The following is a 55,647-nucleotide window of genomic DNA, read 5'->3' as shown; positions in this document are numbered from 1 at the left end:
TGGCAGGCGGTTTCGAGGCCCAGGAGTGGGGCAGGCTGGCCAACGAGTACCCGCCGGTGCTGCGCACCCACGACCGTTGGGGCAATCGTGTCGACGAGGTGGAGTTCCACCCGCACTGGCACGACCTGATGAATGTCGCGGTGGCGCACGGTCTGCACGGTTCGCCGTGGCTGGACGAGCGGCCCGGCGCGCACACCGCTCGCGCCGCCAAGTTCTTCACCTGGGGCGTCGCCGATGCCGGACACATGTGCCCGATCTCGATGACGTACGCGGTGGTGCCCGCGTTGCGCCACAATCCCGAGCTGGCCGCGCGCTTCGAGCCGCTACTCGGTTCGCGCACCTACGATTTCGGCTTGCGCGAGCCCTCGACCAAGGCCGGGCTCATCGCGGGCATGTCGATGACGGAGAAGCAGGGCGGCTCCGACGTGCGGGCCAACACCACCACCGCCACCCCGCAACCCGATGGCGCGTACCGCATCGTCGGGCACAAGTGGTTCACCTCGGCGCCCATGTCGGACATGTTCCTCACCCTCGCCAAGGCCCCCGGTGGCCTGTCGTGTTTCCTGCTGCCGCGCGTGCTGCCCGACGGCACCCGCAACCCCATCCGCATCCAGCGGCTGAAAGACAAACTGGGCAACAAGTCCAACGCCTCCTCGGAGATCGAGTACGAGAACGCCACCGGCTGGCTCGTCGGTGCCGAGGGTGCGGGTGTGAAGACGATCATCGAGATGGTCAACATGACCCGCCTCGACTGTGTGATCGGCTCGGCCACCGGCATGCGACTCGGCGCGGTCAGCGCGATCCATCACGCCAGGCACCGAGAAGCCTTCGGCGCCAAGCTGATCGACCAGCCCGCCATGCGCAATGTGCTCGCCGACCTCGTCATCGAATCGGATGCGGCGACCACGGTGATGATGCGGCTGGCCGGTGCCACCGACCGCGCGGGCAGCGACCCGGCGGAGGCCGCACTACGCCGGATCGCCCTGGCCATCACCAAGTACTGGGTCTGCAAGCGTGCTCCCGCGCACGCCGCCGAAGCGCTGGAATGCCTGGGCGGCAACGGATACGCCGAGGAATCGGGCATGCCGCGGCTGTACCGCGAGGCACCGCTCATGTCGATCTGGGAGGGTTCGGGCAATGTGGCGGCGCTGGATGCGTTGCGCGCCATGGGACGTCAGCCCGAGACGGTCGAGGCGTACTTCGCCGAGGTCGGTCTGGCCCGCGGTGCCGATTCGCGCCTCGACGACGCGATCGACCGCGTCGGCAAGGAACTCACCGATCTGTCCGACATCGAATACCGCGCCCGTCGCGTCGTCGAACTGATGGCTGTGGTCCTGCAAGGCGCCCAGCTGGTGCGCCACGGTCACGCCGCCGTCGCGGACGCCTTCTGCGCGACGCGCCTCGGCGGCGACTGGGGCATCGCCTTCGGCACCCTGCCCGTCGGCGTCGACACCGGCGCGATCCTCGAGCGCGGGTTCGTCGACGTGCAGTGACGTCGGGCGGGCTCATCGGAGCTCGTCGGTAAGGTAGGGCGGTGACCTGGGCGAGCGGGGTGCTGTCGGTGGGCGAACTGGCGCAGCGAGTTCCGGTGCGTAGTGAGCGGTTCCTGCTCGGGATCGCCGGTCCGCCGGGCGCTGGGAAATCGACACTGGCGCAGCGTCTTCGCGCCGAGCTGAGCACGTCCGGGCGCCCTGCCGTCGTCGCACCGATGGACGGCTACCACCTACGCAATGCTGTGCTCAGGGCGCGGAACGCGTTGGCACGCAAGGGCGAGCCGGATACCTTCGACGCGGCCGGTTTCGTCGCGGACCTGCGGTTGCTGCGGGAAACGCCGGTCGGAGCGCCGGTGCCGTGGCCGCTGTTCGATCGGGCGATCGACGAGCCGACCGACGGTGGTGTGGTCGTGTGTGACGAACGCGTTGTCATCGTCGAAGGGAATTACCTGCTGTACCGACGCCGATGCGCCCGGCTGGGCTGAGGTGCGCGGGCTACCCGCTGTGCGCCAGTGCGCCGCCTTGAGGGGGTGGTGAATGCCCACGCGGGAGGCCCGCCAAGGCCGGGTGTGCCCTGAACGCGATGGTCCTGCATAGCTTTCGCGACCAGGTGATTCCCGGTGGCCGGTTTGTTGTCCTACCCCGGTGCCACACTGTCGGTTATGCAGCTGCGATATAACTTCCGCCTCTACCCCACGGTGGGGCAGCAGCAGTCGTTGGCGCAAGCATTCGGTTGTGCCCGGGTCGTGTTCAACGACGCCCTGGCCATCCGGCAGCAGGCGTTCCGGGAGAGTCGCCGGGTTAGTGATGCGGAGCTGTCGAAGTTGTTGACGGAGTCGAAGAAGACCCCGCAACGATTGTGGCTGGCAGAAGTGTCGGCGGTGGTGCTGCAGCAGGCCCTAGCCGACCTGAATACCGCGTACCGCAACTTCTTCGGCTCGGTCACCGGCACGCGGAAGGGCGGCAAGGTCGCGCCACCGCGTTTCCGGTCTCGCAAGGACAATCGGCAGGCTATCCGGTTCACGAAGAACGCCCGATTCGCGGTCACGGCCGGCCGAAAGTTGCGGTTGCCGAAGATCGGTGATGTTTCGGTTCGCTGGTCGCGGGATCTGCCATCGGATCCGTCGAGTGTGACCGTGGTGAAGGACGCGGCAGGCCGGTATTTCGCGTCGTTCGTGGTGGAGGTGGACGAGCAGCCGTTGCCGGTGTCGGATTCCGAGGTCGGTATCGATCTGGGTTTGACGACGTTCGCGGTGTTGTCGAACGGCAAGACGATCGACAACCCGAGGTTCTTGCGCCGCGCGGAACGCAAGCTCGGCAAGGCACAACGAATGTTGTCCCGCAAGGAGAAGGGTGGCAAGAACCGGGCAAAGGCGCGTGTCGAGGTCGCTCGGGCGCATGCGAGAGTGGCTGATACGCGCAGGGATTGGGCGCATAAGCAGTCCACGATGATCATCCGCGACAACCAAGCGGTGTTCGTCGAGGATTTGTGTGTGAAAGGTCTCGCGCGTACCCGGTTGGCGAAGTCGGTCCATGATGCTGGGTGGGGCATGTTCACTCGCATGCTCGAGGAGAAAGCGGCCCGGTACGGTCGGGTTTTCTCGAAGGTGGACCGGTTCTTCCCGTCGTCTCAGTTGTGTTCGGTGTGCGGGGTGGTCAGTGGCAAGAAGCCGTTGCATGTGCGCGAGTGGATGTGCGTGTGTGGCACTGTCCACGACCGGGATCTCAATGCCGCGATGAATATTCACGCCGCAGGACGTGCGGAGTGGTTAAACGCTTGCGGAGGGACGGTAAGTCCTGCCGCGTAGCGGTAGGCGAGTCCCTGTGAAACAGGAACCCACCGAGAGCGCCCCGTCCGGGCGCTGGTAGGAATCCCCGGGTTTCAGGCCGGGGAGGACGTCAATCGACGCGTGCTGGTACCTGGACGCGCCGCGATCGATCCTCACCGAGCGACTGCTCGACCGGCACGTCGCCTGCACGCGGACACCGGCTCAGGCGAGCGAGAAGGTGACGGGCAGCGATCTGCGCAACGCCGACCTCGTCGCCGCGAGCTGGGACAGAGCCGACCTGGTGCTCGCGGCGGTGGGGCAGGGATACCGGTTCAGCTGAGGTGACTCGGCAGTGGCGGTCGCGCAGTCGGCGCGTGCGCCACGAAATTCGGCGTCACCAGGCAATCATGGAGCGATGACGCGACGTCGACGGGTATCGGTGCCAGGGCACGCGTTGCGCAACGGCGCGGCGGCGGTGTGCGCGCTGTTGCTCTACTACAGCGTGCCGATGAGCTGGGCGTTCCAGCTCGATGCCTGGCCGGGGCGGGTGTTCGGGGTGGTCAGCTTCATCGCGGGCGTCGTCGGACTGGTGTGGCTGGTGTGGCGGCGGATCGAGCATTTCCTGAAAGCGCCGGCGACGGCGGGCGGACGGGTCGATGGTGTCCTGCTTGTCGTATGTGTCGTCTGTGTGGTGTTCTCGCTGTTCTACTACCGGCTGCAGCAACTACATCCGGACGAGTTCGACGGCCTGGTGACGCGCACCGATGCGTTGTACTACACAATGTCCACCCTCGGCACCATCGGATACGGCGACGTCCACGCCGTCGGTCAGGTGGCCCGCGTCGCGACGATGGTCCAGATCGTGTTCGACCTGGTGGTAATCGGCACCCTGGCCACTATTGTCACAACCAGCGTTACCCGCAGGCTCAGCGCGGCGAACACTGCTGCGCAGTAGGTTGCGCTTGATCGGCTACTGGTAGCGGTCCCCGGTCGCACGCGGTCGCCGCCTAGGGTCGTCACCACGTGACACTGGAGGACAGGGGAGGGTTATGTATCGCGTGCACGTCCGAATCCAGGGTAGAAGGAACTACCTTGTCCGCATCCCGCGCGAGCTTGCCGGAGAATCCAGACGGTTCGCGAAGACGGTGCCCGTAGAGGAGGGATACCAGCGCGCCGCCATCGACCTCATCGCAGAATCGACCGGGCACACCGTGTCGGTGAATGAGATCGAGTGGAACATCGCTGCGGAACCGAGGTACTCCGATGATGTCGTGACGTTGTTCGACACTCTCGAGAGCCGGTTGACCGAAGAGTATTCGGATGCTCCCTCGGGCGACGACATGGACTGGAGCGGCGAAATCGAGGATTCGATGGACCAGGTCGACGACCTGTTGCGGGGCTGCCCCGATCACGTCGACGGGTACGCGGATGTGCGCGAACTCCTCCTGAGGTCGATGTTGTCCATGATGGACGACTTCGAGATATCTCAATTCGACGAGGAAGTTCTGTGGAGCCACGGCCGCGTGCTGAACAGTCTGCCGACGGACCTCTCGACGATGCCCGACGACTGGCGTTACCGGTACCTGGAGGACTTCGCCTTCATGGCCTACCCGTACGACTACCTCGAGATCGGCGAACTCATCGACGAATGCGAGGGCTGGGACGAGATCACAAGGATCGCCGAGTTCTACGAGTACATCTACCGCCACTTCGATGCGCGTATCGACAGCCTGGACGACTCGGTGAAGGACTATGTGCGAGCCTCGAGCGTCGGCCCCACCAACTACACGTCCTCGCAGGGCGAATACGGATTCAGCGTCTATATCCCCTACGTTGTCATCTGCTACCTGCACGAACGAGAGGAACTGCGGCAGTTCATCACCCGCCAGACCGAGTTCGACGAGCTGTGGACGGCGCTCGGCGCCACCGGAAAGCAACTCCCGCTGGAAGTACACGACTTCCTGTCCCGGTGGAGCACCAGCTGGACAGGCGAACCGCTTGATCAGGTGGCGGTTCCGGAGAGCTACTTCGACGAGTACAGCGATCTGCCCGACATCGTGCACACCTTCTGGCGGGAGGTCGGGTTCGCCGGCTTCGACAAGGGATTGTTGTGGGTGTGCGACCCGCACGAATGGCAACCGATCGTCGACGAATGGCTGGCGGGACTCGACCTTCCGGAATCCCACCGCGGAGGCCAGCTCCCGCTGTTTCGGACCGCGTTCGGACAAATCATCTGCTTCAAGGCAGAAATGGGCAACCTGATCCGCATTGACCCACTCACACCCGAAGTCGTCCATATCGCGCGGGGGGTCGACTTCGGCGCGCTCGTCTTGGGATTGAGTTCGCAAGTCAGCGGCGATACCTACTGGCGCAGGGCCTTCGGGAAGATCGTGGCAGCGCTCGGCCCACTCGACCACGCCACGATCTACGGCTTCGATCCGCTGCCCTTCGTCGGCGAGAATCCCCGCGGACCCAGTGTTGTCTACGTCACCGAGAGAGCGGCCCGGGTGGACGCACGTTCAGCGATGTCCAGGATCCGCGCCGCGGCAACGGCACACCTGAAGCTCACTTCTCAGCCCTTCTTCAGCGGTTTCGGCGGCAGAGAAGACTGATCGACACCGGCCCGGTAGCCATTGCTCGCGACCGTCAGGACGAATTGACCCGGAGTATCGCGGTCGTTGATATCCGCCCGCAAGCCGTTGAAGACGGTGAAGGTAACCAGTGGCAAGCGTCGATGACTCCCGGGTCGCGGTTCGCGGGATACTCCGTTGAGTGGGGCCGACACAGCGGTGTGGGGGAGTGCGCGTTGCCCGATTTCGGCTTCGGTGAGGGTGAGCGTGACAGGCGCCGAGATCACGTATGTCTCATAACCTTTGACGGTGGGCTCATCCCGGAAGTCCAACTGCCAGCCGGCGGTTGCATCGCCCAGTTGGCAGCCGAGGAACTCGCTCCAGCGAGTCACTTCGGCCAGGGTGTATTCGGCGATTGCGGGAATGTGACGCCGTGCGGGCATGGTGGTTCGTGGTTTGTCCGGGTATACGAGCGGTTCGCGCTCATCGGCGGGGTCCAGGGGCCAGTTCCCGATGTAGCGGCCAGGGTAGGCGCCGCTTCCGCGGTAGCGGTAGTAGTAGCCAGCGGAACCGATGCAGAGGAGATCGTACCGTTTGCCATGCAGCGGGAATCCCACTCCCGTGCGAAATCCATAGGGGCCGGGTATCGAACTGTCGATGTGTCCGGTACAGGTCTCAGAGATTGGGTACCGGGTGTAGATCGGCGGCACGATTATGCTGTCCAGTTTGTAGGAGCTGAGACTGTATTTCGGGAACTTCACCGAAGTCACGACGGTGAAGCCGTTGTAGTCGCCGTGCGGGTCGCACATTCGCCTGCGTCCACCCCAGCTGATTGCCCTGGCTTCTTGGTGCAGCCAGGTTTCGGTGGGCGTAATACCTTCCTGCCCTAAGGCCGTCACGATTTCACGAGTCAACCCTACCGCGAACGCACTGACGGCGTTCGCCTGTCTCCAGTTGAGCCAACGCCGCGATGACACTTCGCCCGCAGCGCACCCGGGCAGATCGACCACCGGGACTGGCGTTACGAGGCTCGGTCGCGGGTTGCGGATCTGTGTCCACAGCCATTCATCGACGCCGAAATCGCCCCACGGTTTTCTCACACTTCGATTGTATTGCGACGGTAGTGGGGTAGCAGGGTCTGTCCGCCCCATTGTCTATTAACCGACGAGATCAGCGGCGGTGCGCCCGATACCAGTCGATGAGCTCGTCGGTCGACGAATCACCCACTGACACCGGCTTTTCCGGCCCGCTGAGCAACGGCATCAGGGCCAGCGCCTGCTGTTTGCCCAGCTCGACACCCCACTGGTCGAAACTGTCGACACCCCAGATGATGCCCTCGACGAACACCTGGTGCTCGTAAAGCGCGATCAGCTGACCCAGCGCCGACGGCGTGAGTTCGGCCGCCAGGATCGTGGTGCTCGGCCGGTTGCCCGGCATCACCTTGTGCGGCACCAGTTCCGGGTCGGTGCCCTCGGCGCGGATCTCCTCGGCGGTCTTGCCGAATGCCAGCACCTTCGACTGCGCGAACAGGTTGCTCATCAAGATGTCGTGCATGCTGCCGGTGCCGTCGCGGGTCGGCAGGTCGTCGGTGGACCTGGCGAAGCCGAGGAAGTCGGCGGGGACCAGGCGCGTGCCCTGATGCAGGAGCTGGTAGAAGGCGTGCTGACCGTTGGTACCCGGCTCGCCCCAAAAGATCTCGCCGGTCGATGAGGTCACCGGGGTGCCGTCGGCGCGCACCGACTTACCGTTGGACTCCATCGTCAATTGCTGGAGATAGGCGGGGAATCGGGCCATATCGTTCGAATAGGGCAGTACTGCACGGGATTCCGCGCCGAAGAAATTCGAGTACCAGATGCCGAGCATCGCCAGCAGCGCCGGTGCGTTCTCTTCCAGCGGCGCGGTCGCGAAATGCTTGTCCATGGCGTGCATTCCGCTGAGGAACTCGGCGAACCGCTCTTTGCCGATGGTCACCATCACCGAAAGGCCGATCGCGGAATCCACCGAGTAGCGGCCGCCGACCCAATCCCAGAAACCGAACATATTGTCGGTGTCGATCCCGAAGTCGGCCACCCGTTCCGCGTTCGTCGACACCGCGACGAAATGCTTGGCGACCGCTTCCTCGCCCAGCGCGTCGACCAGCCAGCGGCGCGCGGCGGTCGCGTTGGTGAGGGTTTCCAGCGTCGAGAACGTCTTGGACGCGACGATGAACAGGGTGGTCGCCGGGTCGAGTCCGGTGAGCTTGGCGACCAGATCGGCGGGATCGGCATTCGAGACGAAACGCGCGTCGATGCCCGCGTCGACATAGTGGCGCAACGCGCGATACACCATGTCGGGGCCCAGATCCGAGCCGCCGATACCGATATTGACGATGGTCTCGATGCGTTCGCCGGTAGCGCCACGCCACTTACCCGAGCGCACGGAATCGGCGAATTCGCCCATCCGGCGCAGGACGTCGTGCACCTCGGCGTCGGCGTCGGTGCCGTCGATCCAGAGCTGGTCGCCGACCGGCAGGCGCAGGGCGATATGCCCGACCGCCCGGTCCTCGGAGGTGTTGATGTGCTGACCGGAATACATCGCGTCACGGCGTTGCGGCACACCCGCCGTGCGCGCGAGATCGACGAGCAGGCGCAGGGTTTCGCGGGTCACCCGATGTTTGCTGTAATCGATGTGCAGGTCGGCTACCTGCAGCGTCAGCTCGCGGCCGCGTGCCGGGTCATCGGCGAACAGCTGTCGTAGATGCATCGGTGCAACAGTGCGGTGATTGCTGCGCAGTGCCTGCCAGGCCGAAGACTCGGTGATGTCGCTGCTCACGACCCGAGGGTACCGCGTTGGCCATCGAGGGGCGCCGCGTGTGTTCGCAGGTTCGAGGTGTTGGCCGGGGCAGCGGGCTTAGGCTGGGCTCATGGTGTCTGAACGCGACGTACTCGAATTCGTACCCAGGGGTTTGTGGATCGGCTCCGGACCTGTTGAGGCCACCGGGGGTGGGACTTTCGACGTGCGCAATCCGGCCGACGGGACGGTGCTCGCGCAGGTGGCCGACGCGACTCCCGAGGACGCGATGCGGGCACTCGACACGGCCGTCGCGGCGGGGGAGGCGTGGGCGGCGACGCCGTCGCGGGAGCGGGGCGAAATCCTGCGAACGGTGTTCGAGCAATTGACCGCGCGGGCGGAGGAATTCGCGCTGTTGATGACACTCGAAATGGGCAAGGCGCTGTCCGAGAGCCGCAATGAGGTGCGCTATGGCGCCGAGTTCTTCCGCTGGAACAGCGAGGAGGCGGTGCGCATTCACGGGCGATATCTGAACGCGCCGTCGGGGACGGGCCGGATCATGGTCGCCAAGCAGCCAGTGGGGCCGTGCCTGGCGATCACGCCGTGGAATTTCCCGCTGGCGATGGGCACCCGCAAGATCGGGCCGGCGCTGGCGGCCGGCTGCACGATGATCGTCAAACCCGCCTCGGCGACCCCGCTGACCATGCTGGCGCTGGCCAAGCTCTGTAGCGAAGCCGGCCTGCCCGACGGGGTGCTGTCGGTGGTCACCACCCAGCGTTCCGGGGCTGTCACGAGTCCGCTGATCGACGATCCGCGGCTGCGCAAGCTCACCTTCACCGGCTCCACCGAAGTCGGCAAGAAACTGGTCTCCGCGTCCGCGAACCGGTTGCTGCGCACGTCCATGGAATTGGGCGGTAACGCGCCGTTCGTCGTATTCGACGATGCCGATATCGACGCCGCCGTGGCCGGTGCGATGCAGGCGAAGCTGCGCAACGGCGGCGAAGCGTGCACCGCGGCCAACCGGTTCTATGTGCAGCGTGGCGTGGTCGCCGAGTTCACCGAGAAGTTCGTCGCCGCGATGGCCGACACCGTCGTGATGGGTCCGGGCACCGACTCCGCGACCACCCTCGGCCCGCTGGTGAGCGAGGACCAGCGCGAGATCGTGAGCGACCTGGTCGATGACGCCGTTTCCGTTGGCGCGCGAGTGCTGATCGGCGGCAAGGCCCCCGGCGGCCCTGGCTGGTACTACCCGGCCACGATCCTGGCCGATGTTCCGCCGGCCGCCCGCATCCTGCGCGAGGAGGTGTTCGGCCCGGTGGCCCCGATCGTCGCCTTCGATACCGAGGACGAGGGCGTCGCCGCCGCCAACGACACCGAATACGGGCTGGTCAGCTACGTCTTCACCCGCGACCTCGACCGGGCGCTTCGCATCTCGGAGTCGCTGGAGAGCGGCATGGTCGGCGTCAACCGTGGCGTCATCTCCGACCCTGCGGCCCCGTTCGGCGGCGTCAAGGAATCAGGCTTCGGTCGCGAGGGCGGCACCGAGGGCATCGAGGAATATCTGAACACCAAATACATCGCCCTGACCTGAGTCGGGACAAAAATAACCGCCCCGGGGATGGTGTCGCACCCGGGGCGGCTTTTTGGCAGCGGCGAACTGGCTGGTCCGCCGCGTGGTTTGTGGGGTTGTCTAGCGGCCGAGGCGGCCGCGGCCGAGGCGGAGCAGGAGCATGGCGAGGGTGTGACCCTCCTGGCCGAGCTCGCTGAAGCGCTCGAGCACCTTCATCTCGCGGCTGTGGACCAAGCGCGTACCGCCGGAAGCCATGCGGGTGCGGCCGATGATCCGGGAAATTTCGCTGCGGCGTTTGATCGCGGCAAGGATCGTGGCGTCGAGCTGGTCGATCTCGAGGCGGAGCTTGTCGATCTCGGCTTCGGATTGCGGCAAGGCCGAATCGGAGCCCGTGGTCGTAGCGGGGGTGCTCATCATTCATCTCCTCGTGTCAGAACTTGGATCGGTCAAACCGAACGGCCTGTTACCCGATCTGTTCCGTCACCCTGAAACTTTCCCGATGGGCGGTACCTGATCCCCCCGGGAGCGCGCAATAAATCGTACGCACCGTCACGATATCGGATCGGCAGCCGATCCGGGCATGCGGAGAAGCGCTGAACATGTGGCCCAGTCTGCCACGGGCTGCTAGGTAGGCAAAACAGTTCTGTTTAGGAATTCGCTGAGAACGTTCACAGGGTGCGGTCCGTGCCGACCTGGCCGCGTTCACCGGTGGTTTGCCGGGCCGTCGTCGGCCGGTCATCGCGGCGGCGGCGGTTCGCGGCTTGTCGGTGCCCGCCGGTAGCGTGGACAGACGATGGATATCACGGTCGCTCCCCACGCCTCAGCCACCGATCCCAGCGAACCAGCGCCCGCGCCGAGTGGTGCCGCGCTACCGCCCCGGGACGGTGGTGGCACCGGCGCGTCCGCGCTGGCTCAGGCGGCGGCCAGGAACAGCGCCGAACAGTCGCAGCGGCGCCAGGAGCGCGAACAACAGCGCGCCGAGGAGATCGAGCGACTGCTCGACGGGCTCAACCCGCCCCAGCGTGCCGCGGTGATGCACGCGGGTTCCCCGCTGCTGATCGTGGCGGGCGCGGGCTCGGGCAAGACCGCGGTGCTCACCCGCCGGATCGCCTACCTGCTCGCGGCGCGTGGCGTGCGCACCGGTGAGATCTTGGCCATCACCTTCACCAACAAGGCCGCCGCCGAGATGCGGGAGCGGGTCGCCGGGCTGGTCGGTCCGCGCGCGGCCAGCATGTGGGTGTCGACCTTCCATTCCAGCTGTGTGCGCATTCTGCGGATGCAGGCCGCACTGCTGCCCGGCTTGAATTCGAATTTCTCGATCTACGACGCCGATGATTCGCGGCGGTTGCTCACGATGATCAGCCGCGATTTCGAGATCGACACGAAGAAGTATTCCGCGCGTTTGCTGTCGACCGCCATTTCGAATCTGAAGAACGAACTGATCGGTCCGGAAAAGGCCGCTGCCGACGCCGAAGCCGACGACACCGAACTGCCCGCCCTGGTCGCCAGGGTCTACGGCGAGTACCAGCGGCGGCTGCGCACGGCCAACGCGATGGACTTCGACGATCTGATCGGCGAGACGGTGGCACTGCTGCAGAACCATCCGCAGGTCGCCGAGTACTACCGGCGCCGGTTCCGGCATGTGCTGGTCGACGAGTACCAGGACACCAACCACGCCCAGTACGTGCTGGTGCGTGAGCTGGTCGGCCATCACAGCGAGGCGGACGAGCAGTCGGTCGAGCCGAGCGAGTTGTGTGTGGTCGGCGACGCTGATCAGTCGATCTACGCGTTCCGTGGCGCCACGATCCGCAATATCGAGGAATTCGAACGCGACTTCCCGGATGCGGAAACCATTCTGCTGGAACAGAACTACCGTTCCACCCAGCACATTCTGTCCGCCGCCAACGCGGTGATCGCGCGCAACGAGGGCAGGCGCGAGAAGAAACTGTGGACCGATTCCGGCGAGGGTGAGCTGATCACCGGCTACGTCGCCGACAACGAACACGACGAAGCCTCCTTCGTCGCCAAGGAGATCGACCGGCTCGTCGACACCGGCGATGCCAACTACGGCGATGTGGCGGTGTTCTATCGCACCAACAACAATTCGCGTGCGCTGGAAGAGATCTTCATCCGAATGGGCCTGCCGTACAAGGTCGTCGGTGGTGTGCGGTTCTACGAGCGCAAAGAAGTGCGTGACGTGGTGGCGTACCTGCGGGTGCTGGAAAATCCCGAAGACGCGGTGAGTGTGCGCCGCGTTCTCAACACTCCGCGTCGCGGGATCGGCGATCGCGCGGAGGCCTGCGTGGCGGTGCACGCCGAACAGCGCGGCATCGGTTTCGCCGCGGCACTGCGCGATGCGGCCGATGGCAAAGTCGCGTTGCTGAATACCCGCGCGCAGCGGGCCATCGCGGGATTCCTCGAGCTGCTCGACGAGATCCGGGTGGCCGGTAAGCGGGCCGACAGCGACTATCCCGATGTGGGCAATGTGGTCGAGGCGGTGCTCGACCGCACCGGATATCGCGGCGAACTGGAAGCCTCCGACGATCCGCAGGACGGCGCGCGGCTCGACAACCTCAACGAATTGGTCAGCGTCGCACGCGAATTCAGTTCCGAGGCGTTCAACAATGCCGAGGCGGCGCGTGAGGAAGGGCTGGTGCCGGAGTCGGGCGATGGTGAACCGGAGCCGGGGTCGCTGGCCGCGTTCCTCGAGCGGGTGTCACTGGTCGCCGATACCGATCAGATCCCGGACGAGGGCACGGGTGTGGTCACCATGATGACGCTGCACACGGCCAAGGGGCTGGAATTCCCGGTGGTCTTCGTAACCGGTTGGGAGGACGGGCAGTTCCCGCACATGCGGGCGCTGGGTGATCCCAACGAGCTGGCCGAGGAACGTCGGCTGGCCTATGTGGGGATTACGCGGGCGCGTCAGCGGCTCTATCTTTCGCGCGCGGTGGTGCGGTCAGGCTGGGGGCAGCCGGTGTCCAATCCGGAATCGCGGTTCCTGCAGGAGATTCCGCAGCATCTGCTGGATTGGCGCAGGTTGGAGCCGGTGATCTCGCCGGTGCAGCGGGGGCGGCGCCGGGGTGAGGACAGTGGGTTCGATCGGGATTGGACCAGTGGGAGTGGGTGGGATCAGCGGCCCGGTGTGCGTGGGGGATCCGGTGAGCGCAGGCCGGCGCCGGGTGGGGCAGTAAAGCGGAACAACACGGAATTGGTTCTGGCCGTGGGTGATCGGGTTACCGATGACAAGTATGGGTTGGGGCGGGTTGTCGCTGCTGATGGGGTGGGGCCGTTGGCTACGGTGACCATCGACTTCGGGTCGGCGGGGAAGATTCGGTTGATTCCGCAGTTCAGTCGGACCATTGTGAAGTTGTGATTGTGGGCTGGGGATCCAGGGTCTGGTAGTCCCAGGCAGGTTTGACGCTGTGTTTATTGGCGCGCTGGCGCGCGCGTGTCCGCGGCCCTGAGGGGCCGCCGGTTAGCGCTCGAGACTAGAGCCTTCGGCTCAGCGCTTTCGAGCGCTAACCGGCGACCCGGCCGCGGACCGGCCACTTCGTGGCCGTCCCTCCCTAGGGGTCGGGAGTGCGGTGGTTGGTAGTGCGGTCATGGCGGTCTTGAGGTGCACGGTGTGGTTGGGAGTGCGTTGTCGGGGTCAGTGGGGGAGTAGGTCGGTCAGGGCCTCGTCGAGGGTGGGGTATTTGAAGTCGAAGCCTGCTTTGTGGAGGACTTCGGAGGTGGCGTGGCGGCCGGTGAGGCCGAGGGCGGGGTCGGTGCGGAGGGCTACCGCGCCTATTTTCAGGATCGCCGAGGGGGTGGGGGGTGATGGGGGGCGGTGCAGGATTCGGCGGAGGGTGGACATGAGTTCGGTGTTGCGGACCGGGAATTCGGTGGCGGCTACGAGGATGCCGTCGGGGAGGGTGACGGTGGGGTCGAGGCCTAGTGACGCTCGGACGATGGCCAGCCAGTCTTCGATGTGGATCCAGCTGAACCACTGATCGCCGGGGCCTACGCGGCCGCCGAGGCCGGCCTTGGTGAGCTGGCCGAGGCGTTTGAGGGCGGGGGCGTCGGGGTCGAGGACGATGGAGGTGCGCAGGATCGTCCAGTGGTCGGCGCGGGCGGGGTCGAACGCTTCCTCCCATGGCTGGGCGACGCCGGTCATCTGTGGGAGGCCGACGGGGAGGGGAGTTGTTTCGGTGCACCGGGTTTCGCCCGCGTCCGACCAGATGGCCGTGGTGCTGGCTTGAACCCAATAGTCGACGGGGGTGTCGCGAAGACCCGCCGCGGCGACGAGGGCGGTAGTGGAATCGACTCGGCTGGAGCGCAATTCGGCGATATTGCGTTCGGTCGGCCTGCAGTCCACCAGCTTTCCGGCGAGGTTGATCACCGCGAGCCGACCGGGTTCGCGCAGTTCGGCGGACCAGGCGCCGACCGAGCGGCCGTCCCATTCGGTCTGGCGGAACGGGAGGTCCGGGTTGCGGCGGCGGGTCAGCAGGGTGACGCGCTGGCCGCGGCAGGTCAGGTCGGCCGCGATCTGGAGACCGAGCGCACCGGTGCCGCCCGCGATGACGACATTCAGCGCGTCGTCGGCCGGAGCGAGTCCGGCCAGCCGGGCCAGGCGCGAGAAGTTCACGCGCGCATCGGTTTCGATGAACGGCCGGACAACGGTGCGGGCCGCGGCCGCGGAGGGGCCGGTGAAACGGAGTTCCTGGGTGATTTCGGTGCCACCGTCGCACGGGGTCAGCCGCCAGGTGAGGTACATGGTGCCCGCGGGTTCGGGCTGCTCGATCCCGAGCTCACGATTCGGTTCGAACGCGGTGACAGTGAACGGTTCGGCGAAACGGCCGTGAATCCGCGCTGAGACTTTTCCGTTGGGGAGGTAGTCGCCGGTGGCACCGACGGCAACCGGCCCGTGCATCCGCACCGACCGCACCCCGGGATTCCACTCCGGCCACTGCTCGAGATCCCCGAGCACCCCCCACACCAATTCCGGTGCGAGCCCGATGAACTGCGTGTACTTCGTCGTACCAGCCATACCGCAACGCTAACCCCGCCCATGACAGAGAGGAAGCGTGCTGCTGGTCACGTAAAGACCTAGCAATACGCAACACCTGATCAACGCACGAACATGGGTAACTCACCGACAACAGCGAAGCCAACCCACAACATCCCGCCGGTCGCCAACGCAAAACCACCCCGCACCTAAGTCCGGCCAAAATACCCGGAGAGGCGGATCAGTCGCGCTGGGAGCCGAGGCTGATGCCGCGGGTGGCCAGCCACGGGACCGGGTCGATCTTGTTGGTGCCGTTGAGCCAGACCTCGAAGTGGCAGTGCGGGCCGGTGGAGAAGCCGCGGTTGCCCATGGTGGCGATCTGGTCGCCTGCCATCACACGCTCGCCTTGCGAGACGGTGGCGGTGTCGATGTGGCCGTAGATGGTGACGGTGCCGTCGTCGTGCAGGACCCGGACCCACATGCCGAAACCCGAGGCCGGGCCCGCTTCGATGATGGTGCCGTCGGCGACCGCGTAGATCGGGGTGCCGATCGGGCCAGCGACGTCGATACCGAGGTGCTGGACGCCCCAGCGAGCACCGTAACCGGAGGTGTAGTTGCCCGAGGTGAACTTGGCGAACAGGGGCCGCAGCTTGGCGGATTCCTGGGCGGCGAGGTCTTCGGCGAACTTGGCGCCCTTGGCGAGGATGTCGTCGAAGTGGTTCTTGTCGGCGACGGCGGTGGCGTCGAGTACCTGCGGCGACGCGCCGGTGCCTGGGTCGCCGATGTCGGCGGTGCTCATCGACTGTGCGGCGATCTCGTGGACCTGGCCCGCGGCCTCGTAATCGATGCCGTGTGCGGGCTGACCGGGATCGGCCATAGCCGCCTGACCTGCGGCGACAACGGCGCCGGCGGCGACGGCGATGACCGCGGCGCGGCCCTTCAGCGCGGCGGGCGGTGCGGGGACGCGGTGTGCGCCACCGCGACGATCGGCGCGGCGCGGAGTCGGCGGTTCTTCAGCGGTGGTCTCTTCGGCCGCGGGCGCCCAGTCGGTGGCGTAGGTGCCGGTGTCATAGGACTCGTCCGCGGTCCATTCGTCCTCGGCGGGCGTCCATGCCGCGTCGTCGGACCAGGTGTTCTGGTCGCGCCACGCGTCGTCGGTCTGCGGCCATGCGGCGGCGGGAGCGCGACGAGCCTGCGGGTGCGATGTGTATTCGTCGGCGTACCGGTAACGGTGGCCGGAGGTGGTGCGATCTTCGACTGGAAGGGTGGAGCGGTGGTTCATCGGCTGTGCCGAATCGCCAGCTGTTCCAAGCGAGTACTGAAGTACCTCAAGCTTGTCGTCCTCCTCAGTCCTGACTTGCCAGTCGTGACCTGGTTGTCGTGACCTGGTTGTGACTTCGACCGCATTGACGGTAACGAAGCGATTGCAGAGTGGCAAGCGCTGGTCGAAAACCTACACGCGTGTGTGACATTCGTCACCGTAACGCGGCGGAATATCTCACCTGTTTCCGGCGTCCCGGGTGAGGTCCGTCGACGACATAACGTAGTAGATGCCGGAGTGCCCGGACTTTAGGCGGCCCGACCTGCCAAGGCGCCGCGAAACGACGAAAAACTACTCACCAGTAGGCTTGGCCAGCGGTTTTCCGGGGCTCCCGTTAGGGGTCGTGACCTGCGCCACTTACTATGAACGTGGTCGTTTACCCCTCCCCGTGACTAGCTACAGTCCGATCCGACCCGCTACCGACGTCGGGCCGCCAACAAAGACGTTGTCATAGCAACGCAGACGAGACGGTGAGTACATGGATCTCTTCGAATATCAGGCGAAGGAGCTCTTCGTTAAGCACGGAGTGCCTTCGTCCGAGGGTCGTGTCTGCGACACGGCCGAAGAAGCACGCGCCATTGCCGAGGAAATCGGCAAGCCCGTGATGGTCAAGGCGCAGGTCAAGGTGGGCGGCCGCGGCAAGGCTGGCGGCGTCAAGTACGCGGCCACCCCGGAAGACGCGTTCACGCACGCGCAGAACATCCTCGGCCTCGACATCAAGGGCCACATCGTCAAGAAGCTCCTGGTCGCCGAGGCCAAGGACATCGCGGAGGAGTACTACATCTCCTTCCTGCTCGACCGCTCCAACCGCACCTACCTGGCCATGTGTTCGGTCGAGGGCGGCATGGAGATCGAAGAGGTAGCGGAGAAGACTCCCGAGCGCCTCGCCAAGATCGCCGTCGACGCCGTCAAGGGTGTCGACCTGGCCTTCGCCCGTGAGATCGCGGAGAAGGGCCACCTGCCCGCCGACGTGCTCGACGCCGCGGCCGTGACCATCCAGAAGCTGTGGGAGGTCTTCATCAACGAAGACACCACCCTGGTCGAGGTCAACCCGCTGGTGCGCACCCCCACCGATGAGATCCTCGCTCTCGACGGCAAGGTCACCCTGGACGAGAACGCCGAGTACCGGCATCCCGACCACCTCGAGTTCGCCGACGTCGACGCGACCGACCCGCTCGAGCTCAAGGCCAAGGAAAACGACCTCAACTACGTCAAGCTCGACGGCGAGGTCGGCATCATCGGCAACGGCGCCGGTCTGGTCATGTCGACCCTGGACGTCGTCGCCTACGCCGGTGAGAACCACGGCGGCGTGAAGCCCGCCAACTTCCTCGACATCGGCGGTGGCGCTTCGGCTTCGGTGATGGCCGCGGGTCTGGACGTCATCCTGGGCGACGCGCAGGTCAAGAGCGTGTTCGTCAACGTGTTCGGTGGCATCACCGCCTGTGACGCGGTCGCCAACGGCATCGTCGGCGCGCTCGAGGTGCTCGGTGCCGCGGCCACCAAGCCGCTGGTCGTTCGTCTGGACGGCAACAACGTCGAAGAGGGTCGCCGCATCCTCGCCGAGGCCAACCACCCGCTGGTGACGCTGGCCCAGACCATGGACGAGGGCGCCGACAAGGCCGCCGAACTCGCCTTCAGCGCCAAGTAAGGAACAGCGAACATGTCCATCTTCCTGAACAAGGACAACAAGGTCATCGTCCAGGGCATCACCGGCGGCGAGGGCACCAAGCACACCGCGCTGATGCTGAAGGCGGGCACCAACGTCGTCGGCGGCGTGAACGCGCGCAAGGCCGGGACCACGGTCAAGCACACCGATAAAGACGGCAACGAGATCGAGCTGCCCGTGTTCGCCTCCGTCGCCGAGGCGATCGAGAAGACCGGCGCCGACACCTCCATCGCGTTCGTGCCGCCCGCCTTCTCCAAGGACGCCATCATCGAGGCCATCGACGCGGAGATCCCGCTGCTCGTGGTCATCACCGAGGGCATCCCGGTGCAGGACTCCGCGTTCGCGTGGGCCTACAACGTCGAAAAGGGCGAGAAGACCCGCATCATCGGCCCGAACTGCCCCGGCATCATCACCCCCGGCGAGGCGCTGGTCGGCATCACCCCGAACAACATCACCGGCAAGGGCCCGATCGGCCTGGTGTCGAAGTCGGGCACCCTGACCTACCAGATGATGTACGAGCTGCGTGATTTCGGTTTCTCGACCGCGATCGGCATCGGCGGCGACCCGGTTATCGGCACCACCCACATCGACGCCATCGAGGCGTTCGAGAAGGACCCCGAGACCAAGATCATCGTCATGATCGGCGAGATCGGTGGCGACGCCGAAGAGCGTGCCGCGGCCTACATCAAGGCCAACGTGACCAAGCCGGTCGTCGGCTACGTCGCCGGTTTCACCGCGCCCGAGGGCAAGACCATGGGCCACGCCGGCGCCATCGTCTCCAGTGGTGGCGGTACCGCGCAGGCCAAGCAGGACGCGCTCGAGGCCGCAGGCGTGAAGGTCGGCAAGACGCCGTCCGCGACCGCCGCGCTCGCTCGCGAGATCCTGGAGAAGGCGTCCATCGCTTCTGCTTGATCGCAAATCTCACACTGTCGAAGGCCGCCTTCAGGTTTAACCTGGGCGGCCTTCGTCGATTCATCCACAGGCAGTGGTTTATCCACAGCCTGCATCGGTAGGTGATGACCGGGGCCGTGGCGTGCAGTAGCGTCAGGTATCGGATCAGGCACCAGTCAGTTCGACGCGACCGATGCGCACGACTCGACAAGGAGACGACGAGACATGTCATACCCGACCGGGGGCTCCGGGTACAACACACCCGCGACGCCCGCCGCGCCTCAGGGCCCGAGTACCGGAGCCGCCGCGGCGGCTCCATCGACCGCTACCGGGTCGGAAGGCATAGGGCTGCCGTTCATTCTGACCGCGGCCGGCGCCGGACTCGGTGTGGTGACATTCCTGCTCGGTTTCGCGCCGTTCGTGGGTATCACCCTGCTCAAGACCACCGAGACGGTGAGCTTCTTCGAAACCTCGGGCTCGGTGAACGCCACGCTGGTGCTCGTCGCCGCGCTGCTGGCAGGTCTGTCGTTGCTGCCCAAGCAGAACGTTCTCGGGGTAGCGGCGGCGGTCGCCGTGGCCGCGTTCGCCGGCGTCGTCGTGTCGTTGATCAAGGCGGGCGAAGGCACCGAACTGCAGTGGGGTGCCTTCGTCGTGGTTGCCCTTTCGTTCATCGTCGCGGTGCTGCTGGTGCTGGCGCTGCTGTTCGGCCTCGGCCTCATCAAGGTGCCCGCGCCGAAACCGGCTCAGCCGCAACAGCAGCCGGGACAGTACGGCCAGTACGGTCAGCAGGGTTACGGCCAGCAGCAGGGCTACGGCCAGACCACCGGCCAGCAGTCCTACGGCCAGACCGGTTACGGCCAGGCCCAGACCGGCGGGCAGTACCCGACGCAGTCACCGTCGCCGTACGGCCAGCAGAGCCAGCCGTCGGTGCCGCAGGCGCAGCAGCCGTCCTACGGTCAGCCGGGTCAGCAGTCTTACGGTCAGCCGCAGCAGTCCCCGTACGGCCAGCAGTACGGTGCCCCGCAGCAGCAGCCCTCACCGTACGGTTCGGCGCCGCAGGCACAGCCGCGTCCTGATGAGAGCGCGACGCAGACCTTCGGTGGGCAGCAGCAGGGCCAGCCGTTCGGTGCGCCGACCTATGGTGGCGCGCAGCCGTCGTCGCCGGGCCAGCCGTTCGGTGGCGAGCAGACCGCCGACCCGGCGGCCGACGCGACCACCGCGTTCCGTCCGAACGACGACAACAAGTAAAACCGCAGGCATGGTCGGTCAATGCCCGGACATGCCGAAATTGACACGGCTGCCGCACGGTGGTCCAGGTTCGGTCGCGAGCCCACAGGTACGCCTGTGGGCTCGCGGCGCGCCTGACCCGCGGCTGCCGGGGAAGCTGCCACGCTGAATTGTCATGAGCTCCCGTAACGCCCTCGTGCGCCGGACCTCCGGGTCACGCGGCACCGAGGAGACAGTCACCGCACCGCCGCCCGAGCCCGGATGGTGGTCACTCTCGCCCGAGCGGGCGCGAACCCTGCTGCTGGTCGCGGCGAGGCCGACTATCACCGCCTTGGCGGCGACGGTGCTACTCGTACTCGTGGTGATGCTCACCACCGGGACCGATCTCACCAGCGCGCCCGCCGCGGTCGCCGCGACCTGGCTTGCCGCCCACCAGGTTCCGCTCACGGTCGGCAGGACGACGCTCGGCCTGCTCCCGCTGGTACCCACGGCCGTGCTGGTCTGGCTGGCCGCCCGCGAATGCGCGCGTGCCGTCCCGAATCGTCCGACCCCCGTCGAGCTGGGCTGGTTGACCGGCGCGGTGCTGGCCGGACCGCTGCTGATGACGGCCGTCTGCCTCGCTGTCACCGGCGATGCCGCGGGCGTCACCCCACTCGAATCGGCCGGTCCGATCGCGGCGTTCGGCTGGGTGCTCGTGCTGTATCTGATGGCGGCCGCCGCCGGGATCGGCAGTCGGGCGTGGGGTTCGCTGTGCGCGCTGGTGCCGATCGAGATCCCGGAGTGGGCGGTCCTCGGCGCCCGCGCCGCGCGTCGCACCGTGCTCCGCATGCTCGGCTGCGCCGCACTGGCCACCGCGATCTCCTTCTTCGTCCATCTGTCCCGGCTCGACGGTGCCTTTGAGCAAGCCCACAATTTCACCGATGTGCTCGGCATGACGTTGGTGTCCCTGCTCTACCTGCCGAATGTGGTGATCGGGGCGGCGGGGATCCTCAGCGGTGCCGCGGTGCTGTTCGGTGCCGGGTCGGTCGGTCTGTTCGGGGTGACCGGCGGGCACATGCCGGTGCTGCCCGCGCTGATCCCCGTGCCGGAAGGGCCGGCGTCCGCGTGGTGGGCGGCGCTGCTGGTGGTTCCGCTCGCCGTGGGTGTGCTCGGCGGGATCGAACTGGGCCGGACCAGCGACGATCGGCCCGGCGCGCCATGGGCGACCCTCACCTGCGCCGCGCTGTCCACGCTGACATTTCTGGTGCTCGCGATCCTCGGCAGCGGTCAGCTCGGTGCGGTCGGGTGGGTCGGCGTCGATCTGCTGATGCTGGTCGTGCTGATGGTCACCTGGTTCGGTTTCGGCGGCTTCGTCGGCATGGTGTTCGCCCGCCGCTTCCTGGCACCGACCGCGCCGGTCGAGGACTACGACGAGTACGAAAAGTACGACGACGACTACGAGGACGACGACTACTACTACGACGACGACGAGTATGACGACGAGTACGACGACGACGATCCCGCCGACTACGAGGATGCCGTCGAATACGACGATCCCGCAGTCGAAGTCGACGGCGAACTGGTCGAGGACTTCGATGACGACGTCGAAGTGAGCATCGCCGCACCCGGCTCGACCGACGAGCCAACCGACGACATCGTCGACGTAGAAGTGGTCGAGTCGGACCTGCCGGACGGGGACAAGACCCCCGGTCGCTAAGCTCGACCCGGCGCCTATCGCCATCGCCGCCGCCCGATCACACGCAGGAGTAGAGCGCTGACGTCCTCGTTTGCCCCGTGGAAGCCCGCCAGAACACCGGCCACCGTCGTCGTTCTGGCCTCGGGCACCGGCTCGCTGCTCAACGCACTGCTGGCCGCCGCACGCGAGCCCGGCTACCCGGCCGAGATCGTCGCCGTCGGGGTCGACCGGGACTGCCCGGCCACCGCGCACGCCGACGCCGCCGGAGTACCGCACTTCAAGGTGGGCCTCAAAGATTTCGCCGATCGGGAAGCCTGGAACGTCGCCCTCACCGAGGCCGTCGACGCGCACAAGCCCGATCTGGTGGTCCTGGCAGGCTTCATGAAGATCCTCGGCCCCGCGTTCATGGAACGTTTCGGCGGTCGGCTCATCAACACTCATCCCGCGCTGCTGCCGTCGTTCCCCGGCGCGCACGGGGTGCGTGACGCGCTCGCCTACGGCGTCAAGGTCACCGGCTGCACCGTGCACCTGGTCGACGCGGGCATCGACACCGGCCCGATCCTCGCGCAGGAGACGGTCGCGGTGGCGCCCGGCGACGACGAGGACACGCTGCAGGAGCGCATCAAGGTTGTCGAGCGACGGTTACTGGCGGAGGTCATCGCCGCCGTCGCGACGCGAGGCATTGTCTCCGACGGACGAAAGGCAGAAATACCAGTGAGCGAGCACGCCGGTGAGTGAACGTAAGGCGATCCAGAGGGCGCTGGTGAGCGTCTACGACAAGTCCGGGCTCATCGAGCTCGCCACCGGGCTGCACGCTGCCGGTGTGGAGCTGGTGTCGACCGGGTCGACCGCGGGCAAGATCGCCGAGGCCGGGATTCCGGTCACCAAGGTCGAGGATCTGACCGGATTCCCGGAGACCCTCGACGGCCGCGTCAAGACGCTGCACCCCCGTGTGCACGCGGGCATCCTGGCCGACACCCGTCGCGCCGAGCATGTCGATCAGCTCGTCGAGCTGGGTGTCGAGGCGTTCCAGCTGGTCGTGGTGAACCTGTACCCGTTCACCCAGACCGTAGCCAGTGGCGCGAGCGTCGACGAGTGTGTCGAGCAGATCGATATCGGTGGGCCGTCGATGGTGCGTGCCGCGGCGAAGAACCACCCGTCCGTGGGTGTGGTCGTCGACGTCACCGACTACGACGACGTGCTGGCCGCGGTGAAGTCCGGTGGGTTCACCCTCGCCGAGCGGACCGCGCTGGCCGCCAAGGCCTTCCAGCACACCGCGAGCTACGACGTGGCCGTCGCGAGCTGGATGGGCTCGGTCGCCGTGCCCGCCGTCGCCGAGGAGACCGAGCAGTTCCCCGGCTGGGTGGCCGGTTCGTGGGAGCGCGCCGCGGTGCTGCGCTACGGCGAGAACCCGCACCAGGCCGCCGCGCTGTACACCAGCAACGACGGCACGGTCGGGATCGCGCAGGCCGAGCAGTTGCACGGCAAGGAGATGTCGTACAACAACTACACCGACGGTGACGCTGCCTGGCGTGCCGCGTTCGACTTCGACGAGCCAGCGGTCGCGGTGATCAAGCACGCCAACCCGTGTGGCATCGCCGTCGCAGCCGATATCGCGGAGGCGCATCGCAAGGCACACGCCACCGACCCGGTCAGTGCCTACGGTGGTGTGATCGCGGCCAACCGTGAGGTCAGCGTCGAGATGGCCGAGCAGGTCGCCGAGATCTTCACCGAGGTGATCATCGCTCCCGGGTACGCGCCCGGCGCGGTGGAAGTGTTGCAGCGCAAGAAGAATGTGCGCGTGCTGGTGGCCGAGGCGCCGCAGCGCAAGGGCGTGGAGCTGCGTCCGATCAGTGGCGGTGCGCTGCTGCAGGACCGCGATGTCCTCGATGCGGCAGGCGACGATCCGGTCAATTGGACCCTCGCAGCGGGCGATCCGGCCGACGTGACCACCCTCGCCGACCTCGAATTCGCTTGGCGCGCATGCCGTTCGGTGAAGTCGAACGCGATCCTGCTCGCCGAGGACGGCGCCGCGGTCGGCGTCGGCATGGGCCAGGTCAACCGGGTGGACTCCTGCAAGCTCGCTGTCGAGCGCGCGGGTGAGCGGGCGAAGGGCTCTGTCGCCGCCTCCGACGCCTTCTTCCCGTTCTCGGACGGGCCGGAGATCCTGGTGGCCGCGGGCGTGCGCGCGATCGTGCAGCCGGGTGGTTCGATCCGCGACAAGGACACCATCGAACTCTGCAAGGAAGCCGGCGTCACCCTGTACCTGACGGGTGCCCGCCACTTCGCCCACTGAGTCGAAACCCGAACGGGTGCCGCGCCGAATCCTCGGTGCGGCACCCGTTTTCGTCAGTTCGATGGAGTGCCGGTGAGGGTGGTCAGCATCCATTGGGCGGCATTGGATTCGGTGTCGAAGCACGCCCGCACGTCGAATTGTCCCCGCTCGTAGGCGCCCACCTCCCAGCCGTGGTCGGGGCCCGGCCGCAGGAACCAGAAGTCGGTGGGCGTCGGCCTGGTTTCGTGTACCTCGGCGATTTGGAATGAATCAGGGGGTAGACCCGCGGCAGTGAGGGCGGCAGCGAGTTGTTGGAGATTCATGGTTGATCACTCCGCTCAGGACGGTCGTTCTTCGACGAGGTAGCCGTTCTGCAGCAGCCAGGTGACGCTCAAAGCTGCGCCCGCCTCGGGGAGGTGGCTCGACTCCAGTTTGTACTGGGTGCCGCCGCCGGGCTGTTCGAACCACGCCGCGATCGGGCCCGCGTCGACCTGGAATGGTTTGAGTACGCAATACCGGTGGTAGTTGCTCAGCGGTGTGCCGGTCGGGGTGTTGAGGTTCTGGGGCGGTAGGGCGCGTGCGGCGAACGAATCACCTTGTGGGGCAAGGAATTTGCCGCCCGCATAGCCGAAACGGTCGACGCGTTTGCCCGGTGGCAATGCCTGCGGGTGACGCATGGGTCGTCCGGCCCGCACGACGAATCCATCCTCGGGTGGGTAGATCCACCACCCCTGCTCGGTGCGGTATTTCGCGACGAACTGATCGGCGCTCAGGGTGCCGAACCGCTGATATCCGGGTAGGAGGGGGCCGACCGGCGGCTGTGTCGGCAGTGGGTCCGGGCCGAGGTACTGGCGGTCGGCGTCGTAGAAAGTGGTGGTCTCCGGTGCGATGTCGGGGGCACCCGGCGAGCACGGCCCGGCCGGTGCGGCCGAACCGATGGCTGGGGGCCCCGCGAGCAACGCCACCACGGCGGAAACGATCGCGAAAATTGGTCTCGAGCGCACGTGCTTGCCTCCTCGATGGGGCGAAACAGCTTGGCGCCATTAGAGCATCTCGCCGAGCTGGATCGGGTCCGGCTGGCGGCGTTTCGTCCGAATTCGGCTATTTCGCGTCGCGGACCTCACGGGTGCCCAGTGGCGAGCCCAACGGGATTTCCAGCGTGCCGAAGACGGCGTTCATGGTGCACATCTTGTTCACGGCATCCGCGCGGGTTCCGGAGCGCAGGGCGACGGTGACCGCCTCGGAGGTTTCGGTGACGGTAGCGTCCACGGCGTAGCACTCGGGATTGCCGGTCTGGAAGTTGACGCTGATCTTGGTGTCGCTCAGGCGATTCCAGGATGTGAAGGGGATCGGGTGCGGATCGACGAGGGTGGGATCGGCGATGAAGGGCTGGCCGATGCCGGGTTTCGGGTCCTCGGGGCGGCTGTTGGCGTTCGATGTAACATGTTGGGGCGCAGGATCATCCGAGGATCCGCAGGCGGTGAGGGGTGCGATCAGCACGGCCACGGCCGCCGCGGCGGCGGTGTAGCGCGACATCGTTCTCATGGCGTCAACCCTAGACGGCACGGCCCGCCCGTGAACTTTCCGCGAACCCTGCGCATAACCCCTCCATTTCCCCGCCGCGAGGACTACATTCGGCTGCGATGCGGCTCTGCGGCAATCGGCCGGCATCTTCTGTTGGGCGGAAGCAATTGGCGATCTTCGAAAGGAACAACGTGGCCGACACGCTGCGCGTAGGCGAAGAACTGGGTCTGGGTCAGTCCCTGACCGGCGGTGCGTACACCCTGGCTCTGCAGCCGGACGGCAACCTCGTGCTGAGTGAGCCCGACGGCAACGTCGTCTGGGCCGCTATGACGCATGGGCAGGACGCGCAGCGCGCGGCTCTGCAGCACGACGGCGATTTCGTCGTCTACAGCGGTGGCGGGGCGCGCATCTGGGCGACCGACACCAGCGGCCGCAACGTCGAGCGGCTGGTCGTGCAGCCCGACCGCAACGTCGTGGTCTACGGCACCGACGGTTCGGTCGCGTGGTCCACCGCCACCAACACCGACAACCCGCTGCCTGCTCCCGAGCCGGTCGCCGCCGCCCCGATCGCCGAAGAGGTCGCGCCGCCGCCGGCCGCGCAGACCTACACGGTCGAGTCGGGTGACACCCTGTGGGCCATCTCGGAGCGCTTCTACGGTGACGGCAACCGCTACCAGGAGATCGCCGCGGCCTCCGGTATCGACAACCCGGATCTCATCAATGCCGGTCAGGTACTGACCATCCCGTAAACACAGACGAAAGTGGCCCCGAGGCAACAGCTTCGGGGCCATTCTCGTGTTCACGGTGCTACTTGGTGGTGGTGAACGGCAGCAGCGCCATTTCGCGCGCGTTCTTCACCGCGACGGCGACCTGACGCTGCTGCTGCGGGGTCAGGCCGGTGACGCGGCGGCTGCGGATCTTGCCGCGATCGGAGATGAAGGTGCGCAGCAGGTTGACGTCTTTGTAGTCGACGTACTCGATGCCCGCGGTGATCAGCGGATTCTTCTTCGGCTTACGGCCCTGGTCGGCACGTGCCTTCTTGGACGGTGCTCGCTTCACTGCCATGGGATATTCCTTCTCACGAATCAGTTTGGGGAGTCTCTACCAGCTCGATTTGTGGACCCCGGGCAGCTCGCCCCGGTGGGCCATCTCGCGCACACGAACACGGGAGAGGCCGAACTTGCGGAGATAGCCGCGTGGGCGGCCGTCAGCAGCGTCCCGATTACGCAATCGTACCGGACTGGCATTGCGCGGCTGGTCGCGCAGTTCGGCCTGTGCGGCGGAGCGTTCGATGTCGCCGGTGCTCGGCTTGCGGATGATCTCCTTGAGCTCGGCACGCCGGGCCGCGAACCGTTCGACGATCTCGCGGCGCTGTTCATTGCGGGCGATCTTGGATTTCTTGGCCATCAGCGCTCCTCGCGGAAGTCGACGTGGCGGCGCACGACGGGGTCGTATTTGCGCAGAACCAGCCGGTCTGGGTCATTGCGGCGGTTCTTGCGGGTGACGTAGGTGAAGCCGGTGTCGGCGGTGGACTTCAGCTTGACGATCGGCCGGATATCGGTCGATTTCGAGGCCATGTTCAGCTCCTAGATCTTGTCCCCGCGAGCGCGGATCCGAGCCACTACAGCCTCGATCCCGTCGCGGTCGATGGTCTTGATGCCCTTGGTGGAGACCGTCAGCGTGATGCGGCGGCCCTCGCTGGGCAGGTAGTAGGTCTTGTGCTGGATGTTGGGGTTCCAGCGTCGGTTGGTGCGCCGGTGCGAGTGCGAGACGGCTTTTCCGAAGCCGGGCTTGCGACCGGTGACCTGGCAGTGGGCCGACATGCGACCTCCTTCCATGGTTATGACAACCATTTTCGACAACGATTATTCCGCACTGTACAGTCGCGCTGAAGTAAATGAAAATCATTGTCGAAAGGGGTTTCGGGTGCTTGACCAGTCAGACCGGAGAACGCCCGTGGTGCTGCTGGCCGGCTTCTCGGGACCCGCCATGGGCGGCGTCGAACACATCGCGGAGACGTTGAGCGCGGACGCGGGCACCGTGGTGGTGCATCACGACCTCGCCGAACTGCGTGAAGGCGTGGTGCGCCGCACGGTGCGTACCGCGGGCAAGGTGAGCACCACGGTGCTCGAGCTCGCGCACGGCTGTGTGTCGTGCACGCTGCGCGCCGACCTGCTACCGATGCTGTGCACGCTCGCCACCCGAGCTCATATCGACCGCATCGTGCTGGCGCTGGATCCCGGCATCGAGGCCGAGGCGCTGTGTCGCGCGATCGAGAATGTCGTGGTGACCGGCGTCGCCGATCGCGTCGATGGGCCCGCCGGGCGTTCCGTGCGGATCGAGGCCGTGCTGACCTGCCTCGACGGGCAGCAGTGGCTGGCCGACGCCACCGGCGACGAGGTGCTGGCCGATCGTGGACTGGCCTCGGCCGACGACGAGCGTACGGTCGCGCAGGTGGCGGTCGGCCAGGTCGACTTCGCCGACGCGCTGGTGGTCCTTGCCGCTGGGGCCGACGCGCTCGATCGCGAACGACTCGGGGCGGTCCTCGACCGGCTGGCACCCGCGGCACCGACCGCCTGGCTCGACGAATTGCCTGGCTTCGACGCGATGGAGATCGGCGCCTTGCTGACCCGCGTGCCCGCCGATTCGCGCCGCGGCCGGATCTTCGGCGCGCACGCGCCGTTGTTGCGCGGGCAGCCGCCGCTGAGTACCGACTGCGGTGTCTCGATCGTCGAATTCGCCGCGCGCAGGCCGTTTCATCCCGAGCGGTTGCACGAGGCGCTCGACGTCCTGCTCGACGGCGTGGTCACCGCCCGTGGCCGGATCTGGCTGGCGACCCAGCCCGATCACGTGGTGTGGCTCGAGTCGGCGGGCGGCGGACTGCGGGTCGGTGGTGCCGGTCGCTGGCTGGCCGCGATGAGCGCGCAGGAGCAGGCCGCCGTCGACGCCGATCGGCGGGTGATGGCCGCGCTGGGCTGGGACGAGCGATTCGGCGATCGCGACGTGTCGCTGGTGATCCTGGCCCATGACGCGGACCCCGCCGAGATCCGCCATGCCCTGCACTGGGCGCTGGTGGAGGACGACGAACTGCTGCTCGTCGAGCGGGCACCGGAACGAGTCGCGTTGTGGGAGGACCCCTTCGGCGACTGGCACGAAGATCCCTGCGCCGACCCCACCGAGGCAACGGCCTCGGTGAGCGAGCGCACCAATCCGAGAGGAGAAACGGCATGAAAGCGGGCATCCATCCCGATTACCACCCCGTCGTGTTCGAGGACGCGAGCACCGGAAAGAAGTTCCTGACCAGGTCGACCGCGACCAGCGACCGGACGATCGAATGGGCCGACGGGAACACCTATCCGCTCATGACGGTCGACGTGACCTCCGATTCGCACCCGTTCTGGACGGGCACCGCCCGCAACCTCGACACCCAGGGCCGGGTCGAGAAGTTCGAGCGCAAGTACGGAAAGCGCTCGCGCACAGGCAAGGAAGGCTGAATCATGGCGGTTCCCAAGCGCAGAATGTCGCGCTCCAACACACGAAGCAGACGCGCGCAGTGGAAAGCGGAAGTGCCACAGCTGGTCCCGGTGACGGTGGCAGGCGTCGAATACCGAGTACCACGCCGGATCGTCAACGCCGTACGCAAGGGCATGATCGACCCAGCCCGCCTCTGAAAGCAATGACGATGGCCTGCCAGGAAACCCCTGACGGGCTGTCTCTACCGCCCTGGGTTTGCGGCCCGCCTCGGATCCGAGGGGCGAGACGTAACGGCGAAGCCGCAGTATCGCCCCTCGGATTCGAGGCAACCGGGGGCCGCAAACCCCGCGGCGCCAGCCGCTAAAAGATTCAGCCTTCGCGCTCGGCCAGTGCGACCAGGGCCGCGGCGAGCTGGAAGAACTTGTTGTTGCCCAGGTCGGCGATGGTTTTGATCTTCAGCGCTTCGAGCAGTTGCTTGTCGTGCGCCTCGGTGAGACCGGCGAGCGCTGAGGGGGGAGCGGCGAGAATTTCCGCGAGCGTCTTGTTCTCGAATTCCTTGTCGAGGACTTTGTCGAGCACCACGTTGACGGCCATGCGAACTCCTTCGAACGAACCTTGGATGTGCTGGGCGAGACGAATGCGCCCTGCAGCGACCATAACTCGGTTGGCGCACCGTGTGGTGGGCTTCCACGGCGTCGGCGGTTCGTTCTGCGCGGCCATATGTCCAGGGGCCTTACTCCGACACTGTTGTGCCTGTTCAGGGCCTTAGGGGAGGGTGTGGGGCAACCGCCCCGTTAACGGTGTGATGCATGCCACTTGGCGCGGACGCGTCGAATGGCTTGCGGAATATTTGCTGGCGGTCGAATTACCAACTCTTGGTTTGTTTTTCGCCACAAGAAAATTCCCCAACCACTGATGCGGAGTCCCTCACAGGTATGTACTCTCGTGCGGGAGGGCGGGTTCTCCGAGTCAGGGGAACCCGCTCATCGCCACTTCAGGGGCGTTTTTCGCGGCAGTTCGCCGCAGGTCGCGAGAGCTTCGATCAGCGGGGCGGAAGACCGGAAAGATTCCGACAAACCGGACGTTAGCTGGTTGCCTTCAGCGGGCCGGAACGGGCTGACGCACCGGGGCCGCGGCATCTCGCCGATCCGGCGCCACCAGCACCGCGGTGATCGGCACAGTCAAACCGAGCGCGCCGATCACGAACATCGGGAACACCAGGTCGAACAGCGACAGCCCGGTCGGTGTCCGGATACCCGGATCGATCGAGAACGTCAGCGCGGCGACCGCCGTGTAGTACACCGCGGCGACGCCGAGCGCGAACAGCACCGACACCAGCACCCGCACCGGCACCCGCCGGACCACCTGCGACACCCACAGGGTCGCGGTGCACAGCGCCATCGACACCAGCACGGAAACCCCGATGAGGCCGAGCGACTCGTCGACGGTGCCCTGCACGGCAAGCGCGTCCAGGGTCAGATAGGTCGACAGTCCGACACTCAAACCCATCGTCAGCCCGCCGATGATCAGCCGCGGCACCTGTGTGGTCCGGCCACTGATCAGCAATCCGGCCAGCACGCCGACCACCGCGATGGCCAGCGCCGCCGCACCGAGCGCGACGTTGTACCGCATGACGCTGTCGTTCACCCGCATCGCGAGCAGCGCGACCGAATTCGCCAGCCACAGCCCGACACCACCGAGCGAGACCGCGGCCATCGTCAGCCAGATGAGCCGGAACCGGATCGAGTACTTCGCGTGCCGGATGCAGGCGAACGACACCAGTGCCCCGAGCGCTGACAGATCCAGCGCGAGCCACGCGATACCGGTGCCGTGCGCGAAAGTTTCGGCACCGGTCGCGGCGAGCACATCAAGCACGCCTGCCCGCTCCTTCGAACTGCTGCGGCTCGAGCTGGGCGATGGCGTATTCGGTCACCGCCGCCAGTGCCTGACGGACCTCGACGGCGTTGCGCGCGTCGATGTCGACGATCGGGATCCCCTCGCGCACCGAGAGCGCTTCGCGCAGTTCGGCGATGGGGAAGCGGGGGGCGTTGGGGAAGCGGTTCACCGCGATCAGGAACGGCAGCCCGCGCGCCTCGAAGAAGTCGACGGCGGCGAAGCTGTCTTCCAGCCTGCGGGTATCGATCAGCACCACCGCGCCGATGGCACCACGGATCAGGTCGTCCCACATGAACCAGAAGCGTTTCTGCCCCGGGGTGCCGAACAGGTAGAGCACCAGGTTGCCGGGCAGCACGATGCGGCCGAAGTCCATGGCTACGGTGGTGGTTTCCTTTTCCGGCGTCTCGGCGAGGTCGTCGATGCCGTCGGAGAAATGGGTCACCATCGCCTCGGTGCGCAGCGGCACGATCTCCGACACCGCACCGACGAAAGTCGTTTTACCGGCCCCGAATCCACCGGCCACGACGATCTTGGTCGATGCGACTCGCTGTTCTGATACCGGCGGGCGCATGCCATCAGAGGCCACGGAGTCCACGCAAAGTCCTCTCCATCAGTGATCGGCGTTCGTCGTAGCTCGCCTGTTCGGTCAGCGTCGAATGCACTCGAAGAATCCCGCCCACTACGAGATCACCGATCATCACCCGGACCATACCCAGTGGGCGACCAAGGTATGCAGCAATCTCGACGACAGAGAGCCGATGTGTGGCAAGACGCACGATTTCGATCCGCAAATCGCCTGCGGACCAGTCATTGTGAGCTGTATAAGAGACCGTTTCGACGACTGCCTCCAAGGGCAGTGCGATCGCGGGCTCGGTGCGGCCGGAGGTCAGGGCATAGGGCCTGACTCGCGTCGTCGGCCGGTGATCGGATCCGTAAGGGCTCGACATCTCACCTCAGCCGGCGGAGCGGGCGGTGGCGGTGACCGCCGAGCCCACCCGGTCGACGAGCAACGCCATCTCGTAGCCGATGCGGCCGATGTCGTGGCTCTTGTTGGCCAGAACCGCCAGGTGCGAACCGTTTCCGACGCTCATCACCAGCAGATAGCCCCGCTGCATCTCCACGATCGACTGCATCACCTTGCCGCCGTCGAACAGGTGCGCCGCACCCATCGACAGACTGGCCAAACCGGCGGTGACCGCGGCCAACTGCTCGGCGCGGTCCGAGGGCAGATGGGGACTGGTCGCCTGGAGCAGTCCGTCGGCCGAGACGAGCACCGCGTGCGAGACGCCGGGTACGTCGCGGGTGAAGCGGGCGACCAACCAGTTCAGATTCTCGTCTGTGGGGTGCGCGTTGCTCATTCGAGGCCTCCGTCGTTGTACTGGATCTCGGCACGGCCGCTGCGGACGCCACTGAGATGTCGGGTCAAGTTGTTGCGGATCTCCTCGGGGTCGCGAGCTCCCTCTTCTTCCGCGGGGGTGAGCCCACCGGGGACGAGCTGAGCGCCCGGCTTGCGGATCGGCAGCCCGCCGCTCGTTCGCGAGGACGTGGCTGGGTGGTCCGCCTCGGCGGCGGCCGACCAGCCCGCGTCGCCGGGGGCACTCCACGACGCGCCGATGCCGTTACCGGATTCGGCAGGGGCGGAAGCGGGTTCGACGAGCCACTCCGAGACCATCCGCTGGTAGATCGGGGTCGGTGCCGGGCCGGAGACCGGCTGCAAGCGGGTGCTCGTCGTCGGCATCGGGTCGGCGTCGAAGGGTCGTGCGACCGGCTCCGGCTCCGAGGGTGCGGCAGGTACGGAGGGGGCGGAGAGCTCGGCCAGCGCGCTCGCGGGGATGCGCTGTGGCAGGCCGAAGGACAGCGAGTCGGGTGCGGGCGTCGGCGGTTCGGTGGCCACCGGGAGATCGTCGGTGTCGTGCTCGTGCTCGGCCCACATGCCCGCGGGAGCCGCGTCGTCGTCGGGTTCGACGGCGACCGGTTCCGGGGGCGGCGCCGGTACTGCGGCCGGAACACGTTGTGGGAGGCCGACATTGGTGAGTCCGGCGGTTGGTACGTTCGCGCCGTCGGCCGGGACGGGCGGACTCGGATCCATCGGCGCGAATATCGCGGGTACGGGTAGCGGTGAGGCCGGGAGGTCGAGACTGGTCACGGCGTCCAGCGAAACCAGGGGGCGAGGTCCGGTCGGCATGATCGGATTCGGGCCGGTGATGTCGGCCGGCGTCAGCGCGTACGGGCCGATCCCGGCGGGCACGATCGGGTGCGGGCCGGTCGAGACCAGCGGATTCGGGCCGGTGGACTGGCTCGAAGGCATGGGCGGCGACGGCGCGACGAGCGCACTGGGCAGATGCACGCTGGCGGTGATGCCGGGCTGCGGCGCCGCACCGCTGGTACGGCGCAGACTGACGGTGATGGTGTGGCGCTTGGCGAGCCTGCCGACCACGAAAAGACCCATCCGGCGTGCGGTTTCGATGGTGACCTCACCACCGGAGGCGAGCCGGTCGTTGGTCGTGCGCAGATCGTCGGCCGACATGCCGAGGCCGCGGTCGGTGATCTCGATCAGATAGCCGCTGTCGACCGCCCGGCCGACGATCACCGCCACCGACGTGCTCGGCGGGGAGTAGCGCAGCGCGTTGTCGATGAGCTCGGCGAGCAGGTGCTCGATATCGACCGCGGACTCACCGGCGACGACACCATCGGGCACATTGCCGATCTCGACCCGCTGGTAGTCCTCCACCTGCGACACCGCGCTCCACAGCATGTCCGACAGCGGCACCGGCGGCAGGTGACCGCGGCGCAGCACGGTGCCCGCGAGCACGAGCAGGTTGTCACCGTTGCGGCGCATGCGGGTGGCGAGGTGGTCGAGACGGAACAGGGTCTGCAGGCGCGAGGGGTTGTCCTCGTCGTGCTCGAGCTCCTCGATGAGCGCGAGCTGCTGCTCCACCAGCGACTGGCTGCGCCGCGAGAGCGTCTCGAACATGTTGCCGATCTGCAGGCGCAGGCGCGCCTGGTCGCCTGCCAGATTCAGCGCCTGTTCGTGGATCTCGTCGACGGCGCGGGCCAGCTGACCGATCTCGTCGGTGGAATGCACGCCCACCGGCATGATCTCCGGCGTCGCACCGCCGCTGCGGACCACGGCCAGCTCGTCGGGCAGCTTCACATGCGCGACCTCGAGCGCGTCGCGGCGCAGCCTGCGCACCGGCACCACCAGCGTGCGGGCCACGGCCAGCGCGAGCGCGAGGCCCGCCAGCAGCATGCCGAGCACCAGGGTCGTTTCGCGCAGGGCGCCGGTCTGCGCGGTCGCGGTATTGCTGTCGAGGGTGTGGTCGATGTTGTCGAGCAGCGCGGAGATGGTGGACGCGTAGGTGTCGGCGCTGACCTGCAGCGTGTTGAGCACCGCCGCGTTGGTGGTCGGATCGCCGTTGTTCTGGCTGAACACACTGATCCGGGTCTGCACCGCGTCGAGCAGCGCCGCCTGGCTGCCCGCGTGCTCGGGCAGGATCATCCCGTAGGTCTTGATCATGTTCGCTTCGGAGCCGAGCTCGACGAGCATCTTCGATCGCGCGCTCTGGCTGCGGCCCGACTCGGGCGAGACGACCAGCGTGCGTTCGCGGGTGAGCACCCGGCGGGCCTGGTGCAGCGCGGTCAGCTGCAGGAAGTAGCGCTGCACGACGAAGTCCTCGACCTGCGGGGTCTTGGCCAGCGCGTTGCCGATCCGTTCGCCGATCTCGTCGGTCTGCTCGCCGACCATCGCGGGGGAGCCGCCGCGCACGGTATTGCGCAGGGTGGCGCCGGTGGTGGTGGCCGCGGTGAGTTCACTGGCGACGGCGGGGTCGATGCGGGCGGTGCGCAGCGCGCTCTGCACCTCGGCGAGCGCCTGGTCGTAGGTGGTGAGCGCGGCGTCGGTCTGCGGGTCGGCGATCGCACCCCAGTTCGCGGTCGCCGCGACGGCGAGTTGTTCGGTCGCGGTGGCGAATTTGACGACAGGACGAATGACGGTGGCCTGTTCGGTGGCCGCGCCGAGTTGCGTCATCGTCTGCAGTTCGTTGTTGATCCGCAGCACGGCGAAGGTGGTCGCGAGCATCACCGGCAGCACCAGCACCACACCGACCTTGCGCGTTACCGACCAGTTGGACAGGCTGAATTGCCAGGAGCGCGATGCAGGTTCCATCCGCGTGCGTTGCCTCTGCTTCCACGTGTGACCGGAGGCCCGCGCGGGGAGGTCGCGGAGCGATGCGAGCGCAGAACCAACTGGAGGTCTTCTTTTACCGCAGGAAAGATACCGTGCCGAGTGGGCATCGGCAATCCGGGCCACGCGGTCTGTAATTCGCCGAATATGCGCTGACACAACGACGATTCGTTCTGGTTTGTCAAGACCTACAACGCACGTCATCGAGAACACGACGTTCGGCGCGCCGAGTCCTCTCAGTACGTTCTCAGTCGGTCACGGCAAACTACACCACATGCGCATTCTGGTAGTCGACGACGATCGCGCGGTGCGGGAATCACTGCGCCGGTCACTGAGCTTCAACGGCTACACCGTCGACCTGGCTGTCGACGGTCTGGACGCACTGGAAAAAGTGACCGCGGCCAGGCCCGATGCCCTGGTTCTCGACGTCATGATGCCGCGCCTCGACGGCCTCGAAGTGTGCCGAAGGCTGCGCAGTACCGGTGACGATCTGCCGATTCTCGTTTTGACCGCACGCGATTCGGTGTCCGAACGCGTGGCCGGGCTCGACGCGGGTGCCGACGATTATTTGCCGAAACCTTTCGCGTTGGAGGAATTGCTGGCGCGTTTACGGGCGTTGCTGCGCCGGCGAACGCCCGATCCTGGTGAAGCGTCGGAAGCGATGGTGTTCGCTGACTTGTCGCTGGATCCGGTCACGCGCGAGGTTTCCCGCGGGATGCGCGCGATCAGTCTGACGCGCACCGAGTTCTCGTTGCTCGAGATGTTGATGGCCAATCCGCGCCGCGTGCTCACCCGCGGCCGAATCCTCGAAGAGGTCTGGGGCTACGACTTTCCGACCTCCGGCAACGCGCTCGAGGTCTATATCGGCTATTTGCGCCGCAAGACCGAGGCCGACGGCGAGGAGCGACTGATCCATACCGTGCGTGGCGTCGGGTACGTGCTGCGCGAGACCCCTCCGTAGGCGGGCGGCATGGCACACAAGGAACCCGCGGTCGCCGTGCTCGGCAGGCCGCTCGACGCGAGCGAGATGCGTCCGCCGACCCCGCTCACCCGCTCGGTGTCGCTGCGCTGGCGGGTGACGTTGCTGGCGGCGTCGGTGGTGTTGATCGCGGTCGCGGTGACCTCGATCGCGGCCTACGCGATGGTGGCGCGCGCGCTGTACGCCGATGTCGACGGCCAGCTCGAGGCCCGCGCGGCGACCATGATCAACAACAATTTCGAGACCGCGGGCTTCCAGTCGATCGTGCTGGCCGGGCTGTTCTCCAACGATGTCGGCGTCGCGCTGATCTATGCCGGTCACAAGCCGTACATGCCGCCCCAGCAGACGCTTCCGCCGGTCGGTGCCCAGGAGCTCGCGGTGGCCGACGGCAAGATCAACTCCTCGTTGCGCACCGTCGGCGACCAGCGGGTGCTCGCCGCGCGCACGAACAGCGGTGCGACGCTGATCATCTCGCAGAAGCTCTACCGCACCCGCGAGGTGCTCGATCAGCTGGCGTGGCTGCTGTTCGTGGTTGGCGCGTGCGGTGTCGTGCTCGCCGCGGCGGCCGGGACCGCGGTGGGCCGCACCGGTCTGCGCCCGATCGCGAGACTCACCGCGGCGACCGAGCGCGTCGCTCGCACCGACGATCTGACGCCGATCCCGGTGACCGGTGATGACGAATTGGCCAGGCTCACCGAGAGTTTCAACACGATGCTGCGGGCGCTGACCGAATCACGCGACCGCCAGCGCAGGCTCGTCGCCGACGCGGGCCACGAGCTGCGGACCCCGCTCACCTCGCTGCGCACCAATATGGAGCTGCTCATCGCCTCGGGCAGGCCGGGCGCGCCCCGGCTGCCGGACGAGGACATGGCCGAATTGCGCGCCGATGTGGTGGCCCAGATCGGCGAGCTGTCGACGCTGGTCGGTGACCTGGTCGATCTGGCCCGTGAGGACGCCCCCGAGACCGTCTACGAGCGGGTGGATCTCGGCGAGGTGGCCGAGCGCGCGCTCGAGCGTGCGCGGCGCAGGCGGGTGGGGATCACCTTCGTTGCCGATCTGGCGCCGTGGTTCGTCTACGGGCACGAGGCGGGCCTGGAACGGGCCGTCCTCAACGTCCTCGACAACGCGGCCAAGTGGAGTCCGCCCGACGCGGTCGTGCGGATCACCATGCGCCCTGGCGGCCCGGGATTGCTCGAACTGTCCGTCGGCGACGCGGGCCCCGGTATCCCCACCGGCGAACGCGAACTGGTCTTCGAACGTTTCTACCGCACGACCGCCTCGCGTTCGATGCCCGGTTCCGGGCTCGGGCTGGCCATCGTCAAGCAGGTGGTGACCAAACACGGCGGCACCATCGCGGTGGACACCTCCGATCGGGGCGGCGCGCTGGTGCGCATCGTGTTGCCGGGGGAGGCGCCGACCGTTCTCGACGAGTCAGCGGCCGAGTGATCGCCGGAGTCTCGGCGAACTGATAGTCCGATCTCAGGCGCCTCTCAGTAGCCGTCAGGAAGCTGGTCTGCAAGCGTGAGGAGACAGACACCATGACCGACGATCCCCAGCAGCACCCTGCTGACCACTTCGGCGGCCCCGCACCCTTCGGCGGCCAGATGCCGTTCGGCGGGCACCAGGGCGACCAAGCTCCCTTCGGTGGTCCTGGGCCTTTCGGGGGCCCGACGTCGTTCGGTGGTCAGCACCCGCAAGATGGTCCGGCGACGCACGGCGTCGCGCCGCAGGCATTCGGCCCGGCGCCGACGCCGCAGCGAAAGCCGTTGCGGCTCGGCCTGATCGCCGGTGCGACGGTATTAGCACTGGTCAGCGGTGGTGTCGGTGGCGTTGTCGGAGTGCTGGCCACCGATTCGGATTCCGCGCCGGTGACCAATGCGCTCGAGGCTCCCAAGCCCGCGGTGAACAATGTCGCCAACGCGCCGACCGGGTCCACTCAGGCGGTGGCGCAGCGGGTATTGCCCAGTGTGGTGATGATCAAGGTCGCGGGGAACCGGGCTTCCGGTGAGGGCTCCGGAGTGGTGCTGTCCACGGACGGGCTGATCCTCACCAATAATCACGTCGCCTCGGGCGCGGGCGCCTCGGCGACGATGGAAGTGGTGTTCAACGATGGCAGCACCGCGCCCGCCACGATGATCGGCGCGGATCCGGTCTCCGACCTGGCCGTTATCAAGGTCAGCGGCAAGACCGGGCTCACGCCGATCGAACTGGGCACCTCCGATGGGCTGGCGGTCGGCCAGCCCGTGATCGCGATCGGTTCACCCCTCGGCCTGGCAGGCACGGTCACCACCGGCATCGTCTCCGCCCTCAATCGCCCGGTCTCGACCAGCGGCGAGGGCACACCGAGCCAGGTGAACCCGGTGATCGACGCGATCCAGACCGACGCGGCGATCAACCCGGGCAACTCCGGCGGCGCGCTGGTCGATGTGCAGGGCAAGCTGATCGGCATCAACACCGCCATCGCCAGCCTCGGCGGCGAGGCGGCAGGCGGCACCCAGAGCGGTTCGATCGGCCTCGGCTTCGCGATCCCGGTGGATCAGGCGCGCCGGGTCGCCGACGAACTGATCAAGACCGGCCACGCCACCTATGCCCAGATCGGCATCAAACTGCTCGCGCGCGACACCGCCGCGCGCGTACTCGAGGCCACTCCCGACGGCCCCGCCGCCGAGGCGGGCATCCCCGCGGGCGCCGTCATCACCCGCCTCGGCGACCGTCCCATCGACTCGGGCGACGCGCTGATCGCCGCCGTCCGCTCACACCAGCCAGGAGACAAGGTGAAGGTGACTTACACCGACGAACAGGGCGGCAATGCCAAGACCGTCGAGGTCACGCTCACCGCGGCGGCGGCGGAAGGCGGCCGATGATGCGTTCGAACGCGAACCTGTCGTGCGTAGGCGCTACGGTGATGACCATGGACATCGATGCTCCCGTGGCAGGGCGCGCACTGGTTGTTGTCGTCGACGATCGGACGGCTCATGGCGGCGTGGATTCGTTCGGCCCGCTGGTTACCGAACTGCTCAACGAGGCGGGGTTCCTCGTCGACGCCTCGGTGACGGTGCAGGCCGAGGAGGTCGAGATCCGCAACGCCCTCAATACCGCGGTGATCGGCGGTGTCGACCTGGTGATCTCGGTCGGCGGCACCGGCATGTCGCCGCGCGATATCACCCCCGAGGCCACCACACAGGTGCTCGACCGTGAACTGCCCGGCATCACCGAGGCGCTGCGCGCGTCGGGCCGGGTGGCCGGCTCGCTCGATGCCGGTTTGTCGCGCGGCGTCGCGGGCATCTCCGGCAGCACCCTGGTGGTGAACCTGCCCGGTACCCGCGCGTCGATCCGCGACGGCATGGCCACCCTCGGGCCGCTGGCCAGCAAGGTGATCGGCGAACTGTCCGGTCTGGACGAATGACATCCGAGCCCCACGATGCGGTTCCCGGCCCCGATGATCGGGGCCGGGAACCTACGTCCGCGGAGGAGCTCCGGCGCAAGGCGGCCGAGGCGGCGCGGCTGGCGAGGATCTTCGGCGATGTGCTGCCGGAGACCACCGGTGACGAGCGCGGTGACCGATCCAGCGGCTCCGGCACCGACGAATGGTTACGGTCCCAGGTTCCGCCGCACCACGGGTGATCGTCCCGTTATCTACGTAGCCGCTACGTAATAGGCGGCCTTCTAAAAGCCGTTTTCGGCGCATGCGCGAACGGCGGACAAATACTCGAGACCACGCGAAAGCGTGGTCTTTTGTCGTTCGATGACCCAGATCGTTACCTGTGGACCAGTTCTGTCAAGACCTCATGACAGGGGCCTTCGCAACTACATCAATGCACGTCAAAGCATGTGGCGATGTACGAATGTGTGCCGTGCTTCACAGTGAAATTTACGAACTCTTTCGTTGCCGAATCAGTAGAACGGCGTTTAATGTTCGCCATTGAGCCACCAACTATCGGTCCCCGCAGTACCCCACCTCTGTGCGTTGAACCACCCGGTGGAGCCCTGGCTCGGGTTCGCTACACCGGCCCCGGCCGTATCGTCGAAATAACAGTTAGTTACGCAACGGCAACAAAGGGGCGACACACTGATCTGGGCCCTGTGAGGTCCATTTGTCCGGCTTCGAAAGTCGAAGTCGGCTGTTAGACACCTGATGAGGGGAAGTATGAGCGAGAACCGCACCACCGGTGTGCGCCGTGGCGTCCGTGCCGCGGGCGTCGGCGCTGCCGCGGCCGCCGTGGCCTTGGGCCTGCTGTCGACCGGTGCCGCCAATGCCGATACCTTCGTGCCGTTGCCGGACGGCCAGAAGGTCAGCCCTGCTGGCGTGACCATCACCCGCACCCACGAGTCCGCGCTGATCTCGCCGTCGATGGCCGCCAACGGCGCGGGACGCGTCGTCTGGGTCTCGGGCACCGCGATCGCCGAGGTCAACGAGACCCCCGAGGGCGAGGTCGGCCCCTGGAACGGCCCGACCGGCCGTCCCGGCTCCAACAACTCGTCAACGCACGGGACCTCCCAGCTGAACACCGGCTACATCGTCGGTTGCCAGGTGAGCATCGCCGATGACGCCATCGGCGCTGGTGTCTCCGGCGGAATCAGCACCGGCGGCGTGACCGCGGGCGGCTCCATCGGCGTCAACCTCGGCCCCGGTGAAGTGAAGTTCGTGCAGATCAGCTCGAAGGACATCCTGAAGGCCGGTACGTACGCGATCGACTACCAGGACGCGGAAATCGAGATCCAGGGCTGCGCCGGCTACGCGCAGGCCCGGGCGTACACCGTCGTCGAGGTCATCGGCGACAACTACTCGAAGACCACCCTGTACGGCATGCCGTTCAGCATCGGCTGACGTCTTTCGATCTGGCACGAATCTTCTTCTCGCTGCGGCGAACTCAATCCTCGAGGGACAAATCCTATGATCAACCGTAAGTTCATGGCGAAGGTGGCGGGCGTCAGCGCTGCGGCCACCGTGGCCGTCGGCCTGTTCTCCACGGGCGCGGCCAATGCCGATACCTTCGTTCCCCTGCCGGGTGGACACATCACCAAGGTGCTGTCCGACGGCACCGTCGTCGACATCTCCCTGGTCGGCGAATCCGCCAACATCAGCCCGTCGATGGGCTCCACTCCGGTCCACCGCAACGCGTGGGTCTCGGGTAGCGCTCAGGTCACCGTCTCCGACGGCGGCTCCGGCAAGATCTACCCGGGCTACACCGTGGGTTGCCAGGTCAACATCTCGGGCGGCGGCGTCTCCGGTGGCGGCGATGTGGGCAGCGACTGGGAAGGCAACGTCGATGCCGGCGTGAACACCGGCGGCGAGCTGTCGCTCGGCCCCGGCCAGTCGTCCTCGTTCTACATCCTCGACCGCGAGGTTGCCGACGACTTCGGCAACGAATCGCACAGCAAGAACAACAAGTTCAAGAACGGCTCCGGTTCGGTGACCTGGTCCGACACCACCATCGGCCTGAGCGGCTGCGCCGGCTACGCGCAGGCGCGTGCCTTCGTCTCCGTCGAGGTCGAGACCGACAACGTCATCTCCTGGGTGACGCTGTGGGGCGCTCCGTTCAGCCTCGGCTGATCTGTTCGCATCCCGAACTCGAAACGGGCCGGTCGCTACTGCGACCGGCCCGTTTTGTTGTGCGTTCAACGTCGTAGCACTGGACAATGCGAGTCCGTCTCATTATGTTGAACCCGAATCGACTGCCCCGGCAGTCGAACTCATCTTGCGTTTTCGTTCGCCGATCGGCTGAGAGTCGCGCCGATCAGGTGACGACCAGCTTCTCGATCCACCTCCCGGCAGGGCGCATCTGTCCTGTTGCCAGCGGTGCTTGTCCCTTGTGACACACCCCAGCTGGGTCCGGGCGCAACACAGATATCGACCTCGATGGTCGAGGTCGGATTTGCGTACACCTCGAGGGGAAGAATGAGCGAGAACCGCACCAACCGCGGGCGCCGCGCCGCATGGAGCGCAGGCGCCGCAGTGGCCGTGACGATCGGCCTGTTGTCGGCCGGTGCTGCCAACGCGGACACCTTCGTGCCGTTGCCGGACGGCGAGAAGCTGGGCCCCGGCGTTACTTTGAGCCGGCACGGCGAGCATGCCATCGTCTCCCCGTCGCTGGCCGCCAACGGCGCTGGTCGCGTCGTCTGGGTGTCGGGCCATGCCCGTGCCGATGTGCAGGTCACGCCGGAGGGCGAGGTCGGGCCCTACAACGGACCTTTGAACCGTCCCGGCTCCAACAATTCTTCGACGCACGGCGCGTCGCAGCTGAACCACGGCTACATCGTCGGCTGCCAGGTCAGCATCGGTGACGAAGCGGTCAGCGCCGGGCTGTCCGGTGGCGTGTCGACCGGTGGTCTCAGCGCCGGTGGATCGGTCGGTCTGAATCTCGGTCCCGGCCAGGTCGCGTTCGTACAGATCGACGCCAAGGACATTCTGAAGCCGGGTGTCTACTCGGTCGAATACCAGGATGCCGAGATCCAGATCCAGGGCTGCGCGGGCTACGCCCAGGCGCGTTCGTACTCGGTGGTCGAGATCATCGGTGACCACTACTCCAAGACCACCCTGTACGGGCAGCCGTTCAGCATCGGCTGATCGCGCGAGAAGAACCGAAACTTTCGCTCGTTCACACGAATTCACCCTCGAGAGGGCAACTGTGATGATCAATCGTAAGAGCATCGCGCGCGCGGCAGGTTTCACGGCCGTGGCGACCGTTGCGTTGGGCTTGCTCTCCACCGGCGCGGCAAACGCCGACACCTTTGTTCCGCTGCCGGGTGGTCATATCACCAAGACGCTGTCCGACGGCACCGTCGTCGACATCAGTCTCGTCGGTGAATCCGCCAATATCAATCCGTCGCTGGGATCTACTCCCGCGCACCGCAATGCCTGGGTTTCCGGAAGCGCGCAGGTGACGGTATCCGGTGACGGTGGCGGCAAGATCTTTCCGGGCTACACCGTTGGCTGCCAGGTGAATATCGGCGGCGGCGGTGCGACCGGCGGTGCCGAGGGATCCCAGGACTGGCCCGACGGTCAATACTGGGACGATCCCGAAGGTAGCGTCTCGACCGGAGGCGAACTCTCGCTCGGCCCCGGCCAGTCGAAGTCCTTCCACGTTCTCGACCTCGAAATGGCGGACGACTTCGGCAATGAAACCCACAAGACCCGCAACGCGTTCAAAGGCGGGTCGGGTTCGGTGACCTGGGCTGACGAGACCATCGGCCTGTCCGGCTGCGGCGGCTACGCCCAGGCTCGTTCCTTCGTGAGCGTCGAGGTGGAAACCGACAATGTCATCAGCTGGGTGACCCTCTGGGGCGCACCCTTCAGCCTCGGCTGACCGAATAAGACTGTCGGACAACAAGATCGGGGCCTACTCGAGGGAGCGGGCCCGATCTCTGTGTCACGGAAGCCGATTCAGTATGTCCGTTCGCCGTCGGCGTCCGGCTGCGGTTGGGACATCGAGCTGTGCTTTCCGTCCGAGCGGCCGCGCTGCTCGGCCAGCAGGTCGCGAATCTGAATGAGCAGTTCGTTTTCGGTGAGGCTTTCGTCGGCGTTGGAGAATCGCTTCTTCATCCTGGTCGCGGGGATGACCAGGATGAAGTAGAGGATCGCCGCTACCAGCAGGAAGTTGATCGCCGCGGTGATGATCGGCCCGACCTCGATGAAGGTGGCCGGTTTATCCGCGATGAGCTGGAAGCCGAGCCCCATCTCGTTCGATCCGCCGAACACCGCGAGCAGCGGATTGATGATCCCGCTGGTGAACGCGGTGACGATCGCGACGAACGCCGTGCCGATGACGACGGCGACCGCAAGATCGACCACGTTGCCGCGGAGCAGGAAATCCCTGAAACCTTTGAGCATGCCGATGCCTCCTTCGTACAGGAGCCGGCCGGGGCGCTGGGCTCCATATCGAATGTGCGAAACGGTGGTGCTTGGTTCCTGACTGATGCTAATCAGGGTTTCGGCAAATTTCTCGCGAACTTCGACGTGGGCGTGCGATGAACCAGGTCAATGCAGGACAACAGTCAGTGCTGTGCGCAGCGACGCACCGGCCACAGCGGTGGCGTATTCGGTATCCAGCGCGACCAGGACCACCCGTTCCGCCCCTCGTCGATCGCCTGTCGCGGTGATGAGAACAACCGCCGCATCAGTGGCCAAGGTGCGCGCGGGCCTGCTCGCCCCGGGAGCGCCCGCATCCTCGACACCGACGACATCGACCCGATCGCCCGCCCGCAACACATCGGCCACCGCGGCATCGGCCAACCGGATCGGCACGATCCGCGCGTCGGCACTGCCCGCGGCGGCCGCGGCCAGCCGTGGGCCGACGACCCGCAGATCGGTGAACGTTTCCCCGGCATACATGGCGCCGGTCAAGGTCGCGCCGAGCAGGGGAGCGGTCCTACTGACGGAACCTGTTGGCAGCGAACGGGATTCGTGATGATCGACGCGCAGGTCGTCGGCGGTGAGCAGCCGGCCCGGCGCGAGATCGTGGGCGGCGACCACCACCGCGACCCTGGCACCGCCGGGATCACCTCGCACGAACAACACGACGGCGGCCACGGCCAGTACCGCGGCGGCGATGCGCCGGGCCAGCAGCGCATCGGCCCAGGCCGGACGATTACCGAGGGCGAAACGCCAGGAACTGCCACGTCCCAGGTCGGCGAGACTGCGAGTCATGAGCGAAAGCGTAGAACCGTGGCAGTGCGGAAAAGCCGTCGAAACCCCCGCCTGTGGATAACCGCGGGGCTGTGGATAACTTTCGAAAAGTCAGCTGGCGGCGGCCGGAGCAGAGCTGGTGCTCGCACTCGACGATGAATCTGCGTTGCCGCTGGATCCGTTGCTGCTGCTGGTGCTGCCGCTCTCGGACGAGGTCTTAGCCGGTTCGCTCGCGGTGGACGCGCCACCACGGCTGTCGGTGCGGTAGAAACCGCTGCCCTTGAACACGATGCCGACCGAGTTGAACAGCTTGCGCAGCTTCCCGGAGCACTGCGGGCATTCCGTCAGCGTGTCGTCGGAGAAGGACTGAACGATGTCGAAGCGGTTGTCACACTGGGTGCACGCATACGAATAAGTTGGCACAGGATCCTCCGCAAGTCTCTCGTCGATCTAGCACTCTACCGCCGACACTGCCAACGTCGCGAATCGCCGTTTCATTCCGGCGAAACGGCGAGGTCGCGGCCCAGCTGTTCCAGCCCGCCACCTGGGGTGAGCGCCCAACCCATTCGCCGGTCGTGCGGTTCCTCGGGAAGCAGGTCGACCAGTTCATTGTCCCGTACAACGGCGATGAGGCGCACGTCGGCGCGTGCCGCGCCGAGCGTCCGGTCGTAGTACCCGGCACCACGCCCGAGCCGTACCCCGCGCCGATCCACCGCGAGGGCCGGAACCAGGATCGTCGAGGCTTCGGTCACCACCCCAGGTGGCAGCGCCTCGGTGGCCGGTTCGAGCAGGCCGTAGCGGGCCTTGCGCAGTGAATCCGCGCCCTCGTAGCGCGCCCAGCTCAGCGGACCCGGCTCGCCGGTCACCGGCAGCAACACCGTGGCGCCGCGTGCGCGCAGCATGTCGAGCATGCGTAGATCGCCCGGTTCGCCGCGGACCGGGACATAGGCGCACACAATGTCATCGGCCCCGGCCAGGCGGGCTGCCGAGGCAGCGAGCGCGGCCGCGTCAACGGCGTGTTCGGCGGAGTCCACCTGTGCGCGAGTGGCCAGGATCTCGGCACGCCACGCATATTTGGTGCGCTCACCGGGCATCTCCACAGCGACCACCATAGTCTGCACAGGCGCGTAGCGATCCGATGTCCTTTGCGCACGGCCGGAATGAAGGCGGCGGTACGCGCCTAAGCTCTTGCCGACGCCGGATCGTCGCGTGGAGGCGATCGGACGGCACTGAATGGATAGGGTATGCGCATGACAGACAAGACTTCCGGTTTCCGCACTGCGGTGGTACCCGCGGCCGGACTCGGGACGCGGTTTCTGCCTGCCACCAAGACGGTGCCGAAGGAATTGCTGCCGGTGGTCGACACCCCCGGTATCGAGCTGGTCGCCGCCGAGGCCGCCGAATCCGGCGCCGACCGGCTGGTGATCGTCACCTCGCCCGGCAAGGACGGCGTGGTCGCCCACTTCGTCGAGGATCTCGTGCTGGAGAGCACCCTGGCCGCGCGCGGGAAATTCGCGCTGCTGGAGAAGGTTCGCAAGGCCCCGGCATTGCTCGATGTGACCTCGGTCGTGCAGGAGGAGCCACTGGGCCTCGGCCACGCCGTCGCCCAGGCCGAATCCGTTCTCGACGACGACGAACTGGCCATCGCCGTCCTGCTGCCCGACGATCTGGTGCTGCCCTGTGGCGTGCTCGAGACGATGAGCCGGGTCCGCCGCGAGCGCGGCGGCTCCGTGCTGTGCGCCATCGACGTACCGAAATCCCAGGTCAGTGCCTACGGCGTCTTCGACGTCGAGGAATGCGCCGGCGGCGCGGAGACCGACGTGCTGCGCGTCAAGGGCATGGTCGAGAAGCCCGACCTGGCCGACGCGCCGTCGACCCTGGCCGCCGCCGGTCGCTATCTGCTCGACCGGGTGATCTTCGACGCACTACGCCGGATCGAGCCGGGCGCCGGCGGGGAACTACAGCTCACCGACGCCATCGCTCTGCTGATCGCCGAGGGGCATCCGGTGCACGTGGTGGTCCACCGTGGGTCGCGCCACGACTTGGGCAACCCGGGCGGTTATCTTCGAGCTGCCGTGGATTTCGCCCTCGAGCGGGAGGAATACGGCCCGCAACTGCGCGAGTGGCTGAAGTTCCGGCTCAGTCTGGAGTGGGATCCACAAGCGCCCGTCGCCTAACGCGGCTAGGTTCACCGCCGACATAGATTCAGGAGCTCGATGCGCTCGGTTGAGGATCAGCTGATCAAGGTCACCGCGGCTGCGGTCGCACCCCGGCCGGTCCGGGTGGCGATATCCGAAGCCCAGGGTTTGCTGTGCGCGGAGGACGTCGTCACCGAGCGGCCGCTGCCCGGCTTCGATCAGGCCGCCATCGACGGGTACGCGGTGCGCAGCGTCGACGTCACCGCCGCGGGCACCGATGTGCGCGATGAGGAGGGCGAGCTGATCGACCTCACCCTGCCGGTGGTCGGCGAGGTGGTGGCCGGTTCGCGCCAGCCCATCCGATTGCAGCCGCGCCAGACCGTGCGGGTCGATACCGGCGCGCCGATGCCGACCCTGGCCGACGCGGTGCTGCCGGTGGAATTCACCGACGGTGGGCGGGCCAGGATCAAGGTTTTCGAGCCGGTTCGCTCGGGCGACTATGTCCGCCGCATCGGTGACGACGTGCAGCCAGGTGACGTGGCGGTGCGGGCGGGCACCATCATCGGCGCGGCCCAGGTCGGCCTGCTCGCCGCGGTCGGCCAGGACAAGGTGCTCGTGCATCCGCGTCCCCGCCTGTCGGTGATCTCCATCGGTGGCGAGCTGATCGACATCGACCGCACGCCCGGTCCCGGCCAGGTCTACGACGTGAACTCCTATGCCCTGGCGGCCGCCGCGCGTGACGCGGGCGCCGATGTGAACCGGGTCGGCATCGTCAGCGCCGATCCGCGCCGGCTGCGTGACGTGGTCGAAGGACAGCTGGTGCGCTCGGAGGTCGTGGTGATCGCGGGCGCGGTCGGCGGCTGGGCGTCGGATCAGGTGCGCGAGGCGCTCGACGGGCTCGGCGAGCTGGAAGTGGACCGCGTGGCGATGCATCCGGGGTCGGTGCAGGGTTTCGGTCGGCTCGGCCGCGACGAGGTGCCGACCTTCCTGCTACCGGCGAATCCGGTGAGCGCGCTGGTGGTGTTCGAGGTGATGGTGCGTCCGCTCATCCGGATCGCGCTGGGCCGTCGTCAGCCGATGCGCCGAATTGTCAGCGCCCGCACCATCACTCCCGTCACCTCGATGCCGGGCCGCAAAGGTTTCCTGCGCGCGCAACTGCTGCGCGACGAGGCGACGGGCGACTATCTCGTGCAGCCGCTCGGCAACGGCAACGCGGGTTCCTCGCATCTGCTGGTGACCCTCGCCGAGGCGAACAGCCTGATCGTGGTGGAGCCCGACGACACCGATTTCCGCACCGGTGACGAGGTTCAGGTCGCGTTCCTGGCGCAGCGCGGCTGACAAGTGGAGTCCATGAACGTATTCCGGGCCGGCCAGCATCCCGGATGGCCTGCTCGGCTCGGCCCGGTGCGCGTGGCGGGCGGCACGGTGACCCTGCGGCCGGTGCGTTTTCGCGATGCCGCCGCGTGGAGCCGGATCCGGCTGCGCGACCGCGACCACCTCGAGCGCTGGGAACCGACCGGACGCGGCAGTTGGGAGGCGCGCAATCACGCGTCGAACTGGCCGTCGCTGTGGACGAGCCTGAAGGCCGAGGCCCGGCGCGGGGCGATGATCCCGCTGGTCATCGAGGTCGACGGGCAGTTCAGCGGTCAGCTCACCATCGGCAATATCGTGCGCGGCGCGCTGCGGTCGGGCTGGATCGGCTACTGGGTGGCCAAGGATCTCGGCGGCCAGGGTGTGGCGACCGCCGCGCTCGCGCTCGGCCTCGACCACTGCTTCGGCCCGGTCGGCCTGCATCGCGTCGAGGCGACGGTACGGCCGGAAAACCTTGCCAGCCAGGCGGTTCTGCGCAATGTCGGCTTCCGGGAAGAGGGCATGCTGCGCCGCTACCTCGATGTCGACGGTGCGTGGCGCGATCACCTACTGGTCGGACTGACCGTCGAAGAGGTTATGGGCACTGTGGTGGATCGCCTGGTCAGGGAGGGTCGGGCGGCGCAGCCGTGAAATTTCTGTTACTCATGTGGCAGGTGTGCACGGCGCGCCTGCCACACGGACGCGTCTGCCCGAATTAACCTACGGACGTCAGTGGTGCGTCCACGGATGGACAACACGTTGGTGGGGACGGGAGGTGATGACCGCGATGCCGAATTCGATCCTGTGGATCGGACTGGTGGTGCTGTGGGTCTTCGTCCTGTTCCCGATCCTGGCGGACCGGCACCCCCGGATCCGCCGCACCACCGATGCCGCGCTCGCCACACGCGTGCTGCACCGTGGCGGGGCCGAACGACGGATCCGCATCGGCGCGGCAGGCGGTCACGAGAGTGACCCCGACTACCGACCCCGTGTGCTTCGCAAGCGCTCCCACCGAACTGATTCGGAGGATCGGATGACGACCGAAGAGCCCGTCACCGAAGATGACGACGAAAAGCTGACCCCCACAGTCGAACTCGAGGCAGCCGAAACCGAGGTGGACACCGACGACGTCGGAGTGTCAACCGCGACAGCCGATCCCGATGACGAAGAGACAGAAGACGCTGCGGCGGAACCACTCTCGGTCGAAGTCGATGAGGAGCCGCCCGTCGCCGCGCGCATCCCACCCGCGCCACCGGCCCGGCTCGACGACCTCGTTGCCCCCGACGCCGAGTTCGACGATGACGACGACTTCACCCCGTCGCGTCGCGGTCGCGGCGGCTACGACCCCGAGGCCGACGCCATCGCCAGCGCCGCCCGCTACAGCTTCCGTCAGCGCGCGGTCATGGGCCTGATCATGGGCATGATCCTGTTCGCCGCGTTCGGGCTGCTGCTCAACTCGATGTTCTGGTGGGCGTGCGGGTTGTCGGCCGCGGTGCTCACCGGTTACCTCGCCTACCTGCGCAAGCAGGTCCACGTGGAGGAGGAGATCCGTCGTAGGCGCGCGGCCCGCCTCACCCGCGGCATGCGCCAGGAAGCCGCCGAAGCCACTCCCGAAGCGGCCAACACCCGTCGCACCATGGACCGCGACACCGCACGCGCCCTGCGCCGCCGCTCCACCCTGCTCGACACCGACGACGAGGACCCGAGGTTCGAGTTCCTCGAAATCTTCGATCCGGCCACTTCTCGCGCACTCCGCAACCGGGTCGAAGACCTCGGTCAAGCCGTCGGCGAGTAACTGGTGCAACCACGCAAATCAGCAGGTCAGAGTACCGATTCGGTATCGGGGCGCAACCCCTGATACAGTGTCACAGCGCGGTTCACCAGGGCCGCACGGGGCTATAGCGCAGTTGGTAGCGCGTCTCGTTCGCATCGAGAAGGTCAGGGGTTCGATTCCCCTTAGCTCCACACAAGAAGGGCCCGGTCACCGACCGGGCCCTTTCTTTGTGTGTGCCGTTATCCCTGCCAGAACGGCGAGCACTCCGGGATGTTCCACATCGCGGACTCGCCCGCGCTCAGGGTTCCGTACTCGAGCAGTGTCTTGATCTGACACGTCAGGGACCGGCTGTCCAGTGAACCGGTCGACGAACCTGAATCGCCCGCTGCGGCGAAGGCCGCTGAGGGCGCTCCGGTCGCCAGCGCCACGGCCGTAGCCGCCACCACCACACCACGTACCAACTTCGACATCCGTCGTCCCTTCTCCGCGTACAGCTGTGCGGCACGAACCTTAGGCGCGATAACGATCGACTACATGCCCCCAATTACTGTGGTGCACCGCCGACGGCTGAAACGATTGATGAATAAATACCGGCGAGTAAGAGGGTTTTCCATTTCTAAGCCCCTGATATTCAGGGCTTGACTGTCTGTGTGAACGGTGCCGAATGGCAATGTGAAACCTTCATTTTGCCGCATAGCGGGGTTTGACTTATTCACCCATGGTCTAAGCCGTAATCTCGGTCACATCGGTAACGCTGTCCAGGTAATAGCCGATACACCGAAAATGGCATTTACTGTGCAGGTCGGCGCATTTGCGGACCCTGCTGAATGGCAGTAACGTTTCTGTAAAGCACATGATCCGCGCAGGACCGCGAGCGCCCGCGCTCACAAAGTTCGCTGCCGGGGAGGAATCGTTTCACCAGCGAACAGATGTGACGCCACCACGGGAGGGGGCGTCGAACGCGTCTGTTGGAAAGCATCAGAGGCAGTTCATGACAGCGGTCATCGAGGCTCGTACCGAGCCCGACGAAGTACCGAATACTCACCCGTCGTTCGCTTTTCGTGGCGTCGCGCTGATCGCTTCGATCGCCGCGATCGCGCTGACGGTGACGGCGGGTCGCTACGAATTCTTCGGCGACGAGCTCTATTTCCTTTCCGCCGGACGACGACTCGACTACACCTACGCCGATCAGGGCGTTGTGGTGCCGCTGTTCTCGTGGATCGCCGATCAGCTCGCACCGGGATCGGTGACGGCACTGCGGTTCCCGGCGGTCGTGATGGGCGTGGGTGCGATCGTGGTGTCGGCGCTGATCGCCTACGAACTCCGGGGCAGCCATCGTGTCCAGCTGCTCGCCGCGGGCACCTACGCAACGTCCTACCTGCTGGCCACCCAGGTCGTGCTGAGTACCTTCTCCTTCGATGCCACCCTCACGGCCGTGATCACCTGGTTGTTCATCCGGTGGGTGCGTACCCGGCAGGACTGGCTCCTTGTCGTGGCGGGACTCGTTGCCGCCGTTGACATGCAGGTGAAGTGGATGATCCCCATCGTCTGGGCGTGCCTCGGTGTGGCCGTCATCCTGTGTGGTCCCCGGGAGATACTGCGTCGTCGCGCACTGTGGGTAGCGACCGGCATCCTTGCGATGTCAGCGATTCCGATTCTCTATTGGCAGTCGCAGAACAACTGGCCGCAGTTGGCCATGGGCCCGATCATCGGCGCGGAGCAGGACGCCACCGGTTACGGTCCGCCGGGATTCCTCCCGCAATGGATCGGCTTGGCGGGTTTCCTCGGCGCATTGCTGATCGCGATCGGATTCTGGGCTGTTTTCAAGCAGGAATCGTTGCGGCCATATCGTTTCATCGCGGTCGCGTTGGTGATCATGACCACGTTCGTCATCATCACGCATGGCCGACCTTATTATCCGACGGGCTTCTTTCCCGCCATGTTCGCGCTCGGCGCTGTCGGCCTGTGGCAGTACGACCGGAAACGGTGGATGAATCTGGCGTTGGTTCCGATCGTCGCACTTTCGGCGCTGACATTCATCGCGACGATCACGGTCACCCCGCTGCCTTCGAGTTGGCGCACTGAGGCCGAGAACGCCATCGATCTCGGCATTCGTTCGGCGTTCTGGGGAACCACCAATTGGTCGACCATGGTTTCCGGTGTCGACGCCGGTTATGACACGTTGACGCCCGACGAGCAGGCGAACGCGGTCGTGATCGCCCAGGGTTATTGGCAGGCAGGCGCCGTCGAGCAATTCGGCGGGCAATACGACCTGCCCGACACCTACAGCCCGAGCCGAGGGTTCGGCTTCTTCGGCCCGCCACCGGACTCGACGACCTCGGTGATCTACCTCGGACTCGACACCGCCGAGCCCGAACTGCGCGCCCGTTTCACCGAGGTGGAGCGCGTAGCGCACCTCGACGATCCGATGGGCATCCCCGGTATCGACCGCATGACCGCCGTCTGGGTGTGCAAAGGTCCGAAGCAGCAGTGGTCGACCCTGTGGGACTCGATGACCACGCTGTACTTCGACCTCGGCCTCTGGCGAGACCATCGGGCCACCAGCAGGCCCACGCACTGAGCCACGAAGCCTGAAACGACGAACCCCCGGTCGCGAACGCGGCCGGGGGTTCGTCGTTCGAGCCAGTGGTCAGTTCTTGACCAGCTCCGGCTCGTCCGCGGCGTCCTGCACGGGCGCGGCGTGCGGGTCGGCTGCCGCGCGGTTCGGCAGCAGGACCGCCATCACGATCACGACCAGGGCCAGCAGGGCCGAGATCAGGAAGGCCAGGCGCATGCCGTCGAGGGTTGCCTCGGCCGGTGCGGTGCCCGCGTCGATGAGCGAGGTGCTGCGGGCCGACATGACGGTGACCACCAGGGCGGTGCCGAAGGCGGCGGCCACCTGCTGGATGGTGCCCAGCATCGAGCTGCCGTGCGAGTACAGGCTCATCGGCAGCGCGCCGAGACCCAGGGTGAACACCGGGGTGAACGCCGCGGCCAGCGACACCATCATCAGGATGTGCAGGCCGAGCAGCTGCCAGTACGGCATGTCCGTCGAGATCTGGGTGAAGCCGGCCAGCGAAGCGGTGATGCCGATCGAGGCCGGGATCACCAGGGCACGCCCACCGAACTTGTCGAACAACTTGCCGACGGTCGGGCCGAGCAGACCCATCGCCAGACCACCCGGCATCACCAGCAGGCCGGTCTCCAGCGGGCTCAGCCCGCGCAGGTTCTGCAGGTACAGCGGCAGCAGGATCATCGAGCCCATCATCGCCAGGAACGCGATCGACATCAGGACCAGCGCCTTGGTGTAAGTGCCATGCCGCAAGACCCGCAGATCCAGCAGCGGGGTGCCCTTGCGCTGCAGGCTGAGCTGACGCAGCGCGAACGCCGCGATCAGCGCGACACCACCGGCGGTGATCAGTGCCGCGGTGGCGTAGCTGTCACCGTGGAACTTGCTCAGTCCGAACACCAGTCCACCGAAGCCGAGGGCAGCCAGTGCCACGCTGGGCAGGTCGAGTGTGCCCGGCTGCGGCTCGCCGACGTTCTCCAGCTGACGCAGACCCAGCCAGGTGACCAGACCGGCGATCGGCAGCATCACCACGAACAGCAATCGCCACGATTCGATGCCGGGGATGTCGATCTGCAGGATCACCCCGGAGATGACCGGGCCCATGGCGGGCGCTACCGAGATGGCCAGGGTGACGTTGCCCATCACGCGGCCACGGTCCTGCTCCGCCACGACGGTCATCAGGGTGGTCATCAGCAGCGGCATCATCACCGCGGTACCACCGGCCTGGATGACGCGACCGATCAGCAGCACGGCGAACGTCGGCGCGAGTGCCGAGATCACGGTGCCCACGATGAACACGCCCATCGCGGCCGCATAGGCCTGCCGGGTCGTGACCCGCTGCAGGAACCAGCCGGTGGTGGGGATGATCGCGGCCATCGTGAGCATGAACGCGGTGGAGACCCACTGCGCGGCGACCTCAGTGACGTGCAGGTCGCTCATCAACCGCGGGATCGCGTTGATCATGATGGTTTCGTTGAGGATGACGACGAAGGTCGCGAGCACCAGCACCCGGATGACGGTCGGTGTCTTGCCCTTCGTCGTCGGCATGGATAGATCGGCTGGCATCGGGGTGACCTCCGGGGAACAGGGGGAACGGCGGGGCGTGAGCTGTGGCCCGATGCCGAGTCGACGACGTCCCGGCACCACACGAGAAAAGACGGATTCCGTCTGTCCAACTCATCGGGCGCAGGTCAGTATTCCGGTCGGGTCCGACACAAATCACATGGTTTTTCGGATGCCCAGTGATCGAAACAGGGTGAAAGGTGCAGGTCCGAGGAGTATCGGACCCAATCTTGCACCCGATGGTGAGCCTGGTCACTGCCCGATCTCGACGGATGATGTGTCGCGTGTTTCGGGATATACAGACCGGGTCGCGGGGTATACCGGATGGGTGACTGCATCGAGAACGTGGCTTGCTGTGGTGTGCGCGATTGTTGCCGCTCTCGGAGGTGCGAAGGCATCGGCCGATCCGGGGGCGTATGTGGCGGGGGAGGCGCCGCTGGGTGGCAGGTCCGCTCAGATCGATGTGTACTCGCCCGCGATGGGGCGGGTTATCCAGAACAACGTGATCAAGGCGGCGGGGGCCGGGGCGCCCACGTTGTATCTGCTCACCGGGGCCGGTGGCGGGGCGGACGGGATCTCGTGGTGGGAGGACACCGACGTACGCGATTTCTTCGCCGACAAGTTCGTGAATGTGGTGATGCCGGTCGGCGGCGCGTTCACGCTGTACACCGACTGGATTTCCGATGACCCCGGCGTCGGCCGGGTGCGGTGGGAGACCTATCTGACGCAGGAGTTGCCCGGGGTGATCGACGGCGCGCTCGATACGAATGGGCGCAATGCCATCGCCGGAGTTTCGATGAGTGCGTCGTCGGCCTTGGACCTGGCTATTCAGAGTGGCTCGCGGTTTTCCGCGGTGGCGGCGCTGAGTGGTTGCCCCTGGGCCTCGGACCCGCTGGGAATCGCGATGGCCAGCGCGCAGGCGGTGCGTGGCGGTGGGAATCCGGGAAACATGTGGGGGCTGCCCGGTGGGCCGGGGTGGCGGGAGCACGATGTGTTCGCCAATGCCGGACGGCTCGCGGGCAAGACGATCTTCCTGTCCGCCGCGACGGGCTTGCCCGGCGCGCACGACCGTGGTTTGCCCATGCCACCGATCGAAACTCTCGCGGGAGCGTGCACGGCCGCTTTCGCCGGGCGGCTCGCACAGTTGGGGATTCCGGCCGTGCACGTACACCGGCCGACCGGGTCACACACCTGGGGGCAGTTCGAGGCCGACCTGCATGAAGCCTGGCCGCATCTGGCCGCCGCTATCGGGTGAGAAGCAGTCCCAGGCAGGTTTGACGCTGTGTTTATTGGCGCGCTGGCGCGCGCGTGTCCGCGGCCCCAAGGGGCCGCCGGTCAGCGCTCGAGACTAGAGC

At 66.5% G+C, this 55,647-nt stretch carries 56 protein-coding genes and 1 tRNA gene (1 of these 57 only partly in view); 33 read left to right on the top strand and 24 right to left on the bottom strand.

Annotation, left to right across the window (positions count from 1 at the left end):
- The 5 genes from ACFXKN_RS12935 to ACFXKN_RS12915 form a co-directional block, all read left to right on the top strand.
- A protein-coding gene (locus tag ACFXKN_RS12935; protein WP_378940871.1) for an acyl-CoA dehydrogenase family protein crosses the window boundary here: on the top strand, positions 1-1,493 show its 3' portion. 136 nt of this gene lie to the left of the window's left edge; 1,493 of the gene's 1,629 nt are visible here — the last part of the coding sequence; the start codon falls outside the window, past its left edge; it ends in the stop codon at positions 1,491-1,493.
- A gap of 41 nt (positions 1,494-1,534) precedes the next feature.
- Positions 1,535-1,978, top strand: coding sequence for a hypothetical protein (locus ACFXKN_RS12930; protein WP_379433009.1), 444 nt, complete (start codon positions 1,535-1,537; stop codon positions 1,976-1,978).
- A 177-nt stretch (positions 1,979-2,155) separates the two neighbouring features.
- Positions 2,156-3,301 carry an RNA-guided endonuclease InsQ/TnpB family protein gene (locus tag ACFXKN_RS12925; RefSeq protein WP_379433008.1) on the top strand — a complete coding sequence of 382 codons (1,146 nt, stop codon included), beginning with the start codon at positions 2,156-2,158 and terminating at the stop codon, positions 3,299-3,301.
- 376 nt (positions 3,302-3,677) lie between these two features.
- Positions 3,678-4,217 (top strand): potassium channel family protein, encoded by a 540-nt coding sequence (locus ACFXKN_RS12920; protein ID WP_378940865.1) that lies wholly within the window; start codon positions 3,678-3,680, stop codon positions 4,215-4,217.
- A 190-nt stretch (positions 4,218-4,407) separates the two neighbouring features.
- On the top strand, positions 4,408-5,874 hold the full coding sequence (locus ACFXKN_RS12915; protein ID WP_378940863.1) for a GAD-like domain-containing protein: 1,467 nt from the start codon (positions 4,408-4,410) through the stop codon (positions 5,872-5,874).
- Here the strand turns inward: ACFXKN_RS12915 and ACFXKN_RS12910 are convergent.
- The gene (locus ACFXKN_RS12910; protein ID WP_378940861.1) at positions 5,835-6,932 is read right to left on the bottom strand and encodes a hypothetical protein; all 1,098 of its coding nucleotides are present in this window, start codon (positions 6,930-6,932) and stop codon (positions 5,835-5,837) included. The two genes, ACFXKN_RS12915 and ACFXKN_RS12910, sit on opposite strands and share 40 nt — an antisense overlap.
- Positions 6,933-7,002: 70 nt before the next feature.
- On the bottom strand, positions 7,003-8,643 hold the full coding sequence (gene pgi / locus ACFXKN_RS12905; RefSeq protein ID WP_379433007.1) for a glucose-6-phosphate isomerase: 1,641 nt from the start codon (positions 8,641-8,643) through the stop codon (positions 7,003-7,005).
- 91 nt (positions 8,644-8,734) lie between these two features.
- Here pgi and ACFXKN_RS12900 point away from each other — a divergent pair, with 91 nt between their 5' ends.
- Positions 8,735-10,192, top strand: coding sequence for an NAD-dependent succinate-semialdehyde dehydrogenase (locus ACFXKN_RS12900; RefSeq protein ID WP_379433006.1), 1,458 nt, complete (start codon positions 8,735-8,737; stop codon positions 10,190-10,192).
- Positions 10,193-10,291: 99 nt separating this feature from the next.
- Here ACFXKN_RS12900 and ACFXKN_RS12895 read toward each other — a convergent pair whose 3' ends face one another.
- Positions 10,292-10,585: a chorismate mutase gene (locus ACFXKN_RS12895; RefSeq protein ID WP_056816138.1), complete on the bottom strand. Its 294-nt coding sequence runs from the start codon at positions 10,583-10,585 to the stop codon at positions 10,292-10,294.
- Between the two features lie 379 nt (positions 10,586-10,964).
- Here ACFXKN_RS12895 and ACFXKN_RS12890 point away from each other — a divergent pair, with 379 nt between their 5' ends.
- Positions 10,965-13,547 (top strand): UvrD-helicase domain-containing protein, encoded by a 2,583-nt coding sequence (locus tag ACFXKN_RS12890; RefSeq protein ID WP_378940855.1) that lies wholly within the window; start codon positions 10,965-10,967, stop codon positions 13,545-13,547.
- Positions 13,548-13,823: 276 nt separating this feature from the next.
- Here the strand turns inward: ACFXKN_RS12890 and ACFXKN_RS12885 are convergent, their stop codons facing one another.
- Both ACFXKN_RS12885 and ACFXKN_RS12880 read right to left on the bottom strand, forming a co-directional pair.
- Positions 13,824-15,203, bottom strand: coding sequence for a DUF1731 domain-containing protein (locus ACFXKN_RS12885; RefSeq protein WP_378940853.1), 1,380 nt, complete (start codon positions 15,201-15,203; stop codon positions 13,824-13,826).
- Positions 15,204-15,402: 199 nt separating this feature from the next.
- On the bottom strand, positions 15,403-16,443 hold the full coding sequence (locus ACFXKN_RS12880; protein ID WP_379433005.1) for a M23 family metallopeptidase: 1,041 nt from the start codon (positions 16,441-16,443) through the stop codon (positions 15,403-15,405).
- A 517-nt stretch (positions 16,444-16,960) separates the two neighbouring features.
- On the opposite strand from ACFXKN_RS12880, the gene sucC reads away from it, so the two are divergent.
- The 6 genes from sucC (at position 16,961) to purH (ending at position 24,237) form a co-directional block, all read left to right on the top strand.
- Entirely contained in the window at positions 16,961-18,130 is a 1,170-nt protein-coding gene (gene sucC / locus ACFXKN_RS12875) for an ADP-forming succinate--CoA ligase subunit beta (RefSeq protein ID WP_378940849.1), read from the top strand.
- Between the two features lie 12 nt (positions 18,131-18,142).
- On the top strand, positions 18,143-19,060 hold the full coding sequence (gene sucD, locus ACFXKN_RS12870; RefSeq protein WP_378940847.1) for a succinate--CoA ligase subunit alpha: 918 nt from the start codon (positions 18,143-18,145) through the stop codon (positions 19,058-19,060).
- A gap of 204 nt (positions 19,061-19,264) precedes the next feature.
- A complete protein-coding gene (locus ACFXKN_RS12865) occupies positions 19,265-20,287 on the top strand; it encodes a DUF5336 domain-containing protein (protein WP_378940845.1) in 1,023 nt (340 codons plus the stop codon).
- 154 nt (positions 20,288-20,441) lie between these two features.
- Entirely contained in the window at positions 20,442-21,962 is a 1,521-nt protein-coding gene (locus ACFXKN_RS12860; protein WP_379433004.1) for a DUF6350 family protein, read from the top strand.
- A 36-nt stretch (positions 21,963-21,998) separates the two neighbouring features.
- Positions 21,999-22,679, top strand: coding sequence for a phosphoribosylglycinamide formyltransferase (purN, locus tag ACFXKN_RS12855; RefSeq protein ID WP_378943111.1), 681 nt, complete (start codon positions 21,999-22,001; stop codon positions 22,677-22,679).
- On the top strand, positions 22,672-24,237 hold the full coding sequence (purH, locus tag ACFXKN_RS12850; protein WP_379433003.1) for a bifunctional phosphoribosylaminoimidazolecarboxamide formyltransferase/IMP cyclohydrolase: 1,566 nt from the start codon (positions 22,672-22,674) through the stop codon (positions 24,235-24,237). The genes purN and purH overlap by 8 nt, the downstream gene beginning before the upstream one ends.
- 53 nt (positions 24,238-24,290) lie before the next feature.
- Here purH and ACFXKN_RS12845 read toward each other — a convergent pair whose 3' ends face one another.
- From ACFXKN_RS12845 to ACFXKN_RS12835, 3 genes are all read right to left on the bottom strand, one after another.
- The gene (locus tag ACFXKN_RS12845; RefSeq protein WP_378940839.1) at positions 24,291-24,539 is read right to left on the bottom strand and encodes a hypothetical protein; all 249 of its coding nucleotides are present in this window, start codon (positions 24,537-24,539) and stop codon (positions 24,291-24,293) included.
- A 15-nt stretch (positions 24,540-24,554) separates the two neighbouring features.
- On the bottom strand, positions 24,555-25,220 hold the full coding sequence (locus tag ACFXKN_RS12840; RefSeq protein WP_379433002.1) for a TNT domain-containing protein: 666 nt from the start codon (positions 25,218-25,220) through the stop codon (positions 24,555-24,557).
- Between the two features lie 97 nt (positions 25,221-25,317).
- The gene (locus ACFXKN_RS12835; RefSeq protein ID WP_378940835.1) at positions 25,318-25,761 is read right to left on the bottom strand and encodes a hypothetical protein; all 444 of its coding nucleotides are present in this window, start codon (positions 25,759-25,761) and stop codon (positions 25,318-25,320) included.
- Positions 25,762-25,931: 170 nt separating this feature from the next.
- Here ACFXKN_RS12835 and ACFXKN_RS12830 point away from each other — a divergent pair, with 170 nt between their 5' ends.
- Positions 25,932-26,489: a LysM peptidoglycan-binding domain-containing protein gene (locus ACFXKN_RS12830; RefSeq protein ID WP_379433001.1), complete on the top strand. Its 558-nt coding sequence runs from the start codon at positions 25,932-25,934 to the stop codon at positions 26,487-26,489.
- 58 nt (positions 26,490-26,547) lie between these two features.
- Here ACFXKN_RS12830 and rpsR read toward each other — a convergent pair whose 3' ends face one another.
- From rpsR to rpmB, 4 genes are read right to left on the bottom strand one after another with little or no spacing between them, the layout of a single operon-like run.
- Positions 26,548-26,805: a 30S ribosomal protein S18 gene (gene rpsR, locus ACFXKN_RS12825; protein ID WP_378913384.1), complete on the bottom strand. Its 258-nt coding sequence runs from the start codon at positions 26,803-26,805 to the stop codon at positions 26,548-26,550.
- 36 nt (positions 26,806-26,841) lie between these two features.
- The gene (gene rpsN, locus ACFXKN_RS12820) at positions 26,842-27,147 is read right to left on the bottom strand and encodes a 30S ribosomal protein S14 (protein ID WP_378940831.1); all 306 of its coding nucleotides are present in this window, start codon (positions 27,145-27,147) and stop codon (positions 26,842-26,844) included.
- Positions 27,147-27,317, bottom strand: coding sequence for a 50S ribosomal protein L33 (rpmG, locus tag ACFXKN_RS12815; protein ID WP_056813994.1), 171 nt, complete (start codon positions 27,315-27,317; stop codon positions 27,147-27,149). The genes rpsN and rpmG overlap by 1 nt, the downstream gene beginning before the upstream one ends.
- 9 nt (positions 27,318-27,326) lie before the next feature.
- Positions 27,327-27,563, bottom strand: coding sequence for a 50S ribosomal protein L28 (gene rpmB / locus ACFXKN_RS12810; RefSeq protein WP_194826729.1), 237 nt, complete (start codon positions 27,561-27,563; stop codon positions 27,327-27,329).
- Positions 27,564-27,666: 103 nt separating this feature from the next.
- Here rpmB and mrf point away from each other — a divergent pair, with 103 nt between their 5' ends.
- The 3 genes from mrf to rpmF are packed head-to-tail and all read left to right on the top strand — an operon-like array spanning position 27,667 to position 29,411.
- On the top strand, positions 27,667-28,971 hold the full coding sequence (gene mrf / locus ACFXKN_RS12805) for a ribosome hibernation factor-recruiting GTPase MRF (protein WP_379433000.1): 1,305 nt from the start codon (positions 27,667-27,669) through the stop codon (positions 28,969-28,971).
- Positions 28,968-29,234, top strand: coding sequence for a type B 50S ribosomal protein L31 (locus ACFXKN_RS12800; RefSeq protein ID WP_378940827.1), 267 nt, complete (start codon positions 28,968-28,970; stop codon positions 29,232-29,234). Before mrf ends, ACFXKN_RS12800 begins: the two co-directional genes overlap by 4 nt.
- 3 nt (positions 29,235-29,237) lie before the next feature.
- Complete coding sequence (rpmF, locus tag ACFXKN_RS12795; protein WP_378911147.1) at positions 29,238-29,411, top strand: 50S ribosomal protein L32; 174 nt, start codon at positions 29,238-29,240, stop codon at positions 29,409-29,411.
- Positions 29,412-29,583: 172 nt separating this feature from the next.
- Here rpmF and ACFXKN_RS12790 read toward each other — a convergent pair whose 3' ends face one another.
- The 6 genes from ACFXKN_RS12790 to ACFXKN_RS12765 form a co-directional block, all read right to left on the bottom strand.
- Positions 29,584-29,808, bottom strand: a complete 225-nt coding sequence (locus tag ACFXKN_RS12790) for a hypothetical protein (protein ID WP_062986981.1) — start codon at positions 29,806-29,808, stop codon at positions 29,584-29,586.
- Positions 29,809-30,312: 504 nt separating this feature from the next.
- The gene (locus ACFXKN_RS12785) at positions 30,313-31,089 is read right to left on the bottom strand and encodes a hypothetical protein (RefSeq protein ID WP_378940824.1); all 777 of its coding nucleotides are present in this window, start codon (positions 31,087-31,089) and stop codon (positions 30,313-30,315) included.
- The gene (locus ACFXKN_RS12780) at positions 31,082-31,681 is read right to left on the bottom strand and encodes an ATP/GTP-binding protein (RefSeq protein ID WP_378943098.1); all 600 of its coding nucleotides are present in this window, start codon (positions 31,679-31,681) and stop codon (positions 31,082-31,084) included. The genes ACFXKN_RS12785 and ACFXKN_RS12780 overlap by 8 nt, the downstream gene beginning before the upstream one ends.
- Positions 31,682-31,685: 4 nt before the next feature.
- On the bottom strand, positions 31,686-32,057 hold the full coding sequence (locus tag ACFXKN_RS12775) for a DUF742 domain-containing protein (RefSeq protein WP_056813973.1): 372 nt from the start codon (positions 32,055-32,057) through the stop codon (positions 31,686-31,688).
- Between the two features lie 6 nt (positions 32,058-32,063).
- Positions 32,064-32,468 (bottom strand): roadblock/LC7 domain-containing protein, encoded by a 405-nt coding sequence (locus ACFXKN_RS12770; RefSeq protein WP_019049250.1) that lies wholly within the window; start codon positions 32,466-32,468, stop codon positions 32,064-32,066.
- Positions 32,465-35,275: an ATP-binding protein gene (locus ACFXKN_RS12765; protein ID WP_379432999.1), complete on the bottom strand. Its 2,811-nt coding sequence runs from the start codon at positions 35,273-35,275 to the stop codon at positions 32,465-32,467. The genes ACFXKN_RS12770 and ACFXKN_RS12765 overlap by 4 nt, the downstream gene beginning before the upstream one ends.
- Before the next feature lie 292 nt (positions 35,276-35,567).
- Here ACFXKN_RS12765 and ACFXKN_RS12760 point away from each other — a divergent pair, with 292 nt between their 5' ends.
- From ACFXKN_RS12760 to ACFXKN_RS12720, 9 genes are all read left to right on the top strand, one after another.
- The gene (locus ACFXKN_RS12760; RefSeq protein WP_378940820.1) at positions 35,568-36,254 is read left to right on the top strand and encodes a response regulator transcription factor; all 687 of its coding nucleotides are present in this window, start codon (positions 35,568-35,570) and stop codon (positions 36,252-36,254) included.
- A gap of 9 nt (positions 36,255-36,263) precedes the next feature.
- A complete protein-coding gene (locus ACFXKN_RS12755; protein ID WP_378940818.1) occupies positions 36,264-37,718 on the top strand; it encodes an ATP-binding protein in 1,455 nt (484 codons plus the stop codon).
- A gap of 92 nt (positions 37,719-37,810) precedes the next feature.
- Entirely contained in the window at positions 37,811-39,136 is a 1,326-nt protein-coding gene (locus ACFXKN_RS12750; protein WP_378940816.1) for a S1C family serine protease, read from the top strand.
- Complete coding sequence (locus tag ACFXKN_RS12745; RefSeq protein ID WP_378913396.1) at positions 39,136-39,678, top strand: molybdenum cofactor biosynthesis protein B; 543 nt, start codon at positions 39,136-39,138, stop codon at positions 39,676-39,678. The genes ACFXKN_RS12750 and ACFXKN_RS12745 overlap by 1 nt, the downstream gene beginning before the upstream one ends.
- Complete coding sequence (locus ACFXKN_RS12740; protein ID WP_378940814.1) at positions 39,675-39,896, top strand: hypothetical protein; 222 nt, start codon at positions 39,675-39,677, stop codon at positions 39,894-39,896. Before ACFXKN_RS12745 ends, ACFXKN_RS12740 begins: the two co-directional genes overlap by 4 nt.
- Before the next feature lie 523 nt (positions 39,897-40,419).
- Complete coding sequence (locus ACFXKN_RS12735) at positions 40,420-41,100, top strand: MspA family porin (RefSeq protein ID WP_378940812.1); 681 nt, start codon at positions 40,420-40,422, stop codon at positions 41,098-41,100.
- Positions 41,101-41,166: 66 nt separating this feature from the next.
- Positions 41,167-41,826 (top strand): MspA family porin, encoded by a 660-nt coding sequence (locus ACFXKN_RS12730; RefSeq protein WP_378940811.1) that lies wholly within the window; start codon positions 41,167-41,169, stop codon positions 41,824-41,826.
- A 345-nt stretch (positions 41,827-42,171) separates the two neighbouring features.
- Positions 42,172-42,840 carry an MspA family porin gene (locus tag ACFXKN_RS12725; RefSeq protein ID WP_378940809.1) on the top strand — a complete coding sequence of 223 codons (669 nt, stop codon included), beginning with the start codon at positions 42,172-42,174 and terminating at the stop codon, positions 42,838-42,840.
- Positions 42,841-42,904: 64 nt separating this feature from the next.
- Positions 42,905-43,579: an MspA family porin gene (locus tag ACFXKN_RS12720; RefSeq protein ID WP_378940808.1), complete on the top strand. Its 675-nt coding sequence runs from the start codon at positions 42,905-42,907 to the stop codon at positions 43,577-43,579.
- A 77-nt stretch (positions 43,580-43,656) separates the two neighbouring features.
- On the opposite strand, the gene mscL is transcribed toward ACFXKN_RS12720, so the two are convergent.
- The 4 genes from mscL to ACFXKN_RS12700 all read right to left on the bottom strand — a co-directional run bounded on the left by mscL (position 43,657) and on the right by ACFXKN_RS12700 (position 45,992).
- Positions 43,657-44,103 (bottom strand): large conductance mechanosensitive channel protein MscL, encoded by a 447-nt coding sequence (gene mscL, locus ACFXKN_RS12715; RefSeq protein WP_378940806.1) that lies wholly within the window; start codon positions 44,101-44,103, stop codon positions 43,657-43,659.
- Between the two features lie 147 nt (positions 44,104-44,250).
- Positions 44,251-44,919, bottom strand: a complete 669-nt coding sequence (locus tag ACFXKN_RS12710; RefSeq protein ID WP_378940804.1) for an SAF domain-containing protein — start codon at positions 44,917-44,919, stop codon at positions 44,251-44,253.
- A 90-nt stretch (positions 44,920-45,009) separates the two neighbouring features.
- On the bottom strand, positions 45,010-45,321 hold the full coding sequence (locus ACFXKN_RS12705) for an FmdB family zinc ribbon protein (RefSeq protein ID WP_378940802.1): 312 nt from the start codon (positions 45,319-45,321) through the stop codon (positions 45,010-45,012).
- 71 nt (positions 45,322-45,392) lie between these two features.
- A complete protein-coding gene (locus tag ACFXKN_RS12700) occupies positions 45,393-45,992 on the bottom strand; it encodes a 5-formyltetrahydrofolate cyclo-ligase (protein ID WP_378943091.1) in 600 nt (199 codons plus the stop codon).
- A 156-nt stretch (positions 45,993-46,148) separates the two neighbouring features.
- Here ACFXKN_RS12700 and ACFXKN_RS12695 point away from each other — a divergent pair, with 156 nt between their 5' ends.
- The 5 genes from ACFXKN_RS12695 to ACFXKN_RS12675 all read left to right on the top strand — a co-directional run bounded on the left by ACFXKN_RS12695 (position 46,149) and on the right by ACFXKN_RS12675 (position 50,351).
- Positions 46,149-47,075 carry a UTP--glucose-1-phosphate uridylyltransferase gene (locus ACFXKN_RS12695; protein ID WP_378940800.1) on the top strand — a complete coding sequence of 309 codons (927 nt, stop codon included), beginning with the start codon at positions 46,149-46,151 and terminating at the stop codon, positions 47,073-47,075.
- Between the two features lie 39 nt (positions 47,076-47,114).
- Entirely contained in the window at positions 47,115-48,374 is a 1,260-nt protein-coding gene (gene glp, locus ACFXKN_RS12690; protein ID WP_378940798.1) for a gephyrin-like molybdotransferase Glp, read from the top strand.
- 12 nt (positions 48,375-48,386) lie between these two features.
- Complete coding sequence (locus tag ACFXKN_RS12685; RefSeq protein ID WP_378940797.1) at positions 48,387-49,037, top strand: GNAT family N-acetyltransferase; 651 nt, start codon at positions 48,387-48,389, stop codon at positions 49,035-49,037.
- 136 nt (positions 49,038-49,173) lie between these two features.
- Entirely contained in the window at positions 49,174-50,181 is a 1,008-nt protein-coding gene (glpR, locus tag ACFXKN_RS12680; protein WP_378940795.1) for a gephyrin-like molybdotransferase receptor GlpR, read from the top strand.
- A 97-nt stretch (positions 50,182-50,278) separates the two neighbouring features.
- Positions 50,279-50,351 (top strand) — tRNA-Ala (locus ACFXKN_RS12675).
- 48 nt (positions 50,352-50,399) lie between these two features.
- Here ACFXKN_RS12675 and ACFXKN_RS12670 read toward each other — a convergent pair.
- Complete coding sequence (locus tag ACFXKN_RS12670; RefSeq protein ID WP_378940793.1) at positions 50,400-50,630, bottom strand: hypothetical protein; 231 nt, start codon at positions 50,628-50,630, stop codon at positions 50,400-50,402.
- Positions 50,631-51,151: 521 nt separating this feature from the next.
- Between ACFXKN_RS12670 and ACFXKN_RS12665 the strand changes: the two genes are divergently transcribed.
- Positions 51,152-52,741, top strand: a complete 1,590-nt coding sequence (locus tag ACFXKN_RS12665) for an ArnT family glycosyltransferase (RefSeq protein ID WP_378940791.1) — start codon at positions 51,152-51,154, stop codon at positions 52,739-52,741.
- A gap of 69 nt (positions 52,742-52,810) precedes the next feature.
- Here the strand turns inward: ACFXKN_RS12665 and ACFXKN_RS12660 are convergent, their stop codons facing one another.
- Complete coding sequence (locus ACFXKN_RS12660; RefSeq protein ID WP_378940789.1) at positions 52,811-54,295, bottom strand: MDR family MFS transporter; 1,485 nt, start codon at positions 54,293-54,295, stop codon at positions 52,811-52,813.
- A 325-nt stretch (positions 54,296-54,620) separates the two neighbouring features.
- Here ACFXKN_RS12660 and ACFXKN_RS12655 point away from each other — a divergent pair, with 325 nt between their 5' ends.
- The gene (locus ACFXKN_RS12655) at positions 54,621-55,547 is read left to right on the top strand and encodes an alpha/beta hydrolase (protein WP_378940788.1); all 927 of its coding nucleotides are present in this window, start codon (positions 54,621-54,623) and stop codon (positions 55,545-55,547) included.
- Positions 55,548-55,647 lie beyond the last annotated feature (100 nt).

Source organism: Nocardia sp. NPDC059195, assembly GCF_042754695.1.
Lineage (GTDB): Bacteria > Actinomycetota > Actinomycetes > Mycobacteriales > Mycobacteriaceae > Nocardia.
The sequence above is the reverse complement of the archived record's forward strand: the minus strand, read 5'-3'. Positions and strand labels throughout refer to the sequence as shown.

What these genes read in the sequence shown, in the direction of transcription:
- ACFXKN_RS12720 (WP_378940808.1), top strand. Translation starts at nt 42,905, where the DNA reads ATGATCAATCGTAAGAGCATCGCGCGCGCGGCAGGTTTCACGGCCGTG.
- ACFXKN_RS12660 (WP_378940789.1), bottom strand. Translation starts at nt 54,295, where the DNA reads ATGCCAGCCGATCTATCCATGCCGACGACGAAGGGCAAGACACCGACC.
- ACFXKN_RS12665 (WP_378940791.1), top strand. Translation starts at nt 51,152, where the DNA reads ATGACAGCGGTCATCGAGGCTCGTACCGAGCCCGACGAAGTACCGAAT.
- ACFXKN_RS12860 (WP_379433004.1), top strand. Translation starts at nt 20,442, where the DNA reads ATGAGCTCCCGTAACGCCCTCGTGCGCCGGACCTCCGGGTCACGCGGC.
- ACFXKN_RS12775 (WP_056813973.1), bottom strand. Translation starts at nt 32,057, where the DNA reads ATGTCGAGCCCTTACGGATCCGATCACCGGCCGACGACGCGAGTCAGG.
- ACFXKN_RS12835 (WP_378940835.1), bottom strand. Translation starts at nt 25,761, where the DNA reads ATGAGAACGATGTCGCGCTACACCGCCGCCGCGGCGGCCGTGGCCGTG.
- ACFXKN_RS12710 (WP_378940804.1), bottom strand. Translation starts at nt 44,919, where the DNA reads ATGACTCGCAGTCTCGCCGACCTGGGACGTGGCAGTTCCTGGCGTTTC.
- rpmF (WP_378911147.1), top strand. Translation starts at nt 29,238, where the DNA reads ATGGCGGTTCCCAAGCGCAGAATGTCGCGCTCCAACACACGAAGCAGA.
- ACFXKN_RS12920 (WP_378940865.1), top strand. Translation starts at nt 3,678, where the DNA reads ATGACGCGACGTCGACGGGTATCGGTGCCAGGGCACGCGTTGCGCAAC.
- ACFXKN_RS12780 (WP_378943098.1), bottom strand. Translation starts at nt 31,681, where the DNA reads ATGCGCCCGCCGGTATCAGAACAGCGAGTCGCATCGACCAAGATCGTC.
- ACFXKN_RS12685 (WP_378940797.1), top strand. Translation starts at nt 48,387, where the DNA reads ATGAACGTATTCCGGGCCGGCCAGCATCCCGGATGGCCTGCTCGGCTC.
- ACFXKN_RS12745 (WP_378913396.1), top strand. Translation starts at nt 39,136, where the DNA reads ATGCGTTCGAACGCGAACCTGTCGTGCGTAGGCGCTACGGTGATGACC.
- ACFXKN_RS12865 (WP_378940845.1), top strand. Translation starts at nt 19,265, where the DNA reads ATGTCATACCCGACCGGGGGCTCCGGGTACAACACACCCGCGACGCCC.
- ACFXKN_RS12770 (WP_019049250.1), bottom strand. Translation starts at nt 32,468, where the DNA reads ATGAGCAACGCGCACCCCACAGACGAGAATCTGAACTGGTTGGTCGCC.
- ACFXKN_RS12735 (WP_378940812.1), top strand. Translation starts at nt 40,420, where the DNA reads ATGAGCGAGAACCGCACCACCGGTGTGCGCCGTGGCGTCCGTGCCGCG.
- ACFXKN_RS12760 (WP_378940820.1), top strand. Translation starts at nt 35,568, where the DNA reads ATGCGCATTCTGGTAGTCGACGACGATCGCGCGGTGCGGGAATCACTG.
- ACFXKN_RS12700 (WP_378943091.1), bottom strand. Translation starts at nt 45,992, where the DNA reads ATGCCCGGTGAGCGCACCAAATATGCGTGGCGTGCCGAGATCCTGGCC.
- ACFXKN_RS12890 (WP_378940855.1), top strand. Translation starts at nt 10,965, where the DNA reads ATGGATATCACGGTCGCTCCCCACGCCTCAGCCACCGATCCCAGCGAA.
- ACFXKN_RS12730 (WP_378940811.1), top strand. Translation starts at nt 41,167, where the DNA reads ATGATCAACCGTAAGTTCATGGCGAAGGTGGCGGGCGTCAGCGCTGCG.
- ACFXKN_RS12695 (WP_378940800.1), top strand. Translation starts at nt 46,149, where the DNA reads ATGACAGACAAGACTTCCGGTTTCCGCACTGCGGTGGTACCCGCGGCC.
- ACFXKN_RS12900 (WP_379433006.1), top strand. Translation starts at nt 8,735, where the DNA reads ATGGTGTCTGAACGCGACGTACTCGAATTCGTACCCAGGGGTTTGTGG.
- ACFXKN_RS12800 (WP_378940827.1), top strand. Translation starts at nt 28,968, where the DNA reads ATGAAAGCGGGCATCCATCCCGATTACCACCCCGTCGTGTTCGAGGAC.
- ACFXKN_RS12790 (WP_062986981.1), bottom strand. Translation starts at nt 29,808, where the DNA reads ATGGCCGTCAACGTGGTGCTCGACAAAGTCCTCGACAAGGAATTCGAG.
- glpR (WP_378940795.1), top strand. Translation starts at nt 49,174, where the DNA reads ATGCCGAATTCGATCCTGTGGATCGGACTGGTGGTGCTGTGGGTCTTC.
- ACFXKN_RS12725 (WP_378940809.1), top strand. Translation starts at nt 42,172, where the DNA reads ATGAGCGAGAACCGCACCAACCGCGGGCGCCGCGCCGCATGGAGCGCA.
- glp (WP_378940798.1), top strand. Translation starts at nt 47,115, where the DNA reads ATGCGCTCGGTTGAGGATCAGCTGATCAAGGTCACCGCGGCTGCGGTC.
- ACFXKN_RS12755 (WP_378940818.1), top strand. Translation starts at nt 36,264, where the DNA reads ATGGCACACAAGGAACCCGCGGTCGCCGTGCTCGGCAGGCCGCTCGAC.
- ACFXKN_RS12740 (WP_378940814.1), top strand. Translation starts at nt 39,675, where the DNA reads ATGACATCCGAGCCCCACGATGCGGTTCCCGGCCCCGATGATCGGGGC.
- ACFXKN_RS12895 (WP_056816138.1), bottom strand. Translation starts at nt 10,585, where the DNA reads ATGAGCACCCCCGCTACGACCACGGGCTCCGATTCGGCCTTGCCGCAA.
- ACFXKN_RS12845 (WP_378940839.1), bottom strand. Translation starts at nt 24,539, where the DNA reads ATGAATCTCCAACAACTCGCTGCCGCCCTCACTGCCGCGGGTCTACCC.
- ACFXKN_RS12750 (WP_378940816.1), top strand. Translation starts at nt 37,811, where the DNA reads ATGACCGACGATCCCCAGCAGCACCCTGCTGACCACTTCGGCGGCCCC.
- ACFXKN_RS12925 (WP_379433008.1), top strand. Translation starts at nt 2,156, where the DNA reads ATGCAGCTGCGATATAACTTCCGCCTCTACCCCACGGTGGGGCAGCAG.
- rpmB (WP_194826729.1), bottom strand. Translation starts at nt 27,563, where the DNA reads ATGTCGGCCCACTGCCAGGTCACCGGTCGCAAGCCCGGCTTCGGAAAA.
- sucD (WP_378940847.1), top strand. Translation starts at nt 18,143, where the DNA reads ATGTCCATCTTCCTGAACAAGGACAACAAGGTCATCGTCCAGGGCATC.
- ACFXKN_RS12885 (WP_378940853.1), bottom strand. Translation starts at nt 15,203, where the DNA reads ATGGCTGGTACGACGAAGTACACGCAGTTCATCGGGCTCGCACCGGAA.
- mscL (WP_378940806.1), bottom strand. Translation starts at nt 44,103, where the DNA reads ATGCTCAAAGGTTTCAGGGATTTCCTGCTCCGCGGCAACGTGGTCGAT.
- ACFXKN_RS12670 (WP_378940793.1), bottom strand. Translation starts at nt 50,630, where the DNA reads ATGTCGAAGTTGGTACGTGGTGTGGTGGTGGCGGCTACGGCCGTGGCG.
- ACFXKN_RS12765 (WP_379432999.1), bottom strand. Translation starts at nt 35,275, where the DNA reads ATGGAACCTGCATCGCGCTCCTGGCAATTCAGCCTGTCCAACTGGTCG.
- rpsN (WP_378940831.1), bottom strand. Translation starts at nt 27,147, where the DNA reads ATGGCCAAGAAATCCAAGATCGCCCGCAATGAACAGCGCCGCGAGATC.
- ACFXKN_RS12880 (WP_379433005.1), bottom strand. Translation starts at nt 16,443, where the DNA reads ATGAACCACCGCTCCACCCTTCCAGTCGAAGATCGCACCACCTCCGGC.
- rpsR (WP_378913384.1), bottom strand. Translation starts at nt 26,805, where the DNA reads ATGGCAGTGAAGCGAGCACCGTCCAAGAAGGCACGTGCCGACCAGGGC.
- rpmG (WP_056813994.1), bottom strand. Translation starts at nt 27,317, where the DNA reads ATGGCCTCGAAATCGACCGATATCCGGCCGATCGTCAAGCTGAAGTCC.
- sucC (WP_378940849.1), top strand. Translation starts at nt 16,961, where the DNA reads ATGGATCTCTTCGAATATCAGGCGAAGGAGCTCTTCGTTAAGCACGGA.